61 protein-coding genes and 1 pseudogene (1 of these 62 only partly in view) are annotated in these 56,484 nt (G+C 52.4%); 10 read left to right on the top strand and 52 right to left on the bottom strand.

The window, feature by feature from the left end; all coding sequences use genetic code 11:
• The 28 genes from U8U68_RS14855 to U8U68_RS14720 form a co-directional block, all read right to left on the bottom strand.
• On the bottom strand, positions 1–739 hold the 5' portion of the coding sequence (locus U8U68_RS14855; RefSeq protein ID WP_322202132.1) for a DUF3854 domain-containing protein. It extends 323 nt beyond the left edge of the window; the window shows 739 of its 1,062 coding nt (coding positions 1–739); it begins with the start codon at positions 737–739; the stop codon falls past the left edge of the window.
• 18 nt (positions 740–757) lie between these two features.
• Complete coding sequence (locus U8U68_RS14850; RefSeq protein ID WP_322202130.1) at positions 758–1,435, bottom strand: hypothetical protein; 678 nt, start codon at positions 1,433–1,435, stop codon at positions 758–760.
• Positions 1,422–1,889, bottom strand: a complete 468-nt coding sequence (locus U8U68_RS14845) for a hypothetical protein (RefSeq protein WP_322202128.1) — start codon at positions 1,887–1,889, stop codon at positions 1,422–1,424. The genes U8U68_RS14850 and U8U68_RS14845 overlap by 14 nt, the downstream gene beginning before the upstream one ends.
• A gap of 12 nt (positions 1,890–1,901) precedes the next feature.
• Positions 1,902–3,509, bottom strand: a complete 1,608-nt coding sequence (recD2, locus tag U8U68_RS14840) for an SF1B family DNA helicase RecD2 (RefSeq protein WP_322202126.1) — start codon at positions 3,507–3,509, stop codon at positions 1,902–1,904.
• A gap of 15 nt (positions 3,510–3,524) precedes the next feature.
• Complete coding sequence (locus U8U68_RS14835; protein WP_322202124.1) at positions 3,525–4,559, bottom strand: YqaJ viral recombinase family nuclease; 1,035 nt, start codon at positions 4,557–4,559, stop codon at positions 3,525–3,527.
• Positions 4,559–5,698 (bottom strand): hypothetical protein, encoded by a 1,140-nt coding sequence (locus tag U8U68_RS14830; protein ID WP_322202122.1) that lies wholly within the window; start codon positions 5,696–5,698, stop codon positions 4,559–4,561. The genes U8U68_RS14835 and U8U68_RS14830 overlap by 1 nt, the downstream gene beginning before the upstream one ends.
• Positions 5,699–5,897: 199 nt before the next feature.
• Positions 5,898–6,266, bottom strand: a complete 369-nt coding sequence (locus tag U8U68_RS14825) for a helix-turn-helix domain-containing protein (protein ID WP_322202120.1) — start codon at positions 6,264–6,266, stop codon at positions 5,898–5,900.
• Between the two features lie 185 nt (positions 6,267–6,451).
• On the bottom strand, positions 6,452–6,874 hold the full coding sequence (locus U8U68_RS14820) for a putative toxin-antitoxin system toxin component, PIN family (protein WP_322202118.1): 423 nt from the start codon (positions 6,872–6,874) through the stop codon (positions 6,452–6,454).
• A complete protein-coding gene (locus U8U68_RS14815; protein ID WP_322202116.1) occupies positions 6,871–7,179 on the bottom strand; it encodes a type II toxin-antitoxin system RelB/DinJ family antitoxin in 309 nt (102 codons plus the stop codon). Before U8U68_RS14815 ends, U8U68_RS14820 begins: the two co-directional genes overlap by 4 nt.
• Before the next feature lie 117 nt (positions 7,180–7,296).
• Positions 7,297–7,872, bottom strand: coding sequence for a hypothetical protein (locus U8U68_RS14810; RefSeq protein WP_322202114.1), 576 nt, complete (start codon positions 7,870–7,872; stop codon positions 7,297–7,299).
• A gap of 11 nt (positions 7,873–7,883) precedes the next feature.
• A complete protein-coding gene (locus tag U8U68_RS14805) occupies positions 7,884–10,094 on the bottom strand; it encodes a vWA domain-containing protein (protein WP_322202112.1) in 2,211 nt (736 codons plus the stop codon).
• A 77-nt stretch (positions 10,095–10,171) separates the two neighbouring features.
• Entirely contained in the window at positions 10,172–10,738 is a 567-nt protein-coding gene (locus U8U68_RS14800) for a hypothetical protein (RefSeq protein ID WP_322202110.1), read from the bottom strand.
• Positions 10,719–11,465: a hypothetical protein gene (locus U8U68_RS14795; RefSeq protein WP_322202108.1), complete on the bottom strand. Its 747-nt coding sequence runs from the start codon at positions 11,463–11,465 to the stop codon at positions 10,719–10,721. Before U8U68_RS14795 ends, U8U68_RS14800 begins: the two co-directional genes overlap by 20 nt.
• 94 nt (positions 11,466–11,559) lie before the next feature.
• On the bottom strand, positions 11,560–12,024 hold the full coding sequence (locus U8U68_RS14790; RefSeq protein ID WP_322202106.1) for a single-stranded DNA-binding protein: 465 nt from the start codon (positions 12,022–12,024) through the stop codon (positions 11,560–11,562).
• Positions 12,025–12,187: 163 nt separating this feature from the next.
• Positions 12,188–12,655 (bottom strand): hypothetical protein, encoded by a 468-nt coding sequence (locus U8U68_RS14785; RefSeq protein WP_322202104.1) that lies wholly within the window; start codon positions 12,653–12,655, stop codon positions 12,188–12,190.
• A complete protein-coding gene (locus U8U68_RS14780) occupies positions 12,652–13,206 on the bottom strand; it encodes a hypothetical protein (RefSeq protein ID WP_322202102.1) in 555 nt (184 codons plus the stop codon). The genes U8U68_RS14785 and U8U68_RS14780 overlap by 4 nt, the downstream gene beginning before the upstream one ends.
• Positions 13,207–13,267: 61 nt before the next feature.
• Positions 13,268–13,609, bottom strand: coding sequence for a zinc ribbon domain-containing protein (locus U8U68_RS14775; protein WP_322202100.1), 342 nt, complete (start codon positions 13,607–13,609; stop codon positions 13,268–13,270).
• A 148-nt stretch (positions 13,610–13,757) separates the two neighbouring features.
• Positions 13,758–14,327, bottom strand: coding sequence for a Uma2 family endonuclease (locus U8U68_RS14770; RefSeq protein ID WP_322202098.1), 570 nt, complete (start codon positions 14,325–14,327; stop codon positions 13,758–13,760).
• A 113-nt stretch (positions 14,328–14,440) separates the two neighbouring features.
• Entirely contained in the window at positions 14,441–15,127 is a 687-nt protein-coding gene (locus tag U8U68_RS14765) for a hypothetical protein (protein ID WP_322202096.1), read from the bottom strand.
• Positions 15,117–15,365: a hypothetical protein gene (locus tag U8U68_RS14760; RefSeq protein WP_322202094.1), complete on the bottom strand. Its 249-nt coding sequence runs from the start codon at positions 15,363–15,365 to the stop codon at positions 15,117–15,119. The genes U8U68_RS14765 and U8U68_RS14760 overlap by 11 nt, the downstream gene beginning before the upstream one ends.
• Positions 15,362–16,039, bottom strand: a complete 678-nt coding sequence (locus U8U68_RS14755; protein WP_322202092.1) for a YkgJ family cysteine cluster protein — start codon at positions 16,037–16,039, stop codon at positions 15,362–15,364. The genes U8U68_RS14760 and U8U68_RS14755 overlap by 4 nt, the downstream gene beginning before the upstream one ends.
• A gap of 11 nt (positions 16,040–16,050) precedes the next feature.
• On the bottom strand, positions 16,051–16,641 hold the full coding sequence (locus U8U68_RS14750) for a hypothetical protein (protein WP_322202089.1): 591 nt from the start codon (positions 16,639–16,641) through the stop codon (positions 16,051–16,053).
• Complete coding sequence (locus tag U8U68_RS14745) at positions 16,628–17,419, bottom strand: hypothetical protein (RefSeq protein WP_322202087.1); 792 nt, start codon at positions 17,417–17,419, stop codon at positions 16,628–16,630. The genes U8U68_RS14750 and U8U68_RS14745 overlap by 14 nt, the downstream gene beginning before the upstream one ends.
• Complete coding sequence (locus U8U68_RS14740; RefSeq protein WP_322202085.1) at positions 17,416–17,640, bottom strand: hypothetical protein; 225 nt, start codon at positions 17,638–17,640, stop codon at positions 17,416–17,418. The genes U8U68_RS14745 and U8U68_RS14740 overlap by 4 nt, the downstream gene beginning before the upstream one ends.
• Before the next feature lie 66 nt (positions 17,641–17,706).
• Positions 17,707–19,665, bottom strand: a complete 1,959-nt coding sequence (gene ligA, locus U8U68_RS14735) for an NAD-dependent DNA ligase LigA (RefSeq protein WP_322202083.1) — start codon at positions 19,663–19,665, stop codon at positions 17,707–17,709.
• 300 nt (positions 19,666–19,965) lie between these two features.
• Positions 19,966–20,358 carry a putative toxin-antitoxin system toxin component, PIN family gene (locus U8U68_RS14730; RefSeq protein WP_322202142.1) on the bottom strand — a complete coding sequence of 131 codons (393 nt, stop codon included), beginning with the start codon at positions 20,356–20,358 and terminating at the stop codon, positions 19,966–19,968.
• 8 nt (positions 20,359–20,366) lie between these two features.
• The gene (locus tag U8U68_RS14725; RefSeq protein ID WP_322202081.1) at positions 20,367–20,642 is read right to left on the bottom strand and encodes an AbrB/MazE/SpoVT family DNA-binding domain-containing protein; all 276 of its coding nucleotides are present in this window, start codon (positions 20,640–20,642) and stop codon (positions 20,367–20,369) included.
• A gap of 169 nt (positions 20,643–20,811) precedes the next feature.
• Positions 20,812–21,564, bottom strand: coding sequence for a PcfJ domain-containing protein (locus tag U8U68_RS14720; RefSeq protein WP_322202079.1), 753 nt, complete (start codon positions 21,562–21,564; stop codon positions 20,812–20,814).
• Positions 21,565–21,750: 186 nt separating this feature from the next.
• Between U8U68_RS14720 and U8U68_RS14715 the strand changes: the two genes are divergently transcribed.
• On the top strand, positions 21,751–22,692 hold the full coding sequence (locus U8U68_RS14715) for a hypothetical protein (RefSeq protein ID WP_322202077.1): 942 nt from the start codon (positions 21,751–21,753) through the stop codon (positions 22,690–22,692).
• A 16-nt stretch (positions 22,693–22,708) separates the two neighbouring features.
• Here U8U68_RS14715 and U8U68_RS14710 read toward each other — a convergent pair whose 3' ends face one another.
• The 15 genes from U8U68_RS14710 to U8U68_RS14640 form a co-directional block, all read right to left on the bottom strand.
• Entirely contained in the window at positions 22,709–23,197 is a 489-nt protein-coding gene (locus U8U68_RS14710) for a hypothetical protein (protein WP_322202075.1), read from the bottom strand.
• Entirely contained in the window at positions 23,194–23,592 is a 399-nt protein-coding gene (locus tag U8U68_RS14705; protein WP_322202074.1) for a hypothetical protein, read from the bottom strand. Before U8U68_RS14705 ends, U8U68_RS14710 begins: the two co-directional genes overlap by 4 nt.
• A gap of 438 nt (positions 23,593–24,030) precedes the next feature.
• Positions 24,031–24,336, bottom strand: a complete 306-nt coding sequence (locus tag U8U68_RS14700) for a type II toxin-antitoxin system RelE/ParE family toxin (protein WP_322202140.1) — start codon at positions 24,334–24,336, stop codon at positions 24,031–24,033.
• The gene (locus U8U68_RS14695) at positions 24,329–24,598 is read right to left on the bottom strand and encodes a type II toxin-antitoxin system Phd/YefM family antitoxin (protein ID WP_322202072.1); all 270 of its coding nucleotides are present in this window, start codon (positions 24,596–24,598) and stop codon (positions 24,329–24,331) included. Before U8U68_RS14695 ends, U8U68_RS14700 begins: the two co-directional genes overlap by 8 nt.
• 63 nt (positions 24,599–24,661) lie before the next feature.
• Positions 24,662–25,456: a class B sortase gene (gene srtB / locus U8U68_RS14690; RefSeq protein WP_322202070.1), complete on the bottom strand. Its 795-nt coding sequence runs from the start codon at positions 25,454–25,456 to the stop codon at positions 24,662–24,664.
• 10 nt (positions 25,457–25,466) lie between these two features.
• The gene (locus U8U68_RS14685; protein WP_322202068.1) at positions 25,467–26,297 is read right to left on the bottom strand and encodes a tyrosine-type recombinase/integrase; all 831 of its coding nucleotides are present in this window, start codon (positions 26,295–26,297) and stop codon (positions 25,467–25,469) included.
• Positions 26,298–27,137: 840 nt separating this feature from the next.
• Entirely contained in the window at positions 27,138–28,163 is a 1,026-nt protein-coding gene (locus U8U68_RS14680; protein ID WP_322202066.1) for a glycoside hydrolase family 172 protein, read from the bottom strand.
• Between the two features lie 149 nt (positions 28,164–28,312).
• The gene (locus U8U68_RS14675; protein WP_322202064.1) at positions 28,313–29,434 is read right to left on the bottom strand and encodes an aldo/keto reductase; all 1,122 of its coding nucleotides are present in this window, start codon (positions 29,432–29,434) and stop codon (positions 28,313–28,315) included.
• A 223-nt stretch (positions 29,435–29,657) separates the two neighbouring features.
• Positions 29,658–31,445 (bottom strand): alpha-glycosidase, encoded by a 1,788-nt coding sequence (locus U8U68_RS14670; protein ID WP_322202062.1) that lies wholly within the window; start codon positions 31,443–31,445, stop codon positions 29,658–29,660.
• Positions 31,446–31,484: 39 nt separating this feature from the next.
• Entirely contained in the window at positions 31,485–32,561 is a 1,077-nt protein-coding gene (locus U8U68_RS14665) for a Gfo/Idh/MocA family protein (protein WP_322202060.1), read from the bottom strand.
• A 23-nt stretch (positions 32,562–32,584) separates the two neighbouring features.
• Positions 32,585–33,970 (bottom strand): L-fucose/L-arabinose isomerase family protein, encoded by a 1,386-nt coding sequence (locus tag U8U68_RS14660; RefSeq protein WP_322202058.1) that lies wholly within the window; start codon positions 33,968–33,970, stop codon positions 32,585–32,587.
• A gap of 101 nt (positions 33,971–34,071) precedes the next feature.
• A complete protein-coding gene (locus U8U68_RS14655) occupies positions 34,072–35,034 on the bottom strand; it encodes a carbohydrate kinase family protein (protein ID WP_322202056.1) in 963 nt (320 codons plus the stop codon).
• 13 nt (positions 35,035–35,047) lie between these two features.
• Positions 35,048–35,899 (bottom strand): class II fructose-bisphosphate aldolase, encoded by an 852-nt coding sequence (locus U8U68_RS14650; protein ID WP_322202054.1) that lies wholly within the window; start codon positions 35,897–35,899, stop codon positions 35,048–35,050.
• A gap of 26 nt (positions 35,900–35,925) precedes the next feature.
• Positions 35,926–36,690: a ThuA domain-containing protein gene (locus tag U8U68_RS14645; protein ID WP_322202052.1), complete on the bottom strand. Its 765-nt coding sequence runs from the start codon at positions 36,688–36,690 to the stop codon at positions 35,926–35,928.
• 162 nt (positions 36,691–36,852) lie between these two features.
• Positions 36,853–37,734, bottom strand: a complete 882-nt coding sequence (locus U8U68_RS14640; protein ID WP_322202050.1) for an AraC family transcriptional regulator — start codon at positions 37,732–37,734, stop codon at positions 36,853–36,855.
• A 118-nt stretch (positions 37,735–37,852) separates the two neighbouring features.
• Here U8U68_RS14640 and U8U68_RS14635 point away from each other — a divergent pair, with 118 nt between their 5' ends.
• Positions 37,853–39,598: a sensor histidine kinase gene (locus U8U68_RS14635; RefSeq protein ID WP_322202048.1), complete on the top strand. Its 1,746-nt coding sequence runs from the start codon at positions 37,853–37,855 to the stop codon at positions 39,596–39,598.
• A gap of 12 nt (positions 39,599–39,610) precedes the next feature.
• Positions 39,611–41,158 (top strand): response regulator, encoded by a 1,548-nt coding sequence (locus U8U68_RS14630; RefSeq protein ID WP_322202046.1) that lies wholly within the window; start codon positions 39,611–39,613, stop codon positions 41,156–41,158.
• 19 nt (positions 41,159–41,177) lie between these two features.
• Here the strand turns inward: U8U68_RS14630 and U8U68_RS14625 are convergent, their stop codons facing one another.
• The 5 genes from U8U68_RS14625 to U8U68_RS14605 all read right to left on the bottom strand — a co-directional run bounded on the left by U8U68_RS14625 (position 41,178) and on the right by U8U68_RS14605 (position 47,802).
• On the bottom strand, positions 41,178–42,254 hold the full coding sequence (locus tag U8U68_RS14625; protein WP_322202044.1) for a Gfo/Idh/MocA family protein: 1,077 nt from the start codon (positions 42,252–42,254) through the stop codon (positions 41,178–41,180).
• Between the two features lie 95 nt (positions 42,255–42,349).
• Entirely contained in the window at positions 42,350–44,017 is a 1,668-nt protein-coding gene (locus U8U68_RS14620) for a type 2 periplasmic-binding domain-containing protein (RefSeq protein ID WP_322202042.1), read from the bottom strand.
• 80 nt (positions 44,018–44,097) lie between these two features.
• On the bottom strand, positions 44,098–45,000 hold the full coding sequence (locus U8U68_RS14615) for a carbohydrate ABC transporter permease (RefSeq protein WP_322202040.1): 903 nt from the start codon (positions 44,998–45,000) through the stop codon (positions 44,098–44,100).
• A 29-nt stretch (positions 45,001–45,029) separates the two neighbouring features.
• Positions 45,030–45,860, bottom strand: coding sequence for an ABC transporter permease (locus U8U68_RS14610; RefSeq protein ID WP_322202038.1), 831 nt, complete (start codon positions 45,858–45,860; stop codon positions 45,030–45,032).
• Positions 45,861–46,311: 451 nt separating this feature from the next.
• The gene (locus tag U8U68_RS14605) at positions 46,312–47,802 is read right to left on the bottom strand and encodes a type 2 periplasmic-binding domain-containing protein (protein WP_322202036.1); all 1,491 of its coding nucleotides are present in this window, start codon (positions 47,800–47,802) and stop codon (positions 46,312–46,314) included.
• A gap of 316 nt (positions 47,803–48,118) precedes the next feature.
• On the opposite strand from U8U68_RS14605, the gene U8U68_RS14600 reads away from it, so the two are divergent.
• The 7 genes from U8U68_RS14600 to U8U68_RS14570 are packed head-to-tail and all read left to right on the top strand — an operon-like array spanning position 48,119 to position 54,468.
• A complete protein-coding gene (locus U8U68_RS14600) occupies positions 48,119–48,925 on the top strand; it encodes a phosphate ABC transporter substrate-binding protein (protein WP_322202034.1) in 807 nt (268 codons plus the stop codon).
• Between the two features lie 10 nt (positions 48,926–48,935).
• Positions 48,936–49,853: a phosphate ABC transporter permease subunit PstC gene (pstC, locus tag U8U68_RS14595; protein WP_322202032.1), complete on the top strand. Its 918-nt coding sequence runs from the start codon at positions 48,936–48,938 to the stop codon at positions 49,851–49,853.
• A 1-nt stretch (position 49,854) separates the two neighbouring features.
• The gene (pstA, locus tag U8U68_RS14590; RefSeq protein ID WP_322202030.1) at positions 49,855–50,688 is read left to right on the top strand and encodes a phosphate ABC transporter permease PstA; all 834 of its coding nucleotides are present in this window, start codon (positions 49,855–49,857) and stop codon (positions 50,686–50,688) included.
• A gap of 4 nt (positions 50,689–50,692) precedes the next feature.
• Entirely contained in the window at positions 50,693–51,448 is a 756-nt protein-coding gene (gene pstB, locus U8U68_RS14585; protein WP_322202028.1) for a phosphate ABC transporter ATP-binding protein PstB, read from the top strand.
• Positions 51,445–52,131 (top strand): phosphate signaling complex protein PhoU, encoded by a 687-nt coding sequence (phoU, locus tag U8U68_RS14580; protein WP_437124438.1) that lies wholly within the window; start codon positions 51,445–51,447, stop codon positions 52,129–52,131. Before pstB ends, phoU begins: the two co-directional genes overlap by 4 nt.
• 22 nt (positions 52,132–52,153) lie before the next feature.
• Positions 52,154–52,825, top strand: a complete 672-nt coding sequence (locus U8U68_RS14575) for a response regulator transcription factor (RefSeq protein ID WP_322202026.1) — start codon at positions 52,154–52,156, stop codon at positions 52,823–52,825.
• Positions 52,822–54,468 carry a sensor histidine kinase gene (locus tag U8U68_RS14570; RefSeq protein WP_322202024.1) on the top strand — a complete coding sequence of 549 codons (1,647 nt, stop codon included), beginning with the start codon at positions 52,822–52,824 and terminating at the stop codon, positions 54,466–54,468. The genes U8U68_RS14575 and U8U68_RS14570 overlap by 4 nt, the downstream gene beginning before the upstream one ends.
• 81 nt (positions 54,469–54,549) lie before the next feature.
• On the opposite strand, the gene U8U68_RS14565 is transcribed toward U8U68_RS14570, so the two are convergent.
• The 4 genes and pseudogenes from U8U68_RS14565 to U8U68_RS14550 form a co-directional block, all read right to left on the bottom strand.
• Positions 54,550–54,933: a S26 family signal peptidase gene (locus U8U68_RS14565; RefSeq protein ID WP_322202022.1), complete on the bottom strand. Its 384-nt coding sequence runs from the start codon at positions 54,931–54,933 to the stop codon at positions 54,550–54,552.
• 66 nt (positions 54,934–54,999) lie between these two features.
• Complete coding sequence (locus tag U8U68_RS14560) at positions 55,000–55,548, bottom strand: sigma-70 family RNA polymerase sigma factor (RefSeq protein ID WP_322202020.1); 549 nt, start codon at positions 55,546–55,548, stop codon at positions 55,000–55,002.
• The gene (locus U8U68_RS14555; RefSeq protein WP_322202018.1) at positions 55,545–55,958 is read right to left on the bottom strand and encodes a DUF3268 family zinc-finger domain-containing protein; all 414 of its coding nucleotides are present in this window, start codon (positions 55,956–55,958) and stop codon (positions 55,545–55,547) included. The genes U8U68_RS14560 and U8U68_RS14555 overlap by 4 nt, the downstream gene beginning before the upstream one ends.
• A 420-nt stretch (positions 55,959–56,378) precedes the next feature.
• Positions 56,379–56,484 (bottom strand): annotated as a pseudogene (locus U8U68_RS14550) (IS5/IS1182 family transposase); the annotation flags it as partial.

Raw genomic sequence — 56,484 nt, 5'->3', positions numbered from 1 at the left:
CTACCATCTTGCCCGGTTTCCCGGCTAAGTGCGTCCAAGCGGGCGACCCACAGCCGCCGCTAAGCTCCACGCTGGATATCCAGCGGAACTTGCGGTTCTCGGTGTTGTCCAACCGGAGCTGTAGGCCCTGAATCCGGCCCTGCATGTCTCGAACCGGTATGAGAACCCCCGACCGCTGGTGGACAAACGACCACCAACCGGCTTTCGTGCGGAAGAATCCTGGCACGCCTTGCGGGTCAGCACTGGTCTCCAGAACACGCCGGACAAGCTCGGAGTTGTTCGCCAGCGGCATGGATTTGTAGCCCAACTGGGCGATATCACGGTCACTGAGGCCACGGTTGTGAAGATTTTCTCGATGAGCGTTCGCCAGCCCCAGCATGGAGAGGAGCGCGGAGTAAGTGCGGTGGCGGGTGGCGGCGTCTGCAATAAGAGTTTCCACATGCTGTTGATAACTCCTCTGTCCCTGTAAATTGGGCCGCTCATTCAAGCGTAACCGTTCTGCCAGCTCCCGCCACACCCGGTCACGGTTCGTGCCGGTGAACAGGGCGTACAGGTCGAAAATGCCTCCAGAAACTCCGCACTTCGCGCACCGGAACACTTCTTTCTTGAAGTTGATATTCAGGTGCTTATCGCGCTCACCGTCACAGCACGGGCAGCGGACATAGCAGGAAATCCGGCCAGCCGGGGGCTGGGGCAGGCCCAGCAGCACCACCATGTCCGTCATGCGGATCCGTTCCATGCGCTTCACTCCTCTTTTTTATGCTGACTGTTGCAGGGCAAAGTCCCGGATAAACTGTGCGGCAGCCCCAACTTTCTCCGTAGCAGGGAACTTCTCTGCAACCCACTTGATCGCTCCGGGGTCAAGCTGAAGAACCTCGCCCAAGGTCTTGCCCTTGAACTTGGTGATGGGGTAGGGCACTTTCATGGCCTGCTCCAGTTTTTCCTCCTGGGTCAGCTCACGGGGAGCGGGTTCCTCAACGGCATAGGGTTCGGCGAGCGGTGCCGCATTAGTGGTCGGCACACTCTCAGAAACTGTGTCAGGGAACTCATCCCCGGCCATGGCGAACTGTAGGCCAAAGCCCGCATTTCTCAGCGCGATACCCACTGCCGCCGTTTGCGCCCACTCGCGGGGCGAAACAGACGGCTTGTCCTCCAGATACCCCCGGGAGGCCGTAGCCTCCGCCAAAAAGCAGTCTGCCGGGTCTTTGTAGCTGGGGTACACCCGGGCTGTGGCAACGAAACAATCTTTGCCGGGAGCGGCCTGCACAGAGATACGGCCTTCCGGATATTTCAGCCGAAACCAGGCAATTTGCGCCATAACAGGCAGGCGCTTGCGGGTCTCTCCGGTGTTGAGGTCGGTGTAATCGACCGCATAAGGGGTGGGGTCAAAGCCCTCCACAGCGTTGATTTTGTTCAAGATACTATTGCTTTCCATTCTGAAAAACCTCCTGCAAATTGATATAGGTATCGCGGTACTGCATCCAGACCGGCAGCAACGCGTTGATGTACTTGCCGACGGTCTGGCTGTACTGCTCGGGCTTGCTGGGCGAGAAACTGGAAAACTGCTTGCGCCCGGCTTGGACCACCTTTTCCAAAGACTGATGGGCCGTCTCCCGGAGCTTTTTGCCGTCGGCGTCGGTTTTTGCCCCAAATTGCCGCTCGTTGAGCACGGACTTGATGTAGGGGTCAACCAGCTGGTAGTGGTAGCTCAGGTCATCCACCTTCATTCCCATGGGGGCACTCTTGGAGAAAGCCTGGAAGGTTTCCAGCACGCAAATGCGGTAATTCAGTTCCTGTAAGGCCAGATTTTCCTTGGTCTGCATGGTGTGTTTGGCGATCCGGGAGTTAAAATCCGCCTGCTTTTCACGGTATGTTGCGAGAATACTCATTTTGACTCTCCTTTATGCATTTCTGATACGTTTTGCGAGGCAGGTGCCCCGCTTTTCGGTGTCTGTCCGACTGATGGCAGTGTACAGCGCCCGCTTTTCGCCTACCAGAATTACCCGGCTCTTGCCACGGGTAATTGCTGTGTAAACGAGGGGCCGGGTCAGCATGATGTAGTGGGAGCGCTGCAGGTTAATGATGACCGATTGGTACTCCGAGCCCTGGGACTTGTGGACGGTAGAGGCGTAGCCCAAATCCAGCATGGGGAGCTGGGTGGGGTCGTACTCCACCTCGCGGCCGTCGCCAAAGTTTACCCGGATAGTGATACCGTCAGTGTCACGGAAAATGTCGGTGATGTAGCCCACATCGCCGTTGTTGACCTCGCCCAGATTCTTCGTCTGCATAACTCTGTCGCCCATACGGAAGACTCTCTTGCCATGAGTGGCCTCGGGCTTGCCGGGCGCGGGCGGGTTCACCAAATCACGTAAACGAAGGTTGAGGGCGTTGGCGCCGGTCGCTGTCTTCTTGCGGTAGGGCGTGAGCAGAGCCACATTGTCAAGGCCGTATTTCTTGACCTCTTGCAGGTACAGCTCCACCACCTTGTCGGCCGAAGTTTCAATATCTGGAGACTCCACGAACTGGAAATCCTCACCGAACTCCAGATTGTGCACTCCCTGACGGACAGCCTTCGCGTTGACCGCGATACGGCTCCCCACCTGCTGGCGGAACACCTTATTGAGCCTCGCCACAGGCACCTTTCCGCTGGCGATAATCTCGCTGAGCACCGCGCCGGGGCCCACTGACGGCAGCTGGTCGCTGTCGCCAATAAATACCACTTGTGCCCCCAGGCTTATCGCGTCCAGCAGATAACCCGCCAGGTACACGTCCAGCATGGACACCTCGTCCACAAGGACAAGGTCAGCGTCCAGAAGCTCGGGCTCGTTGAAGTTTCCGTCCTCGTCAGCCATGAGGTTCAGGGCCTTGTGGATGGTTGAGGCCGGGTGGCCGGTGGCCTGTTCCATGCGCCGTGCCGCTCGCCCGGTTGGGGCACAACAACAGATTGTAGCTTCAGGGTTCTGGCGATGGTAGATGTCAAGAATTGCTTTTTGAATCATAGTTTTGCCCGTACCGGGGCCTCCGGTAATGACCGACAACCCTTGGGAAAGGGCCATTTTTACAGCCTGCCGCTGCTCCGGGGCAAAGCGGAGGTTTAGCTTTTCCTCCACACGGTTCAATGCCATTTCCAGATTCGTACATCCTTCAATAGGTGTATGCAAAAACTGCTGAACTCTCCGGGCCAAATGGCTCTCGGCATGGGCGGTCTTGGTACGATAAACGTACTGGTCGTAGGTGGTAAGCTGTCCGCTCTCCACCAGCCGCGCCGCGCGGTTCGCCGCCATTTGGGTGGTGAGGGTGGATGTGTCCAGCAGCTTGAGGGCAGCCTTGAGAAAAGCGTGCTTCTCCAAGCAGAGATGTCCACAGCCTTCGGCCTCGGTCAGAGTGTAGAGTAAGCCCTCGTCCACCCGCTCGGTAGAGAGACGGTCGAAGCCCATGCTTGCAGCAATTTTGTCGGCAGTGAGGAACCCCACGCCTGACAGCTCGCACAGCCGGTAAAAGGTTTTCATTGTCATCATCTCCTGTTATTTCGGTTGTACGGTCACCTTCATCTTCCGGCTCTCAGAGGCTTTCAGTACCTCGCTATAGATAGCCGGATATTTCTCCTTGAGTGCCTTTGAATCGGGCCGGCGGGTGGTGCGGGTCACAAAGTCAATGAGCAGCTTATCACCAGTAGTTTCCAGAACCGCGTGCTCATGCTCGCGCATGATTTCAGCAATGCGGACACTGTGCGCCTCTACTTCTTTCTCAAAGGTTTTCTTGTCCTGGTCGCACTCGCGGATCTTGTCTTGCAGCACGGCAATGCGCCGCAAAGCGGGCTCATACTTGCCGGAGAACTCCATAGTTGGCAGTCCCTTCACGCTGGGCCCGTAGATTTTTGCCAAAGATTCCAGCGCCAGCTTGGGCGCGACGCCGGACATCGTAGGCGGTTTGTCATGTTCAAGGCTCCAGATCCATTCCTCTAAGCGCTCAAAAATCATGTCCTCTTTGGCCTGGTCGCGGGTAATTTCCGGCATAGCCATATTAAGGTCAGGGTTATTGCCCCAGATTGCGGAGAACGCACCCAGCTCTACGTCGACAACTGCCATATAGAAACGTAACTGCAGCTCATAGTGCAGGGGAATGGCATCGTCGGCCCAATCGAAGGCTTTATGGTAAGTACAACTTTTGCACTCCAGGATTCCCGGCTCGCCGGTAGGTTTTGCGAAGCGCCGGTCGAAGTTCGCCAAGGCGTAAGGGTGGTCGGCGTGCTGGTACAGGTTGGTGTCGTCAGTTACGGTATACCCGGTCTTTTTGCCAAACCAGTGGGCGGCGACAGGCTCCAGAAGGTGGCCCATCTCCATTTGACCGGCATTGGCGCTCTTGGACGGCTTGAGCTGTCCCTTCTTGATTTTCCACAGCTCCAGCGGCGTTATCCAGGGCGAAAGGCCAAAGATAGCTGCCACATCACTACCGCCGACCGTGTACGGAATGTCACCCTTGGGGCCGTGCATACGGCAGTCGAGCCAGTCCTGTTCGCTCATGCTGGCGGTGTTGCAGAGGATAATCGGGTTTGCCATTAGTAATCCACCCCCTTTGCCAGGTCATAGTCCGACCAGCGGAGGTTCAGGGCACGGGCCATATTCTCCTCAACGGACAGGATCTTGCTCTCGGGAGCGCCCTGGGTCTTGAGGATGAAGGGTATCTCCTGCATGGCGAAGTATACGTCATGGGCCGTGGCGGTGTTTCCACCCAGAGCCATTTCGTACATGGCGATAGCCTCAACTGCGGCCTTTTTCGGCAGGCTCAGCTTCTTGCATACCCGGGTCATGGCGTTTATAGGGTAATCCAGCTCTACCTCCAGGAGCTTTTGCAGTTTGCCCACCAGGTCGCCGAACTGGGCGAAAACCTGGTCTAAGGCGCACTCGAAATCGGAAACCTTGCGGCCCTTTCTGTGGTCTACTGCTACGCACTCGCCGATGTGGATAGGAAACTGGCTACCCATGAGCAAGGCCGATACTTTTGCTGAAGCTGTGCCAGTGTCCGAAGTCATGAACCGGATGCCCGGTGTGAGCTTTGCGGCGAGGCTGGTTTTCCCCTGGGCCGCCAGCAGCTTGGCATAGGTGCCCAGCAGGTCTTCTTTCTGGTCGGGCATACTCCAGGATGCGCTGACTATGGAGTGGTCACAATAACCGCCCTCGAACTGGTTACCTGGGAAGCGTGCGTCCAGCTTGGCCTTGAGGGTCAGGAGCAGCTCATCCACCGGCAGCACAGCATAGTCGCTTTCACCCCCGGAATGGACTGCCGAAACCTTCTCGTCGCGGATAAGTAGCAGAGCTTCGTCGCCAAACAGGGTCATGCAGGCGTTGAGGATGTCGGCCAGCTTATCACGCTTGAGCTTGGGCAGGGCCGTGCCGCTGATTTTGGCCCGACCGAGAAGACTTTTGTAGGCCGTGTCTCGGACGGGATAGTAGCCGCTGTCCATCTTCATGGCGAGGCCCAGATTGTGTGCGGTGTCCTCTATCGCCTCGCGGCTGATGCCGGGGGCAAATGAGGAAAGGTCGCTGTAGAGCGGGGCGTTCTTGTCCAGGGGCTCCACACGGAGGTCTTTGACCCGGCGGCGTTCCCATTGGCTCTCTTTGGTCTGGTTCTCGTGGTATCCCAGCATGGCGGGGAAATCCGGGAACGTGGTGAAGAATTTGTCCTGGCAGGTTGACATTTTGATACTCCCTTTCTTTGGTGAAATGCAAAAGGGCAGCGGTCAAATGACTGCTGCCCTTTTGCCAGTACCGGCCCGATTCGGTTGTGAGTGGAAACAAAAAAGTGCCATCCGGGTTTGCTCTTGGCAAACTCAAATGACACTATGCTACTCTGTTACTTTGTCCGTTTGGGGAACCTAATACTATAATGCTATTTTATCAGGTTTTCTTGGCTTTGTCAATCTCCTTCTGCAGCTTCTTGGTAGCCTTGTCTCTCTCCTTTGACTGCTGGATCTGAAGCCTCAAGAAGGCGTATATCTTCTCGCGCTCGCCATCGGAGAGGTCTTCCATCATTTTGGAGAGCCTATTAGGCTGCTGATCCGCCGAATGTTCCAGGATATCGCAGAAAACCGCGTCGGCGGGGACCTCCAGCACAGTGAGGATGCCTATAAGCTTATCCACGCCAGGATAATATTTCCCCCGCTCAACAGCGGAGATGTAGTGCTCATCTTTTCCCACCGCATTTCCAAGCTTCTTTTGTGATATTCCTTTATCTTTGCGGCACTCCTGGATGCGCCGGCCCAGCATAACTTTCCACACAACCTTATACCTCTGCTCTTTGAAAATTCATCCCAACCTTGTAGCTTTAGTATACACGTTTCACGCTCATAAATTAAGGACTTGAAACATTGGGTATAAATGTGTAACATCGGATTTTGAAAGAAAATTTTCAAAAAAGTTGGGCAGCTCATGATTTGAGCCGCCCTCATGGGTCAATTATCACTTTTTTCGGAGAGAATCAAGTCCAGCATTTGCCGGGGCGTAACCACAAAGGGCTTCACCGGGAAATGCTGGAGATTACCGGTAACCAGGTAGGCGTCGTCAGTCTTCCGCTGTTCCATAACGACCTCGTAGAAGACCGCGTCTTTGGAGTCAGGAATGATATCTTCTATGGGCCCAGCGTCAACTGGAACCCCACACTTCACAATGGAATCCAGGATAATCTTGACCGCTCTCGGTTCAAACTTAAACTTGGGGCGGAATAAAACTTCGCTGTATTCAGCCAAGATTTCATCATTGTACAATGGGATAATACGCCCATTCCCAATTTCTTTCAGAATACCGTTCGGTGTGGAGTTGGCTTTAAGAGCAGCAGATACCAGAACATTGGTATCTATCACGGCATAATATTTCATTCTGATCTCCTGCTGTCGCGCTCTCTCCTCGCCGCCGCGATCTCCTCGTTGATCTCCTCCAAGGTCATGTCAGCCGTACCGTTCCGCTGTGCCTCTGCTTGAGTCTCATGCAGCGCTTCCATAAGCCTGGAACTGCCGTTACCCTTAGGCAAAGTCATCCCAAAGGGTATGCCATTGACCAGCACAGACCGTTTCAGAAACATCCTGACGGCTGTCGGAAGGTCTATCCCCAATTCCTCATACACTGAGGCCGCCTGTGCCTTGAGTTCATCATCGACACGCACCTGTAACAGGCTGCTTGACATTTTCATGCCCCCAATCTGTATTTGTTTATACTACAAGTATATGATATCCGAGCTGAAAAGTCAATAGCAACTTAGTGATATAAGCAAAGGACACCGGCAAGCCGATGCCCTTTTAGACTACTTTTCGTGGATTTCCGGAACTGCTTTATCCAACTGAGCCAAGTAAAGAGAACTGGCAACACCACACCCCTCGCTTGTCCCTCCGGCATTTACCCACCTGAGAAAGTCGCAAACATCAGGCGCGGCATTTGCCTCAGTAAAGCTCATATTCAGGATAAATGCACTGGAACCGTCGTCAAATGGCGTATTGCCCAGAGTGCTGATTACTCTCCCGATCCGGCGAACCGCCTTTCCTCCGCCGAGCGGGTCATCCGTGCAGATGAAGATAATGCAGCTTTTCAGCGTCTCGTCCTCCAGGTTATCTGGGTTAAGGAAGTCCCTGTCCATAATGGCTTGGCTGGCCCGAAGGCGTTTTCCCAAGTCGTACTCCTCGACAAGCTGCAGGGAGATGTCGTAGGTCAGCCCATCGCGGGTAAAAGCATGGACGTGCGCGCCCAGTATCTGGTGCGTCGGCGCGGGAGTAATTTTGGTAATGCTCGTTTCCAGCAGACCCTCCAGCAGTGGGCGAATGTTTTCCGGCTCCTGCATGAAGCGGTGGAAAGCATCGTAATCGAAGTAAAATTTTCTGCTCATTTGCGTTCTCCTTATATTTTTATATGCTTCTTCACAACTGCCGTCAGCTTCCCCGGCAGTTGCTCCAAGTCCGTAATATCCAGGAAAGAATCACCATAGATCCGCTGGATATTGGGCTTATCATCGCCAATAGCGGCCGCCACAAAAACTACTCCCTTGCGCTGATACTCCTGCTTGATGCCCCTCAGATCCTCCTCGGCGGCAGTACCATCATAGCCGGTATCAGCAGGCTGACCGTCTGATACGAGAATCAGAATCTTGACCGCCTCCGGGCGCTTAGAAAGCCGCTCCGCAACAAACCTCAGAGCCGCGCCATCCCGGTTGCTGCCCCTTGCACCGATGTTCATAAGCCGGTAGCGATCGTCGCTGTCAAAGCCGTCGAACTCGGCATAAGAATACAGCTCGACTGTGTTCCAACCTGTAGAATGTCCATAGACCATTATAGGAATGTCCAGACTATCACAAAAATCGTGCAAGATAATAGCTGCCGCGCGGGCATAGGTGCAACGGTCTCCACTGCACATAGAGCCGGACTCGTCTACCAACAACCCAACGGCCAGCTCAGGTATCTCGTTGGGGAGGTTGTTCTTGTAGAACACCTTGCCATCATTCCGGCACAGAGCGTGGGTATCGAGCCTTCTGCCCATGACCAGCCCCGTTTGCTTGCCGCCCTGACGGTGTTCTTTGAGCTCCTTCTGAATACTTCGCTGGAGCTGCTTGGAAATCGTCACCAGTCGGGGTGCGACGGTATCGTACTTTTCCATGAGGTCGGTGTCCACGCTGGCGATACGGTTGATTCTGATGTTCACGCCGCTATGAATGTCGCCGTAGGAGATGCTGTTGGCCATTTCGTTGAGCTCAGTAAGCCGCTCGTTTTCCAACTGTTTACAGGCGGCACGCTCGACCATTTTGTCCAGCATACGGTCGATATCTGACGCGGCTTTGTCGTACTGCTCACGCTCGTAATCAGCGTTGTACTCAGTGGTGCCGCCTACCGGCTCAGACAGAGAGCTGGTCTGGTGGTAGGGAATACGACCACCCTCGGAGTCGGTGACGTCCTGCTTTCCGGTTTTAGTGCCCTCCCCTTCCAGGGGCGGTAAATCTTCGTCGGACTGTGCGGGGTCTTCCTCAGTGGGCTCGTCTTTGCTGTCATCAGATTCATCATTGCCCGCTTCAGCATCCTCATGGGTCTTGGCACGGTTTGCCGCCGTCGCGGAAGCGCCCCCGGAGCTGCCTGCTCCTGGAACAGGCGTGCCGCCAGTGCCAACAGTAGTCGCGCCGGGCATACCGCCTAAACTCTTTTTGACCGCGTCCGCCATGGACTCAGCCGCCTCTTTTGCCGCCTTGAGCTTTTCACAATAGTCCTGGATATGCTCCCAACAGCGCACCAGAATCAGATTTACGGTGCGTAGCCGGGTCTTGGGGTCGGGGTCGGTTATCGAGCGGTCAAGCTGGGTTATAAGGTCGAAGATGGTCTGGATACGAATATCGTCCAAATTCTCATCACCGTATTTGATTTCGCCGTACTTCACATAGGACAGCATGACCTCCAAAATACTCTGAAAAATGTGGCACGAACCGTCGTCCTCATATTGTTTCAGGTCAGTGACGGTGCCCATTTCTTCCCACATTTTTTCGCGCAAAACAGAAAGCCCAAAGCCCAGCGTACCTGGAAAATCGTTGAGCATACGGTTTTCAATGTAGCCATCCTCCAGCACGTTGGAGATAAAATGCGATACCTCCTTTACGGCCTCCAGATTCTTTGGGTCTGCCTTGAGGTATGCCCACATGGCCTTCTCATTGGCGAAGTCCTCTGACGTGTGCAGGGTGGGCGGTTCCGGATACCACATACCACGTTCCATATAGTTTGCCTGGGTCTGAGGCTGCAAAAAATCGGTATACAGCACATGGCCCAGCTCATGGGCGAACATCCCGCATACGATCTGATACCGGTTCTCTCGGCCCTTGGTCTTAGTCACCATCGGGTGGCCTGTGTTGATGTGTATAGTCATATTGTCCGTGCAGGCAACGCTGCCTGATTTGGGCTCCCAGCTTAGCTGCACTCTCACCTGGCGGCCGTACTTATAGCGCCGTGTCTGGGCGGCGGCCATGTCCTCGAAATGTCCTGCCAGCACACGGCTGGTGAAGAACTGCCGGTCAGTTATCTTGCTCCGCTTCTCGTTGAGCAGCTTTTTTACCAGTTTGTGGTTTACTCTTGCCATTTTGGGCCTCCAATTCGATTATGATAGGGAAAAAGGGCCAGACTTACCGCCTGGCCGTTCCCATTATTCCTGTGATACTATTTTGCCTGAGTCAAGCAGATACTTGGCAAAGTCGTGCTCGGTTTGACCCGGAGGTAGACGTTGTCGCACAGAATTGCCATGGTATTTGTGGTGACAGCGTTATCTGGAAAGCCCGACACATACTGGTCGTAATACTCCTTGAAGTTCTGCTCAAATTCCTCGTCCTTAGCGAGGAACGGGAACATAGCCATCACCACAGCGGCCCCATCCCTGCCTGCATTGTTCAGCACATAGTTTTCGCTGGTCTCGGTATTCTTGTCGTAGACCGTAGCCAGAATTGTTCCAGTACCGCTGTCAAAAACCGCCAGATGGTAAGCGTCCGGGCTCATGGAGGATTTGTATTCCGCCACGGAGCGGTGGTCGATCACGCCCACAGCGCCCTCGCCGGAACCGTTCATGCAAGCGCAAACGGCGTTCAGCGCTTTTATGACCGTGCAGCAGAGAGTCGCTTGCCTGCCGTCGCCGTATTTTGAAGCCACCGGGATCCTCTTGTTGGTGACCGTATCGAAAGGCGGCGGCAGCGGACGGCCGAAGTTGAAAAGGTTATTCAGGCCGGTACTCATTTTCATCAGCTCCTAACATGATTTTTATGCCCTCGGCAAGGACTTTTGTCTTGAAACCAGCTCGGGCCAGTTCGGTGCAGATGTCCTGCCAGCTTTGGGCTACGGGAAGTTCCGTTTCCGATACCAGCAGATGGGTAAGGCCATTTTTCGCAGCCTCGTCGCACCGGGAGCCCAGATCGGACAGGTGTGCGTCCACCCACTGGAAAGCCAGGAGGGAGTAGTTGTCAGGCTCATTTTCCTCCGGCTCAGGGGCGGCTGGCGGCTTGGTAGGGGCAACGGTGATGCCCTCATACTTCAAGCCGGTCACCTGCAGGTTTTGGTACAGCACCTGTGCCCGGCGGTAGCCTCCAGCACGGTTCAGGAGGATGTACACCTCGTGGCCCTCCATGATTAGTTTCTGGGCAGAGGGAAACTCCCATACCCAGCGGGCATTTGGGTAATCCCGCGCTACCAGCTCAGTTATTCTCTGGCAAATCGTGGAGAACGCCAGGTTTTCCAGGTCGCGCTGGGTGGGCGTGGGGGCTGGGATAGGTTCTGCCGGTACGAACGGCACAAGTTGGGTGGACTTTGCCCTTTTGGATTTCACCAGAGTGCGTGCAACAACTGCCAGCCCATAGATGATAAGAAAAATCACCATAGGCCAGAATCGGCACACATAACAGGCCATAATTGCCAGGCCAACGATTTTGAGCGAATCCAGAAGCGGGCTTCGTTTTGTCTCCTGCATGGCAGGCTCCTTTCTCCTGAACGCAAAAAAGCGCACAATAAGCAAAATACTCATTGTACGCTCTAAATACGCTCAGATTTCATTTTTGTGTGCCTTAATCGTTCTCGTCGAAGAAGGAGGCGCCGCCGAAAGGCTCGTAGCCAGTAAACTCACCGGGGGCCTCAGTAGGCAAGGGTGCCTTCTCGGGCTGATGGGCCGGAGCGGAATCGCCCTCGGAATCATCTTTGGACTTGCCGCCCGCGTACTCAATGTCCTCTGCAACGACGTAGAGGTTCTTGCGGGTCTCGCCGTTTTTGTCTGTCCACACGTCCTCGTCCAGACGACCACGGATGTTGATGTACACGCCCTCCTTGAGCTGCATCTTCTTCACCCGGTCAACCATATAGTTGAAGCCCTTGACGTTCGGGTTGACCCAGCGCCGGTTGTCCTCGGCCTGGGAGTCGTATACTTTTTTGCCTACACGAAACCAGACAGCTTTCCCGCTATCTGATACCTTGATGGCCGGCTCGTCCTGGTAGCCTTTGGAGACAACTGCCCCCGTGATTAGAACTGCTAACACTTTTGTGCTCCTCTCTGGCGTAGCGCCAATAAATTTTTAAGCTCACGGCTTTCTGGAAACAAAAAAGTGCCATTTGAATCCGCACGGTGCGGACGCAAATGACACTCTGTAACTCTGATACTATGCTTCCAAGAGGAAACCATGAAACTGTATCTATAATATATCACAGTTCCCCCGGTTCGTCAATCTTTTTCTTGGGTGGGACGGCGAGTTCCAAAGCAAGATATGAGAAGATTTTGAAGATTCCGTCTTGCTCGTACACTGGTGTGCTGTTGGCAAGATATAGCATTACGGAGCTGTTTATCGGGAAATATTTACGGTTTGCTGGTAGCTGGATAATACCCTCTCCGGTTTCAAGCAGCAGATATTTTGGGCGCTTACGGATGCCTGTTGTAATTATCTCTTTGACCGTTCTGGTGGTGCAAATATACTCACGGTGGGTGATCAGCGTACCGCTGATTAGCAAGAATAGCGCTATTGCAGCGAATGGGATTGCAAGATAAAAGTTGCTCATGGAGGCCCATACTATAATGAAAAGCACAAGTACCGCGCCGCCAACTACCATCCGCAAACCTATCACCCTCCGCAACGGCTCCGACAGTTTTTTGAATTTCTCACAGGTCGATTTCACAGCAACACCAGCCTCTTTTTTCTGAGCAGTGACAGCAGATCAGACACTACCTCGTCCCGGCAGCCCGCCGACTCCATCTGCTGCTCTAAGAGGTTATCCGCGATGTTGTGAGGGTTATAGATTCTCTCCACCAGCGCCTGACGGTTTCTTGCCCGGAGTAGCTTGCGGGTGGGGTGGATGTCCCTGCTCCGTAAATATACCAGCTCGGCAACGGTCATGCGCAAGCCCGCCTTCTTCAGCCAGCAGAGAAGTTCTTTTTCCCCGGTGGTAAGCCCGATGTCCGGACGCCGTGTGGGGCAGAGGACACAACTGGTCAGTGCATAGTAGCGAAAGGCGGCAGAGTTCTCCTGCTGGATTTCTGCAAGTCCGGCCCGGGAGAGGCTTGTCAGCGCCATCTCCTCGGCCTTGGTCTGAGCGGACGCGAACTCGTACCGGCCCTTGCGCCAAAGCTCGGCCTGGAGGCCGGAGAGCTGGACGGTCTTGCCACAGCGGGTCACTTTGAGGGGCTTGTGCAGGCTGGATTTTGAGGTACCTTTGGATATGTAAATCATGGTTTTTGCTCCTTTTCGAGGATTTTATCATACTACACGAACTATGAAAGCACTCTACAACTTAAATCACATACAAAATTGCAAGGCAGGCCCCAATCACCACCAGCAGGCACAGCACCAGCGCTGCCACCTTTTTGATGATGCCCTTGTCCAAGCCATCCCGGCGGTGGCCTTCGTCTATGGGGAGGCGGTCATCATAGTAGCCGTCGTAACCGTCCTCGGCAGGTGGCTCGGGTTTCTTAGCTTTTTTAGGCCGAGCTTTGGTTTTTACAGGCTTTTCTTTCTTCCTTTTCTCCTCGACAGGCTTCCCCACAGTGCTTTCCAGTATGGGCTTCCCACATTCCGGGCAAAATGATACGGCGCTGTCCGGGAGGGACGCGCCGCAATAGGGACAATATTTCATTTTCAACAGCCTTTCCACAATAAAGTTGAAAAGCCGGCCCGGGGGTATCGGCCAGCTTTCCACGCTAATATTATAGCAGATTCTCATTTCCGTGTCATCGGCTTGACAATGCCATTTATGTGCCATTTTATGGGCACGTGTTACAGAGTTACTCGGAGAATACCTTTGACAAGTCAATATAGCAGCCGTCCAGTACATTCACTCGCAATATGCTGTCTGCCAAACCCAATTCCTTGACAGTAAAAGTACCATTTTCCAGAAGAAAGGTCTGCACGATCCGGTTGGCAGGGTCTGCTATCCAATATTCCATCACCCCCGCCGTCTGGTATAGGTTAAACTTTACCAGACGGTCGTGGCGCTGACTGGAAGGCGAGAGGACCTCCAGAATAAAATCTGGCGCGCCCTTGCAGCCGATATCATCCAGCTTTTCCGGGTCACAGACCACCGTGATATCCGGCTCGACCATGGTGTCCGTATTCTCCGGCAGGTCTCCAGCGCCTTCAAACAGCCGCACCGCAAACGGAGCCGGGTAGACCTGACATTTCTTTCCCTCCAAAAAATTGCCCAGCTGACGGTTGAACTCAGAGACAATTTTCTGATGGATCCGCAAGGGGGTTGCCAGCATGACCGGCTCGCCGTCAATCAATTCATACCGCTCTTTTTCATCCCAGCCTAAGATATCCGCCAGTGTGTAATGTCTGTTTTCTGCTAGTGGCATTGTTACCCCTCCATTCAACATGGCTTTACGATGATATTATATCAAAAAGCGCACTGATTAGCAATACTGAAAAGCAAAACGGCGTAGCCAAAGCCACGCCGTCAAAAGATACTTTAGAACATTGCCACAGCCCCATACCTTGGCTCCACAGAGTATACCGGCTCGGGGACGCTCTCTTTTGCTTGTGCTGGAATCCGTTCCAGCTTGCGAGGGATCTCCTTTTGCGTTGTAGCATGCCTCGTGTACCAAGCCGTCAGCCACGCCTCATAGTGAGCCTTAGTAGTCAGCATCAGCCCGCTGAAGCTCTCATAGGTCATGCTCACCGAAACATGGTTCTCAGGCTTGTTCCCAAAGCGCGGCACGATAAGCCCAGTCTTGTTGGTCTCACCGGGCCCGCTGCTGGCCACGAACAGAAAATTTCCGTTTTTGCCGCATACCAGTTCAGCCGTGCGAGAAAGGCTCATGTTATCAGGACGGGAGCGGTTGATTTTCGCCAACTTCTCAGCCGAAGTACCGCCCAGGCATTTGTAAAGGGGCTCCTTGTTGCTCTCTTTCAGGCGCTGGGCCATCATATGCCGTAGTTCGCCGGAACAGAGCTTCCGGCAAAGCTCCAGGAACTCGTCAACCGCCATATAGATGTGGACGGAATTTGTCTGCCGCTGGCCTGCCGGGAGCTTCATGTCATAGGTTGCAAAGCCGAAATGCACCTTACCAAACTCGAAGGAATCGTTCAGGGTCTCAACAAAGCAGGCGCGGGCGTCTTTGCGAATTATTTGATGCTCGTTGCGGTCAGTGTCCATTATATACCTCCATATCTGAATCGGGATAGTCCAGCATAACGACCTTCCCGGCAGTTTTTGGTGTGTCGTCCACCATCTTTTCCAGCTTTTGCATCACATGTCCCCTGTAAAGGACAGTGCCGCAATCCATGCATTTGCAGCATGGAACACCATAGATAACGATGAACTGGCCATCCCGGGGTGTAACATTGTTGAAGGTATCCTTTCTTAGCAAGCCGCCACAGTGAGGACATTTCATGGTGATACCTCCTGCATTTCTTTTAGCGCTGCTACCAGCTTGAGGGTATTCTGCCTGTACTGCTCCACCAGCGGCCTGTCCAGGTCGAAGTCGGAGAACCTATACCAGAGGTACTGCATGATCGCACGTTTCTGCTCCAAGGCCGGGACCTTCCGCATAAGCAGGGCAATCACCGGCGCGGAACCTATGTCGATCCGCATAAACTCTCTATCCTCCGGGGAGAAGTATTTCTTCATCCACCGCCCGGCTTGGACTTGACCTCCTTTGAAATGGTGCCTCCGTTCCATACTCAGCAGAAATTTGCAGCCCCCATCCGTCGTTGGCTCTGCCACAAAGGGGTAGAGCCGGCAGGCAGTCGGCTTGGCCTGCTGGATGGTACAGCGCTTGTCCTTGAGGAAGATACAGGTGTCGTCCGGGCCAGTGGTCTTGAGCATATATACCGTATACCCCGATTTGTCCAGGGGTACCGGCTCGGCATACCGGACGAAGATTTCATCCAGGCAGGTGACCGACTGCCCACGGCCGCGGAGATATTTTGCCAGACGGTACGCGTCCAGTGTGTTCAGAGGTACGCTTTCCCGAAGGTGACGGCAGCAGGCTCCACAGTGCTTGCAGTGGAAGCTGACCTGTTCGGAGGATGAAACTTGTCTGGTGTTGGGGAGTTGAAAGCTCATTTGACGTCCTCCTATTCCACCCAGGCCCTGCCCGGGAGCGTATTCAACAACTTTTTTGCCTCTGCCTCGTCCTTTGCCGCAAAAGCCGCCTTGAGCCGCCGGTCCATGATTGCCGTCCGCTCGTCCAACTTCTGCACAATAGATGTCAGGCAGTCGTGGGCGGCCTTGATGTCGAAGAACGAGGTCAGCACCACCGTAACTGTCCGAAATATGCGGATAAGCTCAGCTTTCGTCAGCCTACTCAGGCGCTTTTGAGCCTCCTGGACCGCTAAATCCTCATAAAATGGGTCTGCCATGTGGTAGTAATCCATCTCTACGGAGTCGAAGCCCAGGACGGTCGTGGTCTGTCCCAAAAGACAGACTGTCATATCGTCCCAGTGCTCCCGAAGGTCATACTCATTCAGCGCATCCAGCAGGGAGCCTGCACCAATGGCAAGCTCGTCGAACTGCTCCTTGTAGTCCTGATAGTACCCGTTTTCAGAGCTTTCGTAACCGAACGGGTCGCCGTTTTCCGCAATCTCATACAATGTTTTCAGAATATCGTCCAGGTTCAGGTGCTGGAGCATGGACTTTCTCCAGAGGGGAACATCAGGCTGTTTCATGCCGGTCGCCCTCCTGCTTTGCGAGATATACGGCCATGTCACTCAACGCTCCGAGTAAGCCCTGGGAGAAAAACTGCCAATCTGCCGCTAACTGCATCACCTGTTTTGTCTGAAGCAGCTTGGCTCCTTTGAGGTTGAAAAACTCATAGGCCTCACCGTCGAATCCATCATAGGGCAGGCAAAGCACGCCTTCCTTTACGAGAACCAGAAACAAGCCCAAATGCTTATCTTCCGCAAGGGGGTAGGGCCAGCACAGGTCGTTCCCGTAGCGTTTCTTATAGTCTTCGCAAAACTCCATCAGGGCGGCGTGGGTGCAGGAACCCTCGTCAAAGAAATTGAAGAGCTCGTCCTTAGACTTCAAGTCCTCAAAGCACACTTCCAAGCCGTCAATCATGGCAGGCTCCGGCTGATGCTCCTTTTTATCGTAAACGCCCACCAGCCAAAGGCCCTCCGGGGCGATGATCTGCCGCATCCAGGCAAAGCCCAGGCCCTTACGGAGCAGATGCTCGCTGAGTTCCATTCCAAAGCCGTTCACCGTATTTCCTCCCTCGTCCGGGAGGGTGTCCTGCCAGTCCTCGGCAGGGAAGCCGCTGAGCTGCATGATTTGGCAGGCTTCATGGAGTGGCAGAACCGGCTGGTCGGTGCACCAGAAGCTCTCATCCTCATATTTTGCCCAGCATGGGGCATGGCGGCCGAGATGCTTTTCAACCTCATCGGAAATAATTTCCGATACCTCCGGCCAGGGCAGAAGGTAGCAGGTTTTTTCAAACGCTTTCATTTGATTTTCTCCTTTGTCATTTTATTTGCGGGGATGATTTTTAAGATATACTGTGTGTTCATGGTCTCAAAGCGAATCTCACCGGGCGACACACGCCGCACATTCAAGACCGGGGTAGTTCTTCTCAAACCGTTACCCTCGTGGATCAGCGCCGGTTCGCCCACGGTGATGGGCCGTACCGGGCTGCCGGAGATGATACGGCTGATTTTTGTTGCTGTCATGGTTTCACCATCCTTATATAATGAAAGCGCGGGACAGTCACCTGCCCCGCCACTTTCTGCCAGTTACTAACCAGCCATATCCTCAAATTCCTGCTCTGTCAGGGTGGTAATTCCCAACGCCTGGGCCTTAGCCAACTTGCTGCCGGCCTTCTCTCCCACGATCAGGAAGTCGGTATTTTTGCTTACCGAGGAAGTCGGGTGCGCGCCCAGCTCCAAGAGCCTGGTCTGGATGCCATCGCGGGTGTAGTTCACCAGCTTGCCGGTGGCCACCACGGTTTTGCCTGCAAAGGGATTGTTTGTGTTGTTCATGGTCGATGTCTCCTTTATGAATGTAATATGGTCGAGCAGAGGACGCCACAGCTTGGCCTCCTCCGCGTCGTTGTACCATTTGTAGATGTTGTCGTGCATTGTCGTGCCGAAGTTGGATAGCATTGTGAAATCAAATCCATTCTGAATTGCCTCCTCGAACAGTTTCCAAGAACCGCCACAGGATCTATCAATTATTCTCCCGGCGTGGCGGCCCACCATGGGGATGCCCAGCCCGGCAATGAATTTGGCAAGAGTGCCGGTACGGCTCTTATCAATCGAAGCCTGCAGGCGCTCATATGACTTCACTCCAAAGCCCTCGGTGTTGATGATCTCCTCCTTGTGCCTCTCCAGCGTGTACAGGTCGCCGAAGTTGTGTATCCAGCCGTGACCGATGAATTTCTCCAGGGTCGTGGCGGACAGGCCCTCAATGTTCATGCGGGTCTTTTCGCAAAAGTGAGCGAATTTCTGCACCAGCTTGGCGGCACAGTGGGGATTATCGCAGAACAGCTGTGATGTGCCGCCGGAGGTCTGCTGAATGGACAGCGCTCCCCCGCAGCAGGGGCACTTTTCCGGCAGCTTGTAGGTGCCGCTTTTGGTGAGGTTTTCCGCAATTTGCGGGATTATCATGTTGGCCTTGTAGACCTGGATGGTGTCGCCCACGCCGAACTGGAGCTGCTCAAAAATGTTGTAGTTGTGCAGATAGGCCCGGCTGACTGTTGCGCCGTCCATTTCCACGGGCTCGAACAGGCCGGTGATGCTCACCATGCCTGTGCGGGTGGTGGCGAGCTCCACACCGAGAAACTTGGTGGTAAAAAGTTCGTCCTTCCACTTGAGGGCCATCAGGCGGTTTTCATGGTGACCGGTCGCGCCCAAGCTCTTGCCGTAGGCGGTGTCGTTGTACTCCATGATGAGACCATCCACCGGGAAGGGAAAGTTGGCGGGATTGTTGTTTGCAATAGCCGTGTCGATATCTCTGCTGTCCGGTGAGGTCAGCAGGGTGTGGGGAACCACCTCAAAGCCGTTGCTGGCAAGAAATTTAAGCTGCTCCATCTTGGCGGGGAACTGCAGCTCTGTCACCAGGTCGAAGGCAATGAACATCAGCATACGCTTTTTCGCCTCCGCTGAATCCAGCTTGCGGACACTGCCCGCCGCAAGGTTGCGCGGATGGGTGTAAGGTTCATCCAGATTGTCGTTGATTTTCTTGAAATTTTCCCAAGAAATCACACCTTCGCCGCGAACCTCGAAAGGCCCCTTTGTGGGCACGGTCAGGGGCACATTCAGGAACGTGCGCACCGTATGGGTCACGTCCTCGCCGATGATACCCTCCCGGCCCCGGGTGATGGCCTGCTGAAGTTCGCCATCATCGTAGCGGAGCACCAGCGTCAGGCCGTCCAGTTTCCAGGACAGCACTACGTCCCGGCCTCCGGCAAACCGTACCAGATCGTCTATGGATTTGGTTTTGTCAGCAGACAGCATGGGACGGGTGTGGCGTACCTCTGCAAGGTTCTCCAGTATCTCGCCCGGCACTTTTTGGGTGGGGGAGTCGGAGAGAACAATGCCGGTTTTCTGCTCCAGCATTTTCAGCAGGTCAACCGCCACGTCGTAGTCACGATCGGACATGATAGGGCGGTCGTCCCGGAAATAGGCGATATCTGCCTGTTTGATGGTGGCGATAAGGCCGCGCATCTGCTCGATTTTGGATTGTATGTCGTCCATGTGGACACTCTCCTTTATAAGTTGATTATGTGATGAGGATTGCTCCCCGGATAAAAGTTGGCAGGAGCTGATCGGGCTTGCTCCAATCTATGAATGAAAAAAGCGCACACGGGTTTACCATGTACGCTTTTGTTGTCCCTCCGGGGAGCACTATTAACTTTTGCGCCGGATTTCCTCGGCTAAAGCGCAAATTGCGCTCTGTAACTCGGATTACTGTGTTTGATTGAAACTCAAACTTGATACTGTATGTCTATTATATCAGAGTTCATTTCAAAATGCAACTACAAAAATCCAGCCGGTTTATGTCATGTTGATAAATTCGGCCGGTGATAGAATTTTGGGGGTTTCCAAACCTGATTCCCAAAAATCCTTATCGCCAGTAAGAAGAACATCAGCCTTTGCCTTAATCGCCGCTCTTAAAATAGGGCGGTCATCCGCATCTCTGACTTGTGATTCTGATATGCTTTCGTCTGTTGGGATGGGTACAAGCTCAAGTGTCAGCAAAGCGGTTGAAAGGAATTTATTGAGGGCCGCCAAGCGTTTAGGGAATTTCTTGTTGAATATCCTTCTCATTTCATCAACATTTTGCTCACAAATTAACCCGCGGTTAGGATAGGAGGCCGCCTTTACGTAAGCCTGGTAGGGAACTCCGTTTGCGCTCAGAGCCGCAGATATGAGGACATTTGTGTCAATTAGAACCCTTATACATCTTCATCCTGATTTCGCAATTCTTTTACAAGCGCCATAACATCCTCGTCTGATATAATGCCAGCCTGCTCTGCTTCGCCTGCCATTTCATTCTGAAGCACCTGCATGGCATATACAGCCGAGTTGACAATACGGACAGCCCCATCTTCCACAATAAAAGAAATGCGGTCTCCGCTTGCCACACCAAGGGCTTCACGAACGCCCTTTGGGATTGCGACCATCCCTTTTGCCATGATTTTTGCATTGTCAACGAAAGTGTTTGATAACATATCTTCCACCTCCCAAAATATAGAAGAAGCATGGGTTTGCTCAAACTATAGCCTCTTGCTGTTTTGGAGCGCATCCACGTCCATCCATCTATTCTTATTTTATCAGATTTTCACTGGGTATGCAATCAATTTTTTGATCTAATCCGGCCTTACATGAATACTATTTGCATCAGCTTGCCATCCTCTCCGCACTCCTCCACCGCATAGCCGCCCGAACAAACCCTTCCACGAACCCCCGCACTTCCTTCGGCGCGGAGCAGTCGCTGAAACCATAGAGCTGCTTGATCCTTCCAGCATCCATGTCGATTTCGGTGGTGAAGAAGGGCTTTTCCGGCTGGCTCGCCCGGCGGATAAAGAACACCATGCTCCGGCCAAGAACGTGCCGGTCATAGTAGCCGGCGTTCCCCACACAGTGATGCAGACTACGGCCCTCATTGATGAAGTCGTTCTTGGTTTGGGGGTACACAACGCAATAATCCTCGCTTGCGTACTCCTGTGCCCACTCGTACAGGCCGTTCTCAATAGCGCGGGACAGCAGCAAGTTCTCCTTCTCTGTCTTTTGCGCGGCAAGCTGCTCTGACAAGAGGTCATGCTGGGCTTTCAGGTCTCGGGGCTCCAGAACAGCCTTTTTCTTCAGGTTGCAGCCCAAATTCTTGGCCATGTCCAGATAATCCCGGTACACAGTAATGGCATATGGTATTTTGCGTCTTCTCAGCCGGCTGTGGGCCAGAGTGCGCTGCTTTGTCAAATAACGCAAAATACGGCCAAGAGAGTTATATCGTAGAAGTCCCTGCAAAGTGTGCAGCGAATCCCAGTCCAGGTTCAGACTGCATAACTGCCGAACCGTGTCCTCCGGCACCCAACGCCCTGCTTCAGCAACGACCACGATTTCCATGGTGGTTGCCTGTGTTTCCCGCAGCATTGAGAGATACTGCTTGTTTCTAATTGATTTTCCTGTTTTGCTGTGCTATACTCAGCTTAGACTTTCAAAACCCTCCTGTGAGAAAGTCAATACAAGCTACAGTTTATTTCGCCAGGAAGGAGGCCGCAGGATGGGAACAAGCTGGAAATTTCTCTGATATAGCCTTATTATATTGGAGGGAAAACTTTGAATATTATCATTGACAAAAATCTCTTTCTCGCCTATTGTGGCCTGATTGCCAGCGGCTATGATTTGATGGATACTTCAGATCCCTTGGTACGGGAGGTTTGCCGGGCCGCAGAACAAGCTCGGTTGGAGAAAAGACTTTTGGATTATTTCTCCTATACACGAACCGGGACTATATCGGTAAACCCATACTATCCCAGAGGATCAGAACTTTCTTCGGCCTGCTTTTTTCTGGAGAAACCTTTGTCTGATTTTCTGGAGTTCCTGCGCTCCTGCAATGCTCCGGAGGCGGAAGATCCGGAATTTCGGGCATGGATCGCAAGGCTGCCAGGGGTCATAAAAACACTGTCGGACGATCCAATTCTTTCAGCGGCATGGGAATTGTATTCTTGTGAGTTGGCGCAGAGGTTTTCCGGACTTTCGCCACAGATATTGGCGTTACAGCAGCGTCTGGACGATCTGCACTGGGGAAACGGAGTGCGGATTTTATTTGCTCCCAACCTGCTGCAATCCAAATATCTGGCTGATTTTTCGCTGGCAGACAGCAGGCTATATCTCATCGCAGGCGAATTTTCCGAATCAGCCGCCATACACGAATATCTCCATCCCCTGTTACAGAAACAGCGCGGCGCGGTCCTCCGGCTGCTCCGGGTCCATGGACTTGACCGATTTCTGAATACAGAAAAGGTGGCAGCACTGGGGTACCTGATCGGCATATCAGAGGAGGACCAGGCTCATGCGTTGGAAGAGTGCATCGTGCGGGCCATTACCGGGGTTTTAAGCGGCGTTTCACCAGAAGAATACTGCAAAATGAACCTGGAGTATGGTTTTACTTCTTTGCCGGAGATGATGGAACGCCTGTGGCAAAATTCTCTGGAGAAGAAAACTCTGGAGGAAATTCTGAGTGATGTAATAAGTCCCTGTTTAACTATTGATAGATAGATTTACAAATTCCAGTTCATCGGGGAATTGAAACTCCCGCCGCAAAGCAAGGGCGCACTTCTATACATGGTCTGCGGCCATATACTACTCTCTCTGCGAGACTCGGCCCGGACTTCCAGAAGTCCGGGCCGTTGATCTCAATGTCCATAATGAACCTGACGTCGGCATTGGGGAAATACGCCTTCACGATTCCCCGGTACACGTCGATGTAAGAAATGTGGTTGCCGACACCCTTGAGCACCTCCGTACAGCAATCGGAAAGTGTGCGCTTGGTCTTGTAGACCACCTCGGCGAACTCCGGCGATTCCTCGCAAAAATGGGTTATTTGCGCGGCAACGTGGGTGGAAACGCACTTCTCTTTCTGACCGCCGGTGAAGGATTTCAGCTCGGCGGCGATTTTCTCCGCGGCTATGGACTGGAACACGTTGTTGTCAGTTTGGGGCTGGTAAGCCTGGATGGGGATGACTGTGCTCTCGGTGGGGGTACATTCAACTTCTGGATTCATTTTGAGGCCTCCTGTTTCTTGATTTTCAGTTTCGTGCATATTGCCAGCTTTTCCCAGTTCAGCCGCTGACCGCAAGAATCATGGTACTTGGGCCGGTACAGCCCTTCCTTCTGGCCCTTGCGGCGCTGGGTGATGGTGTCGCGGCAGTGGGGGCAGATGTAGTCGATGTACTCTCTGTCCCTGGTTGTGCTGATGATGACGGGCTCTGCCTGTGTTTTCTGAAGTCGGCGGACTGCCTCATGCAGCATCCGTATGTCGAGGGCAAAGATGTCATCAGGGTCGTCACGGTCAACAAAACTGACCTTGTCCCTGGCTTGGTCGAGCAGACTGGCGATGACTGCCTTGATTTCCAGGGCATCTTGTGGTTTGGTACTGTGTGCAAACGGTATTTTCATTGTAGAATCCTTCTTTTCCAGCTTGGCGCTGGGATAAAAATTTGTGGCCAATGGGCCTGATATATATGAAAAAAGCACGCAAAGATAAACTCCGCGTGCTTTTTTGCCTGGGTAGGGCTTGTTTGAAAATAGAGGAAATGACGAATTTTTACCCAGAAGGGGTTCATTTCAAGGAAAAAACCGCAAAGCAATCTTCCGATTGGCGAGGATTTTTGACGCAGAAAGGGGCCCTTTCTGGGTAAAAAGACGGCGTTTCCGATTTTTCAAACAAGCCCTAGGCTCAGTATATAGTTGTGCCGGATTTCCCCGGCTAAAACGCAAAAAGCGCCTGAAAGTAGTAACTTTCAGAAGCTCGTAACTCGGAAACTGTGTTTGGTTGAAAGTCAAACCTGATACTGTATAACAAAGTATAGCATAGCCAGATGCGTTTTACAAGCCCTATTTCAGCAGCCGCGGATAGTCCGCCCGGCCATTCACAATGCGGTAGATGTACACGGTATCGTCAATGATTTTATACACGGCCACATATGTTTTTGTCAGCACCAGCTTACGGAAACCATTCCCGGCAAGAATCGGGTCCGGGTGTGTTTGCCCCAAGAGAGGAAAGTCCGCCAGGCGGTTTATAGTGTCCTCCATCGCCGCGTAGACCTTCCTTGCAGAGGCCGGCCCTACATTTGCAATGTGGAACTTCACGATCTCTTCCATGTCCTGGGCGGCGGGGGCCAGATAGACCAGCTTACTCATGGGCACGGAGCAGCGCCTCCATCCTCTCGTGCATTTCCTCGGCCGAGACGGTGGGCTCACCGTTCAAGCGGCTCAGCTCCGCGGCATAAATCTGGTCCCGGTGCCGGAACATCTTTTCCCGTTCCTCGTATGCCTCCATGCTCATGAATACGCCGTCATCTTCCCCCTTATTGGTGATGAATATGGGCTCACCGGACTCTTTTGCTAACATGGAGATCTGCGTGTATTCGTTCCGCAAAGCGGAAGATGGTCTTATTTTCACGGGTGGCGCCTCCTATCTGGCTATTGATAATATTATATCAAAGTTCTCGGAGAAATACAAGGGTCAATCTACAACAGGGCGACCATGCAGTACAAACCGGGCGTTATAAAACTCATAGCTGCAGGTGGAGAGGGTAACGATCCTGTCCGCTGCTGTTGGCGTAACATGGCTCTCAAACAGGGATTTGTTCTTTGCGCTATCAAGCCACTCTCCAAACTCTGTGTTCGATGCAAAATTTACCTGCCATGCGTCCCCGTCTACGCCGGACACATACCCAGCAAAGAACTCCACAGTATAAGTGCCGCTCGGCGTGAAAAGCTGGGCATTAGGGTGCTCATCATAATATGATTGGTCTTTGTAGCCCATCAGGTTCTGGAACATGGTGCCATTATCCATGTGGTGCCCATATATAATGGTATGCCGTCCTGAGAAGTCGGACTGGTTATGGCAGTCCATGAAAAGACAGCCGGAACTGTTCCACTCGCCGGTGAATAGGTGATGAAGGTAGTAGTCATTGTCGCTGTGCTGGGCCACGGGGTAGTCGATATTGGTGCCGTCGATGGAGAGCCACGCAACGATTTCCGGGTTGACTGCCCGAAGGGACTTGAAATCAACTTGCAGATCTGGAAGGGAAGTGGGTTCCGGCTCAAAAGATGGAGAAGGGACAAGTTCTGGCGAGCTTGACGTGTCCGGCTGGCTGGTCGGGTCTGGTGTGGGAACTCGCACGAACTGACGTAATTCATCATAGGCGTTGACACTCACATTGTCCTCGCGGATGGGCAAATAAACCTGCCACGCTGTCACACCGGCAACTGCAAGTAGAATGAGCGCTGCCATAAACATAATCAGTTTCTTCATATGCTCCACCTCACAGCCTGTTGGCCTTGTCTTTCATGGCCTGGGCGGTTGGGTTGGTGTAGAGCATGGTTACTTGAATAGAGCTGTGTCCAGCTAAATTACTGACCTCGTGAATTGAGAATCCGCTTTCCAAAGCATGAGAACAGAAAAAAAGCCTCAAAGTTTTAAGGAAAATATCATTTGAATATTTGTTAAATATCTGGTTGATTCTGGATGGGGTCAGCTTCTCACTTTGCCTGCTGACAAAGAAGTATGGACTGTCGGAGTTGCGCTCCTTCAGGTATTCCCGCATGGCATACACGATTTTGTCGTTAATGTACACCAGCCGCTGCTTGTCGCCTTTGCCGATAACGCGAATCTCTCTGGCGGTCAGGTCAACCTGGTCTAGCTTGAGGTTGGCACACTCACTTCTCCGGATACCAGAGTAGGCGAACAGGGTTACGATGGCATAGTCTCGCTTGCTGCCGCTCTCAAGCAGGCGCTGGCGTAACGCTTCTACATCTTTCTTGGTGACGGTGCTGGGGCTGGCATACTGTAACTGAATTTTCATAAAGTCGTTCTTTAGCACGACAGTCTCCGTCTGCTGGCCGGATTCTATCAGCCAATCGTTGTAGCTCCGTAGAGAGGACAGGTGGTGGTTGACAGTCTTAGGATTGTAGCCCTTGATGTTACGCATATAGGAAATGTATTCCAGCACATTGGCCCGGTAGAGCTGACTGGGACGCTCGTCAAATGTCTCCTCGCACCACCGAAAATATTGCGAGATGTTTTGGCAGTAAACTGAAACTGTTCCGTGGGATTTCCCCATAGCGTGTAGGTAGAGAGAAAATAATTTTAACATAGAATCGCCTCCAAACTACATCACACAGCTTGGAGGCGATTCTTGCAACCGAAATATTTGCTCAGGCTTACCAATTATATATTTTTTAGGTAGATATCGCCTCTTGAGGAGGAAATATTATTTTGAATAACTCGTTTCAGGCCCGCCTCCCTATAATTTTGTCTAACTCAAAGGGGAATGGGAGACTATTTGCATGGGTGGGCTAGGGCTTGTTTGAAAAATCGAAAACGCCGTCTTTTTACCCAGAAGCAGCCATCTTCTGCGTCGAAAATCCTCGTAATACGCAAGTATTCCTTGCGGTTTTCTCCTTGAAGCTGACCGCTTCTGGTCAAAAATCCGTCATTTCCTCTATTTTCAAACAAGCCCTAAATAAAAATCATATTTTAAAAATCCCGCTGTTGCGCAATGACTTACTAACACATCGGTGTTCCCGTAAACTTGGTTGTAAGCGGAGATATCCGCGAAACCAGGTAAAGGAGCAAAAGGAACGAACGCAGAGCAATACATCCAGAGGATGCGAGAAGACATATATCTGCACAGGCTTGCGGAAGGCACTCATTGGAACTATTATGGGATTATCCGAATCTTTCTGAAGCACTCCGAAAAAGAAGTAGAAGAATTAGACGAGCACATTCAACGTGCATCAGGCGGCGATACGTTTTTTCTTTGCCGTTACACTAAACCGGGGTATGAACTACTTATGGCAAAGTGTTTTTATGTCGGACGATTCACTGCAAAAGGCTCCGCCTAACCAGTTACTCTCTTTTTGAAAGCAAAGAAGAAAAATGGCTAAGATCGTTGATGTCTTACCTGCGCTGCTTTCGTGCCTCCCGGACAGGATCATTTCATCGTCATCTCACTGTCCTCTGGCAGACTTACCGGCACAGCCGCTGGCTCGCTCAGATACCAGTAAGCGGTGGTGGTATAGTCGTCGTACCTGGGCCCTGTCCAGCCCAGGTTGTCCATCACCATACGGAAGTCCCGCTCAAAATACACCGGGTCCTTCACGTGCCAGCGGTACAGGAGGAACCGCTGTTGCTGGTTGTAAAGCTCCGTGTCGCTGCCAAGAATGGCATACATACCCACATACAGCCCGGAAAAGGTCTGGTATCTGTGCTGATACACGTCGTTGCCGAAAGCGTAGGCCCCACAGAAATAGTCCTCGGTGCCGGTGTAGTTCAGGCTGGGATATTCGTCGCCGTCAATATACATCTTGGCCTCCCCCTCCACCCAGCAGGTGTTGTGGCCGTTCACTCCACAGGCCAGGGTCATACCTGCAAAGCATCCCCTGCCCTTGATTCCATCGATAACAATATAGCTCCTGCCCCGCTGTACCGGGTGTTCCTGGCGGTAGGCGGCGTGGAAATAGCCGCTGTCCTCAGGCACAGCGCCGTGCCAGCCAGAGATCATATAGAAAAGTGTCTGCTTCTCCGCCCCACGGTTCTCCATGGTTATGCGGCAGCGCTTCTTAAATGGCATCTCCCAGTAGCAGTTATAGCCCCTGCCCGGCGCCACCAGCACCATGGCCGAGTTCAGCACCGGGTAGTTCCCATCCCTGTCGGCAAAGTTCTCGTCATAGGCGCACCCGAAAAACGCCGAAATTGGTGCCTCCACCGAGGGGTTCTCCATATTGTCCCAATAGATGCGCAGGATAAATGAGTGGCCGATATAGCCGGTGAACCAGATGTGGGTTATCATGCCGGGACCCTGGGTGTCACAGAGGGTGGCAGTTTCACCGGGCTGGATGTCGATACAGGGCCTCAGCTTCTCACAGTCGCCGCCGCGGGTTCCGCCGCCCTTGGTACCTGTGGGGTTCTCGGCGGAAAAGCCGAAAGTGGTTCGGTCGTGCATGGTGTAGACTGACATTTTTACACGCTCCTTATTTGCAGAATAGTCGAATTCTATACCAGAAAACGAACTTGCTGATGTATTTACGTAACACAGTAAAATGAAAGGCATAGATATTCGCATGATTATTTATAAGCACCACGTTCTACCGACAGTTTATTTCAGCCTTATTTGTCAAAGTGTGCGGAAACATCCCGGAGTTTCTCAATAATGGGTAAATGCTGAGGACACATTTCCTCACATTGACCGCACGCAATACAATCTTTGGCAGCGCCAAAAGACTTCGTGATACTTGTATAGTTTGAAAAGTTTATCGTCCAGCCCTTTTCCTCTAAGTGCTCCCGCATATCTTCGTTATATAGGGAGAAATACTGGGGGATGGCTATTTTCTGTGGGCAGCCCTCGGTGCAGTAGGAGCAGCCGGTGCAAGGCACGGCGATCTGGCTGTTGATGATGTCGGCGGCCTTCATCACCATATCCTTCTCCTCCTCGGTGAGGGGCTTGAAGTCCTCCATGAAGCTGAGATTGTCCTCCATCTGCTTAAGGGTACTCATACCGGAGAGAACAACCTTTACCCCCGGCAGGCTGGCCGCAAAACGGATGGCCCAGCTGGCCGGGGAGGCGTCCCCGGCGTGGGACTTAAACAGTTCCTCAACCTCGGCGGGCACCTTTGCCAACGTGCCACCCTTTACTGGTTCCATTACTATGACCCATTTGCCGTGTTTTACTGCCACATCATAGCACTTCTTTGACTGAATCCATGGGCTCTCCCAGTCCAGATAGTTGATCTGGAGCTGGACAAACTCGATAAAGGGGTACTTGGTGAGGATCTCATCCAGCAGCTCGGCAGTGGCATGGAAAGAGATGCCCGCCGTTTTCACCAGTCCCTTTTCCTTCTTGGCTTTCAGCCAGTTAAAGCAGTCGAACTGCTCGTACTTGGGGTAGCTGCCCGCCTCAATGCCGTGGAGCATATAGTAGTCAAAATACTCCACGCCGGTCTTGCGGAGCTGCTCGTTAAATACGGCATCGCGGTCCTCAAGGCTATTGAAGAAGCCATTGTGCAGCTTGCTGGCCAGGGTGAATTTGTCCCGAGGGTAGCGGCTGGTGAGGACTTCCTTGACGGTTGGTTCGCTTTGGAACCCACAGTACATCCAGGCGGTGTCGAAGTAAGTAAAGCCCTTCTTGATGAACAAGTCCACCATCTTCTTGACCTGCTCCACGTCGATGGCCCCGGCGCTCTTGGGGTCGGTGCTGGGCAGGCGCATCAGACCAAAACCAAAATTTCTCATAATATGTACTCCCATTCACATTTATGTTATTAGTTTTTATGTTCTTTTGATTTGAACTCCACTCTATAAAAGGGTAAAGAGGAAGAGAGAATCCCTTCCTCCTTACACCCTCTTCTCATATCTTAGAAGAATCATCCTAACATCGAAGATAACCTTTTACAGATAATGGAATCACTGGTTACTCAGAGCACAGTCTTAATAACCATAAGATTGGGTTTATCCATCATTCCATCGCCAATTCCAACACCGCAGCGGAATAAGGAGCAAGTTCTATAGCCTCAGTTGGAGCGTAGGATTTGTCTCCCAGCAAATCTACGGCTTTCGTACAGGGGAGCGGATATTCCTGCAGAGCATTCGTGTTATTGATCAGGACCAGCAAGCGCTCGTTCTCCCATGTACGCTCCATGGCAAAAACATGCTTTGTGGAACAAAACCGGATCGTACCTATTTGTAGGGCCTTTTTGGTCTTGCGGAGAGCAATGAGCTTTTTGTAATACTCTCTTAGCTCATGATCCCAGTTCATCTCATTCCAATCAAAGGTCTTCCGGCAGTCGGGGTCGTTATCCCCTGTCATGCCGATTTCTGTGCCATAGTATGTGCAGGGCATCCCGATATACGTATATTGAAAAGCCGCAGCGTTTTTCAACCTGCCCACGCTTCCGCCACAGGTGTTCACAAAGCGAGGGGTATCGTGGCTGTCAAGCAGATTCAGCATGGAGTCGTTGGCCTGGCTGCTATAACGCATCAGGTATTCGGTCAGACTCTCCTCAAACGCGTAGGGAGTAATGCGGTCCTCGGCAAAATAAAGCACGCTGGAGCGCTGTACAGCATAGTTCATTACTCCGTCGAACTGGTCCCCTCTTAGCCAGGGCTGGGCATTCCACCAGTCTTCACCGATAATCACCGCATCAGGGTTGATTCCGCGAACAGTCTTCCGGAACTCTCTCCAGAAATGAGCGTCCACTTCATCGGCCACATCTAACCGCCAGCCGTCAATGCCTGTGCGCGTCCACTTTGCAACGGCGCCCAACAGGTACTCAATGACTTCCGGATTTTCCGTATTGAGCTTGGGCATACAGTGTTTCTTCTCCTCCCCTGAGGGTAACTCCCCCCAGGTTTTGGCTTTGGTGATATAGGCCGTGCTTCCAAATCCCTCAAAGTTGAAGGGGTCAAATGAGACCGGAAAGCTGTGGATATGGAACCAGTCTTTATAGGGAGAAGCCTCCCCATGGGCAACCACATCCATGAACTGTCGGAAACCTCCGCCACAGTGGTTGAACACACCGTCTAACATAATGCGTATGCCTTTTTCATGTGCCTTCTGCACCAACTCAATTAAGGTGCTCTCATCGCCGAAGTGCGGGTCAATTCGGGTGTAGTCCACTGTATCATATTTGTGGTTTGAGATAGCCTCAAAAATAGGCGTAAGGTACAGCGCGTTTACTCCCAACTCCTCCAGATAGGGCAGTTTCTGGATGATACCCTGCAGATCCCCTCCAAAATAATTTCTGGGAGTAGGCTTTTCTCCCCACTTTTTTGTATTCTCCGGCGAAATACCAGGATCTCCGTTACAGAAGCGTTCAGGGAAAATCTGATAAAACACGGCCTCGTTGACCCAGGAAGGCTTTTTATGTACATCGATCTTATTGATGTAGGGGAACTGGAAGTGGACAAAGCCAATACGATCCTTGTCAATATCCACAGAGTTTGGAGCCAGGAAACCGTTTTCCGTGTAGATTATTTCTTCCTTTCCCTGATTCAGCAAGAAATAATAACCCAGCCTGGTATCGGTGCAGTGATAGTCGTACTCATAGTAATCAAACATGGAATCAGAGCCGAACTTCTGCATCTCAAATTCCTGTCGGGTGCTCCAAAGATACTGATTTCCAATAACCAGCCGCACTCGTTTTACGTCCCCTTTCCCAACCCGAAGACGGATACGGAAGTCATTTGTCGACAGGGGGAACGCATAGTTGCTTTTGGGAATATGCAAAATAGCTTGTCGGTTCATAGTATTTTTCTCCTTCTCTGTTTCGTCCGGCCTACTGTCTCAGAGAGTCACCCATCTGCCGGACTGAGCGGAAGCCAGAATAGCGTCCACTACATGCTGGTTTACCTGACCGTCCTGTATGTGTGCGGCTTTTCCGTCCCCAACACCATTGATAATGTCTGCAAAAGACTGCATTTGATCACTATAGTACCGCTCGGGGATATACAGCTTTGTATAGGCATGGGATTCTGCGTTGATATCGCCGGAGCATACTTCTATCTCATCCTCCACCCCTTGCGTGGCATCCAGCGAATATACAATCGCGCCCTCGCTGCCGTAGACCTCCATACGCTGGTAATTTCCCCGGCCGAAAGCAAAACGGGTTATCTGGAAGCTGACGGATACGCCGTCCTCCATATCAGCCATATAATTGCAGAAATCGTCCACATCCACAGGTCCCATTCCATCACCATCCAATAGCTTCCGCTGGGTAACATAGGTTCCTGTATGGCCTACCACCTGCGTATACTCTTTATCCAGTACAAAGCGTACCAGATCCAAAGCATGGCAGCCCAAGTCTCCCAGCGCCCCGGAACCTGTGCGCTTTTTCACATATCTCCACACAAGGGGCGTATTTGCCCTGGGTAAGCCCCAAGACTGGAAATACTGCATATCTACATGGTATACACGGCCAATTTTCCCTCTGGCAATGAGGTCCTTGGCAAACCGTGCCGCCGCTTTAAAACGATAGGAGAAGCAGACCATATTCGGCAGTCCTTTTTCCTCGGTGGCCTTAGAAAGGATATCGGCCTCGTCAGCGGTCATGGTGATTGGCTTTTCCACGTCGTAGGCTTTACCCGCATCCACTGCTGCCATTGCCACAGGAAAATGGACGTCATTAGGTGTGCAGATATCCACTGCGTCTACATCTGAGCAGTTGATCAGGTCATGATAGTCCAAGAATCTATGGGCTGGGTCGATTCCAAGCCGGTCGCCAGTCTCATTGAGTTTCTTTTCGTCAATATCGCAAATAGCAACAAGTTCCAGATCCGGGCTGCGCTGGATTCCCGGCAGATGCACACCATTCCAGATTGCGCCTAAGCCCACCGAACCGATACGAATGATTTTCTTATTCATACTAAACAATTATCCTCCAAAATTCACAAACTATAAATTCCCTGCTGGTCCGCATCGTCAAATATCAGTCCCAGATACCGGGCGGCCTCACGGAGTACAGCTTTATAGCTGCCGTATACTCCGCCTACGTGGTGAATATAGGGCCCAAACATGAGCTTTTCCTCCCAGCGCTTCCAGTTATCTGTCTCAAGCCAGACATAGGTTCCTGTGGTTTCCGGCCCCGAGGTTGCCCTGCCTTCGCCACCAAATAAGTAATAGTTTCCGTCCGCCTCGTCGAAGCGGCAGATGGTGATTTCACCTTTCTTCAGATAAAATCTCTCCTGTCCTCCGGCCAGTCTGGCGGTACTCGCCGGATCCTTGAGCGAATAGGGGAATGGCCCACAATGCCAAAGAAGCTCTGCATTGTCGTTTTCCGGGTGCCGAATCGTCAAGTCTGCCAGGAATACAGACTCATCCCCCAACGCTGCGGCATGGAGCATGGCCATTGTCACTGCACCGTTTACATCTGTCTCACAAGCCAACGGTAGGCCGGCATCAGATAGCTCTCCCAACACCGCGCATACCGGCGCACCAAAAATCGAGGCCGCGCTCCAGCACTCCATTGCTCCGGCTGAACAGTTATTCTCCTCCATAAGCTGATTTACCGCCAGCCTAAGCGCAACAATCCGATCCACTGTCTCATCCGGGGTAAGGCTGGTATCGAACCGGGTCTTGAAGTCCTCCCGGCAGGCCATATAATCTGAGTGGGACTCTTTTTGCAGCCGATCCGCCCGTAAAGCAACCGCGTTGGGAGAAATGGGAATTACAGTAACGCCTAACTTTGTGGCCAAATCTCCTTCATTGGCCATTACGCTCATAAAGGGCTGCGGACGGGCACCAAACTTGGCAATCCGCAGCGCTCTGGCTGTCTTTACCACTGCCACTGTCCGAATAAAGCGTTCAAAGCCCCGGAGGAAATCTTCGCTTTCGGTTTCACAGTTCCAGATATAGCTATACTGTACCCCAAAGCGCCGCAACACCTTGGTACAGGCGAACATTCCGCATTGAGTGTCCCGGCCCCGGCTTTGGTCGCTGTTGGGCGCCTCATCCCGGTTTCCCCAAATCAATGTAGGAACTTTTAGGGCAGCGGCCACGCCTGCTGCACACTGCTCTTCGCCGAAGTCACAATGGGGCAGGAAAAGGGCGTCGATTCGGGCATCCTTGAATTTCTCCACTACAGCGGATATCTTTTCTGTCTCGAAAAGAATACCGTTTTCACATATATCGTCAATATCAATGATCTGAACAGAATCAGATTTGACGGTACGGGCGACCGCCATGAATTTGTCCTTTTGGCGCTTTGCCTCCTCCATGCTGAGGAATCCTCGCTTAGTGGGGGCTATGCCCAGCACAATAGTGGGCTTGCTCATTTAGTTCCCTTCTTTCTTTTCTGATATTCACAGGCTTTCCGGCGGCGGTGATAAATACCTTGCCGCCGGAAGGCCCATATAACAAACCGGATGCCGATTGGCTATAATTGCAGCCGCTGAGCATAAAACTCTGCACGCCTATCGATCTCACTATAATCCACACGACCACTTTTCAAAAATTCCTGGACAGTATTCCAGTTCGGCACGCCGGCTCGCCCTCCCATTCTTGTACACTTGATACAGGCCGTGGCTGTGGCAAGCCTGGCAGAGGCGATGGGATCAAGCCCCCGAACCACACCTGCCAGATAGGCTCCGTGGAACACATCTCCGGCCCCGGTGGTATCTACTACCGGAACCTGATAAGCGGGTAGACGGAAGCCGCCACAATCCCGGCCATATCCGGCACAGCCGTCAGCTCCGAAAGTAAAAATGACAACTGACGGGCCTTTTTCACAGAGAGTCTGGCAGTTGTGTTGGTAATTCTGGTCGTGGAAAAGAACATCATAGCAGAATTCTGAGCCGATAAATACATCGATCAGATCAAGGTGTTCCATCAGTTCCGAGGAATAGGAGTCCGCATCCACTATAATCTTTGCACCAGCGCTTTTTGCGCTCTGCGCGGCAAGCATAGCCGTTCCCGTTATATGGGAGATAAAAAACCACTGGCAGTCTCTGAGAATTTTCTCGTTCAGTTCTTCCGGCTTAGGAGGCTGGGCAGAGCCGCGGCGGTAAACGATGCTGCGGCCCTGGGTCTCGCGGTCGCTGATGACGATGGAGAGAGAAGTGCTTTCCCCTTCCCGACAGATCAGGCCAGAAGCATCTACTCCATGGCGCTGAAAATCTTTATAGCAAAACCTGCCGTAATCATCACTTCCGACAGCGCCCATAATGGCGCACTTGGCTCCCAGCCGGGATGCCGCTGTCATTCCGGAGGCCACCTTACCTCCTCCCTGCCAGCTCAAGGCATTTATCCCTGCACCGCCGTTAGGCTTTGGAAATACGTCCACATTTACGGCTAAATCCACGCAAGGCATATCATAACCGGCAATCTCATATTCTTTCACGCGCTGTCCTCCGTTACAGAGAGAAGCCGTTGGGATTCAACAGTCTCATCTTGCTTCGGACAAAGTCAATCGCGCTCTGAGCGGCTTCTGCCATCATCCCCGGCATATCACCTTTCTGCCCATCTTCTATTACCTTGGCAATACTCCCGTAACAGGCCCGGAAGTATTCGGTGGCAATATTGAACTTACTCATGCCAAGACGCACGCTTTCCTGAAGCTGCTCATGAGGGATATCCGAGCAGCCGTGCAGCACCAAGGGCACCGGCACAGCTTTGTGTAAAGCTGCAATCCGATCAAAATCCAGATTAGGCGTCTGAACATACTCCCCATGGGCATTGCCTACTGCTACTGCAAGAGACCCACAGCCGGTTTTCTCCACAAATTCTTTGGCCTGGGATACATTGGTATATTTACCTGAATCGGTAATGTCCTCCAGACGAGCCCCGGAGCCCACATGGCCCAATTCCGCCTCTACGTCAATACCAAAAACGGCGGCTGTGCGCACCACGGCGGAGGTTACAGACAGGTTATCAGAATAAGAAAGGGCCGATCCGTCTACCATCACCGAGGGAAATCCGGCTTTCATTCCGCTTACAGCGATTTCGTATGTGGCGGAATGGTCCAGATGCACGGCCACAGGCACAGGGGATTTTATCGCAAAATCTTTGGCAATGGCGGCAATATGTTCTAAAGCGATATAACTGTCAAAGCCAGGATACAGCTGGATAATAACCGGTATTTTTTCCTGCCCGGCCGCCTCTGCAATCCATTTGACCGTCTCATAGTTGAACACATTTACAGCCGCCACGCCATAGTGGTTTTCTGTAGCATGTGCCAGAATGTCCTTTACCTTTGCCAAGGGCATATTGATCGCTCCTCCCGATTGTCGGCTTATTTCTGCTCATGCAGTCCTTGGATGCTGTGCTCCAGCTGAGCCTTGACCTCGACTACCGGCTGAGTGTTGCCAAAGGTAGTGTCAGGGAAGCGGATCGGTGCGGCCCACTTTACGGCGTTTGTGATGACCTTTTGGATTTCCGGCTGATGATAGATAGGGAACACCTCATGTCCGGGACGGAAGTAGAATATTTTGCCCTTTCCCCGGTGGTAGCAGCAACCGCTGCGGAAGACCTCTCCGCCCTCAAACCAGCTGACAAATACCAGCTCGTCCGGCTGGGGTATGTCAAAGCGCTCACCGTACATCTCTTCGTGCGGGATAATTATTTTCTCATCCAGGCCGTCAACGATGGGGTGGCTTGGATCGATCACCCACAGGATCTCTTTTTCGCCATCTTCCCGCCATTTCAGCCTCCAGGTATTTGTGCCGCAAACCTTGCTGAAAATTTTAGACGCGTGACCGGAGTGGAGCACAATAAGGCCCATACCTTCAAGGATACGATTGTACACACGGTTAACAATCTCATCCTCCACCTGCTGGTGCGCCATATGGCCCCACCAAATCAGCACGTCGGTATTGTCCAAAACCTCCTGGGTCAGACCGTGCTCCGGTTCCTTCAGGGTTGCGGTGCGGGTGTTCATTCCTGCTTTGCTCAAAAAGTCGGCAATACAGCCGTGGATCCCCTTGGGATAGACCTCTGCAACCTCAGGAAATTGAACCTCATGCAAATATTCATTCCATACTGTCACATTGATAGACATAGAATAGCTCCTTTCAAAATTGAGTGTTTTGGGTGAAAATTCTGCTTTCCCAAATCCTTACCAAGATTATACTGTACCCATCCCATAAAAGGAATGGGTAATACAGCGCTCTTTTTGCACAATTCCGACTTCAGTTGTCATAACTTCGTGTCTGTTCGGATGTTACATAATGCGGTGCTTGGCATAGAAGGTTGGGGACATACCAGTATGCTTTTTGAACTGGCGGCTGAAATAGAACTGGTCTGAAAACCCGGTCTCCTCAGCGATTTCCCAGAGTTTCATATCTGTGGTGGCCAGCAGTTCCTTTGCCCGATTGATTCTCACAAAAGTGAGATACTGAAAAATTGATTTGCCGTTTATCCTATGAAAAATGCGGTTGAGATAATCAAAATTCATTCCCACCATGGATTCCAGCTGCTTTCCGGTGATTTTTTTACTATAATTTTGATTCAGATATGCCGTAAGCTCTTCAAGATGGCACAGAGTTCTGGGCGGTAATTGGCTGTTGTTGCCTGCCAAAGCTTCCCGTGCGCTGTTTTGGGAGACAGTCATTAAGATTTCAAGCAGCTTGCACGCCCAGAAAGTCCGATAATTCTGGGCGCCCTTCCTGGCTGCTGCTATGGATTCCTCAAAATATCCGTTCAACTGGGCAAGGACTGCAGGGTCCTTAACGTGGGATAATTTAGGCAGCAGACATCTCTCCAAGTCAAACTTTACCTCGCCCTCCCCTAGATATGCAGAAGAGAGAGACTCTGTATGGGGCAGCTCCAAGGGCAAAAGAGTCAGATGGCTGAAATGGACAAAATAGTAGTCGCACGGCGCAGGATGTGTTCCCTCATGGATAAGGCCGGGCTGAAGAAGGAAAACATCTCCAGGTTTCAGAACATATTCATCCTCCTCTCTGAGGTACATAGCTCCGTTTATCAGGTAATAAAGAATGAACTCCCCATTCCGGCGGCGGAAATGAGTCCACTCTGCTTTTGGGGTGAATCGGTTGAGAAAGCTCACATGAGGCAGGGTGGTGAAATTTACTAAGTATTCCATTGGAAAAAGCCGCCCTCCTTGAAAAAAAGATTGAATTGCGCCAGAGGCTATTGTATAATAGCTTCAAAGGCTTATAGATGTATAAGCCTCCCCCATGTACAGCAAAGGAGGCGAAGCTGTGAAAAACTTCCCCTGGAAGGTGAAGATATCCCACTTGCTCACAGCTGGTTTTTTAGGTCTTGTTGTGGTGCCGTTTCTGCTGCTGGTAGTCTATAACCTGTTGTCTTTTACAAAACAAGCCAACGAACAGCTGCTACAGGACGGAAATTATGTACTGCATTCTATAGAGCATAATATCGGTGAAAAGCTGGATTCCATAGAAACCGTCGTTGGCTCTCTCGCATATAACAGCAGCCTAACTGCATTTCTCTCCCGCTCATATGATGAGGCATCTTCTTTTGAGGAATATTCTCAGACTGTGCTGCCCATTCTGCAAAGCGTCGCCGACTCTGCCTCTCCTCCTATACAACGCTTTTGGATTATATCTCAGAACCGCATCCTGCCAGATGGCCAGAGTATCTTACGCCATGCCTCTACCGCCCAGCTTAATTCACTGGAGGATTTTTTGGACGAGCATCCGAATGGCGGATGGTATTACAATCCCGATGAGTTGATTCCAAATTCCCTTGAGAATTATCTCAGCCAGGAGTTCTATTTCATCCGGGCTATTTCCTCTCCTTACGGCCGACGAGCTGGTTATGCGGTGGCTAAAGTTCAAGCTTCTGCTCTGTTCGGAGATTTTCTGAAATCTAAAGACACTCAACGAATCTTTTTCTTACTGAATGAGGAAAACCGTCCCTATATGTCCAATGTGTCTTTAGACGAAGATTTCCGGTTTCCCGATGAGCCTCCGTCCCGTAAAGGACTACAGCCGGTGCTTTATCTCAGCGTCCAGTCTGACCGTCTGCCGTTGCGGTTAGGCCTTGCCTTTTCCTCTTTGGACCGGCGGGTTTTGCTGGAAAACTTCTTTTTAGCAATTTTTGCAGTGCTGACCATTTCCCTGATTTTTTTGATCAGCTTTTATCACCTGCTCCAAATAATTGTGGCGCATTTACGAGCGTATGCCAGCAATATGACAGGCATTGCCGCTTCTGGGTTCAATGGCAGACTGGAGGTTTCCAATCTCTATGAATTGGGAATAATTGGCACCCAGTTCAACGATACCCTCACGGAGATCCATTCCCTCTTGCAGGAAAAAATTCAGCAAGAAACAGCCTATAAGGATATTCAACTTCAGGCCCTATTACTACAGATAAATCCTCACTTTATCTATAATACCCTTGATATGTTCTCCGGAAGGCTTGCTTTGAACGGAGAATATGAGATGGCCGATTATATCAGTGATTTTGCCGGAATGCTTCGTTATAACACATCCAAGCCGGGGATGTTTCTCACTTTGGGTGAAGAAATAGAATACACGCAAAACTATGTGAACCTTCAGCGCTGTCGGTACGGTGCCTCAATTACATTGCGGCTTCATGTTACCCCTGATTTGAAAGGAGCTCAGGTGTTACGGCTTCTGCTACAGCCCGTGGTGGAGAATTCTTTTGTCCATGGGTTTGCACAAATGCCTCCCGATGCCAGCCGAAAAGTGATCATTACAGCCCGGACGACCGGCGGGTTTATGGTGATACGAGTGCGAGACAACGGCTGGGGTATCCCTCTCCAAGAGGTACAGCGCATGAACAAGAAATTTGCCAGCCCCTCAATGGAATCCGCGCCAAGTGAAGAGCGCCCAAGGGGCAATATCGGCCTGGAAAATATCAATCAGAGGCTCAGCCTGTTTTATGCAGGACAAGGCAAGGTCTTTATTCGCAGCGTTCCCGGCAGATATACCAGTGTGTTTCTGACATTTAAACTTTGAGACGGTGAAAAAATGGTACAGATTTTGGTTGTTGACGACGACCCTTTATTGTGTATGGCTTTAGCAAATAAACTGGAGTATGTGAATCAAGATGGGAACTTTGGCCTATCCCCAGCTCTTACAGCCACCACAGCCTCTAAGGCTATGGACATCATTCGTGAAAAGCCCGTAGATATTTTGATTACAGACATGCAAATGCCTTACCAGTCAGGTTTGGAGCTGATTGAAAAAGTCCACGTTCAATATCCTCGGATCCAACTTGTCGTACTAAGCGGATATAGCTATTATGACTATATGCGCAGCGCTATCCTTATCGGAGTAACAGACTATCTTTTGAAACCGGTAAAACTGCTCCAGCTCAAAGAAATTGTTCAGAAGTGCATAGAAAATCTGCACAGCCTCCCCGGTTCGGAAGAAGAGGGAACGGGCCAATGGCAGGCAATACAGGATTATCGCACTGGAAAATACTGCAATGCTCTGCTCATGGGCTCACCCGCTCCTGCCGTTCCGGAAGGGCTGACAGAGTCGGCCTTCTTTGTCGTGCTGTTTTCAACTGACTGTCCTGATGATCAGCTTGCCGAGCTGCTACGCAGATTTTGCAGCAGCCGGGTTTTTAAAAGCAGCCCCATTTTCCGATGCTTCCCGGACATTAATCACATCCCAGTGCTGCTTGTGAATTCCCCCAAAAATGAGACTGCTCTACAGACCAACCTGGAGCTATTTTGTCGCTTTATCCAGGAAAACGGTTTTTCCTGCCGGTGTGGTGTAAGCCGCGCCGGACATAGTCTGACCCAGTTCCCGGGTCTACATCATCAGGCTGAACATGCCCTGTCATACCAGGTGATTCATAATTTCACCGTGAAAGCTGCATGGGAAATTCCGGATAAACCGGAACGCAGTCCGGAACGTCTGTTCCAAAAATCTTTCAGGCGAATACAGGCGGCGTTCCAAAGCCGGAATTATGAGCAAATCTACGCCGCTCTGAATCAATCTTTTAATCCAGAGGAAATGGCAACACACAACGCCGGATTAGGGGATATCATGGACTTCTACAACGGTTTCAGCAATCAGATAAGACAGCTCGCTACTTCGATGCAAATGGATTTGGGTTCTGCGAAAAACTTTACCCTGTTTACGAACTTGGACGAATTGAGGGCCTATTTTCAGGAGCATATCTACCTACTACAGCAGCAAAGCCAGAAGGAAACAAACAAGGACCGGTATGTGATTACTCGTGCATTAAGCTATATGGAGCAGCATTATAATCAGGATATCCATATGAAAGATGTAGCCGCTGCAGTCAATATGAGTTATACCTACTTCAGTAAGTTTTTCAAGGAGCAGACGCAGCAGAGCTTCTCTGAATATTTGACTTCCATTCGGATGCGTGAAGCCAAACATCTGATGGAGGAGGACCCCTCCGTCAAAATTAAGGATGTGGCCCATCTGGTAGGATACGAAAGCGTCTACTCTTTTTCCAGAGCTTTCAAACAGTATTACAAATTTTCTCCCACCAGTCTAATCAGTAACGCCCCTCGGGGGGGGGGATCCCCCCAGTAATTAACGCTTCTATGCTCTCCTATATGGGCAGCCACTTCTGTTCTTCAGCCGATTTTATGATGCTTTCCAACGCATGCTGGATATGGCGTCCTTCTTGGATGCTGGCAGCCAAGCCATCTCCAATGCCATTTAGTATATCCGCAAAGGACTGCATCTGGTCAGCGCAAAAGCGGTCCGGAATAGGCAGAGGAGTAAAGGCGCCTGCTCGGCCCACCACAGGGCCAATACACACCTCGATCTCGTCCACACCCGGCGCTTTGGCGTCCAGAGTGTACACAACGGCCCCTTTACTGCCGTAGATTTCAAGGCGCTGATAGTTTCCTCTGCCATAAGCGAACCGGGTGATCTCAAAGTTTGCAGCAATACCGTCCTCCATCTCCATAAGGTAGTTGCAGAAGTCGTCCACTTCCACAGGGCCAAAACCCTCGCCATCCTCCAGCCTGCGCATTTTGGTGAAGGTGTCCGCATGGGCCACGGCTTTCACGTAGTCCCTGCCTGTGACAAACCGTACCAGGTCCAGAGCATGGCACCCCAGATCACCTAAGGCTCCCGTGCCTGTAAGCTCTTTGATGTACCTCCATGAGCGTGGCAAATCCCATTCCGGGCCGCCACCGGCCTGTAGGTACTGCATATACACATGATAGATTTTCCCGATAGACCCGCCGGCAATGATATCCCTCATATATCTGGCCGCAGCCTTGAATCGGTAGGAAAAGCACACCATGTTGGGAAGGCCCTTTTCAGCCGTCATCCGCGCCAAAACATCCGCCTCCTCGGCGGTTATAGTAACGGGCTTTTCAATTGAATATGGCTTGCCCGCATCAATGGCGGCTTTTGCCACCTCAAAATGGGCATTATTTGAGGTGGAGATGTCAATAGCATCCACGTCCGGGCAGTTTATCAGATCGTGATAATCCGCAAAGCAATGGGCGCTGTCAATACCGTATTTTTCCTGGGCGTACTGCATACGCTCTGGCTTCAGATCACACACGGCGGTCAATTTTAAATCCGGGCTGCTGGCAATACCGGGGAGATGGACGCCGCGGGAAATGCCGCCGATACCAACGCTTCCTATTCTCCAAATTTTCTTTTCCATAGCGAAGTCCTCCTAAATATTTAAATAAGCAGTTTTATGGAATGAAAGCCCGGAATAAATCCCGGGCTTCATCCATATAAGTGAATGTTTATCTTTTATTCGGCATTATAGGCGTCCAAAGCTGCCTGATAGATTTCCATAAGGCGATCCAGGCCCATCTTTTTCAGCTGTTCAATATAACCGTCCCAATCCTTCTCAATGCCGCCATTTACAATCCAGTTGGCCCAGCACTCCTTTACATACTTGTAGATGTCCACAGTAAGCTTGGATATCTCATCCATCTGTTCGGGGGTATAGTTTACCACTGGATAGGGCTGCGCCACAAATTCCTTGAAGTCCTCATCGCACTCCAACTTTGCGCCATCACCGCTTCCGGCAGGCAGCTGGATCTTGGCTTCAGTTTCAGGGGATACGTACTTAGGTCCATAGTCACGGCAGGTAATCTCCCAGTACCACACATCACCGGTCTTGCCCTCGGGGGGATCCAGGAAGGTGATGGTGCCGTCGTCGGCCTTTTCAAGCGCCTCACCGAACGGCCCCCAGTAGGACTGGATAGAAATGTCGTCGGATGAATAGTAGTCGGCCCAGCGCATGGCAACTTCAGGATGTTCGCAGGCGGTGGTTACGGTAAAGTTATTGCGCCGATAGATGATAATACCGTCATTGCCGCGCACATAGCGGTCGCCTCGGGGGCCAGCCAGGGGCGGCATGGGCACATACTCGTCAGAGTGGGGGTTGGTGGCGGAGCTGACCTCCCAGGCAATGCCTGTGCCAACCAGAGAAACCTCCTCGTTTTTCAGTTTGGCATCGGACTGGCTGCCATCCTGGGTGAAGTATTCCTGATCCATAATGCCTTCGGCATAGAGCTTTTCAAAGAACTGCACAGCCTCTTTATAACGCTCGTCGGCGGGGATAAAGATAGGCTCGCCGGTCTCCTGCTCCAGAGCCAGATAGTTGGTCTCAAGGCTGTCGGTGATACCCCAGGGATTGATGTAGCGGATCCAGTCGAACATATCATTTTTGCCGCTGCCGCTGAGGGGAATCTCATCGTTAGGATCACCGTTTCCGTTGGCATCCTGCTCTTTAAAGGCTTTGAGTACATTGTACCACTCGTCCACTGTGGTAGGCATCTCCAGCTTCAGGTTATCAAGCCATTTCTGGTTGATGAAGGGGATATCACAGGCCTTGGGGCGCAATGGAAGCTTGCTGTTTAGAGAGTAGATATGCCCGTCGGGCTGGGTCACCATCTTGCGCATAATGGGTTCCGCCTCATAGGCCGCCTTGATATTGGGACAATATTGATCTATATACTCCTCAATAGGCACAAACAGATCAAAGTTTGTCAGAATGTCCATATCACCCAGGCTGTTGTCGCCAAAGAATACATCCGGCAGGTCGCCGCCAGCCAACAGTAAAGATTTCTGCTCACCCCAGTCAGCGTCACCCGCATACTGCCAGTCAATGATGACGTTGGTGGTTTTCTCCATCTCCTGGAACATGCTGTTTTCCTTGAAATCCCGCAAATTTGCGCCTTTGACATACAGGAAGGATAACGTCACCGGTTCATTGACAATGGGAAAGCCAGTGGGGTTGAAGTTGGCGTCCCCGGTTGTTCCGGCACTGCTGTCCTCGCCAGATGAGGAGGACTGGCCACCGGAACTGGAAGAGCTGTTGCCACTGTCGCCGCCGCAGGCCGCAAACAGGGAAGCTGTCAGGCAGAGGACCAATAGTAGGGCCAAAGCCTTTTTCCAATTTTGCTTCATGATTTTCTGCTCCTTTCAACGAAAGAAAAATTTATTTTTGACAGCGGCTATGGTATTCCCAGGCCGCGATGTCACAAAGATTATCCTTTTATCGCACCGATCATTACGCCCTGGCTGAAGTATTTCTGTACAAAGGGGTATACGCACATTATCGGCACTGTGCTGATGATTATTACCGCATATTTCATCAGCTCAGAAAGGCGGCGCGCTTCCTGGGCGGCCAAGCCATCACCTGTGCCCGCCATTGCCTGGTTGGTGATGAGAATATTCCGTATTACCAGTTGCAGAGGTTTCAGACCTTCACTGCGAATATATACCAGAGCATTGAAATAGGCGTTCCATTGGGAAACCGCAGTGTATAGGGCAATGACAGCTAAAACAGCCTTTGAAAGGGGAAGCGCAATCTGGAAGAAGAACCGAAGGTTCCCGCAACCATCGATCTGGGCTGCATCCAGTATGCCCTGGGGCAGGCTGCTGTCAAAGAAAGTTCGGGCAATTATAATATGGTAGACCACAACAGAAAAAGGCAGCACCATCACCCAAAAGGTATCATAGAGGCCAAAATCTCGGATGGTGAAGTATGTAGGTATCAGGCCCCCGTTAAAAAACATGGTAAAGATGAAGTAAAATGTTATTGCCTTGCGCCCAACTAAGTCCTTGCGAGACAGGGCATAGGCGGCGGGAATATTCACCGCCAGGCCGATCAGCGAACCGAGCACAGTGTACACAATAGTATTGCGATAACCGACCCAAAGCTCTGAGTGGCGCATGATCTCCTTATAGCCGTCCAAGGTAAACTGGCTGGGGAAAAACCACACCTTTCCGTTGGCCACTTCTGTAGGATTGCTGAAGGATGCAATAATAATAAAGTACAACGGATAGATCACAATGAGCAGGATAATTATGCTTACACTATAAAGGATGATGTTGAAAATCAGGTCGTTCCGAGTCACCTGGCGTCTGATAGAGCCCAGATTAGCCATATAAATCCCTCCAAATTGATATTATTCCTCTAAAACAGGCTGGTATCGCCCATCTTCTTGGAAACCTGATTTACCAACAACAGAAGCACAAAATTGATCACATTGTTGAACAGGCCCACCGCAGCTGAAAGGCTGTACTGATTACTAATGATGCCGATTTTGTATACATATGTGGAAATAATTTCGCTGACCATAGTATTCAGAGGGTTCTGCATCAGGTAAACTTTTTCGAAGCCCACATTCATTATACTTCCCGCACGCATTATCAGCAGGATTACCGCCGTGGGCAGCAAGAAAGGAATGTCGATATATTTGATCTTCTGCCACTTCCCTGCACCGTCCACTGTGGCTGCCTCATACAGCGATGGATCTACAGCCGCCAGGGCCGCGATATAGATGATACTGTCCCAGCCCGCGTGCTGCCAAACGTCGCTCCACACGTAGATGCTCTGAAAGGCTCCGGCCATGCCAAGAATATTGGGCGGGTCGTTAATGCCGAAGAGCTTGGCCAAATTGCCGTAAAGACCGCTGCTGGGAGAGAGCCACACCAACAGCATACCCACCATAACCACTGTAGAGATGAAGTGGGGCAGATAGGTGGCCACCTGCAAAGTCTGTTTAAAGCGCTTTACCCGGATCTGATTCATTGCCAAGGCAAGGATGATAGGAAACGGGAATCCGGCCACCAAACTGTAAAGGCTGAGTGAGATGGTGTTGGTAAATAGCGACTTTACCTGGAAGGAGTTGAAGAAGGTTTGAAAATGCTCCCAACCTACCCAAGGACTGCCTCCAATACCTGTTTTCGGAGCGAAATCCTTAAAGGCAATTTGGATGCCGTACATTGGGATATACGTGAACATGAACAAAAGAACCACTGCAGGTAGCAGCAACAGATAGAGTCCCCAGTTTTTGGATATCCTCTTCCAGAGGGAACTGCTCTGTGGACGCCTGCTCAGATTTTTACCGGCCGCCTTCGCCGCCATATGCCTCGCACCCTTTCTTTGGACCCATGCCCTGAATTGGGTCCATAATTTTGAACAATCTAATTATTACACAAGTATGAATTTTTGGAAATGCTTGAATTTGGGATTTGTTAACACTTTTTGCTCTTTTCTGAGGAATTCGATAAAAAATTGTATTATGAAATGAGGGACAGTGAGGACACGCACAAAAAAACCATAGGGCATGGGATGCCCTATGGGGAAAAGTTCCATATTTATATAACTTGATATAGGCTTTCTTGAGACTTTTGCTAAACTCAGATAAAGAAGACACTTTGCACAAAAAATGATAAATTTTTGAATAGCCAAATTATTGTTTCTTCTGCCCAGTCTGTATACCATAAGTATCAGCCAACTTCCTGGCCTGTTGATACTTGTTCTGTTTCCAGTGGATCAACATAGAATTGTCTCGGTTTTCCATTTCTAACAAGGTTTCCCGGTAAATTGTCTCCACCTCATTTTGAGGGGTAGAGACAATCATACGCACTATCTGAGACTGACGATAATTCTCTACAGATTCAAAAATATTGGATAGCCGAGTGTCTGCGTAATGGGCAAAAAGTATTTCATAAGGGATCGTAGCTTCGGCGTATTCTTCATAAATGCCGCCTATGCTCCCGGAGGCAAAGCCATAACACTCTGGAAAGTCAGTAAAGCCTCCCGCAGAGGCTGCAAGTTCCTGCTGCGGGGTGAACTCCGCGGTTTGGCGGCAAAAGCACAACAAAAGCCGTACTTGGGCCTTTGGGAAATCACTGTTCTTCATAAAAACCGTAGAGGCATACTGCTCGTCATAATTCTGACGGAACTGGAAGGGTTTTCCGGAGTCAGGAGTAATGGGCCCCACAATTTCGTAATCTTTCCAGATAGGATCATTTTCCGGCAAAGCCTGAAGTATTGGATAGAGAGTGGATGTAGCTACCAGAAAAACCTTCTCTTCGCGCAACTGGGAAAGCAGATAGCTTTGCGTCATGGTAAACACATCCTGATCAAGAAGACGCTCTTTATAAAGGTAGTTCATCCATTCCAGTGCTTCCAGTGTTTCCTCCTGGAAGAATTTATCCTGCCAGCAGCCTTGCTGATCCAAACTTCTGGCGCCAAACATCTGCTGTAGGGTGGAGAGATCAAAGTAGCATGGGGCAATTCCCGGCTCTGCTTTGCGAATGGATATCAATGCCTGAACGGTATCTTCCTTGCCGGAAAAACAATTCTTGGGTATGTTATGCGTTTCTAAAAGCCGTTTATTTGCCAGCATCACGACTCCAGCTTTTGCGCTTGTCCCCATTGGAAGAGTAGAACTGGTGTGTGGATATGCGTATACATCTCCCTTGGTGTTTCCGCACCAGTCCAGGAATTCATTGGAAAGCTGGAAATCCGGCAGCTCTCTATCTAAGAGCCACTGCAAGTTTTCCGCCATTCCGGAGGTCTCAAAGCGCTTCAGTTTGGGATCAATATAGCAGCGGGTGACTACGTCGCTTGTTTTTCCAGCGGCAACCAGATTCAGGAACTTATCGGCTGAGCACACTGTGATGGTCACTGGCATTCCGGCCATCTCCTCTAATTGTGAAGTGTCAGGCAGCAGCTCTGCATATTCGGAGGATTCACCTCCATCCCGCGTTATAAACACCCACTGGAGTTTATCCGTTGGAGGGTCCGGCAGAGGTTGAAATCCTTCCTCAGGTTTGAAACTTACCGAAAACATCCAGAACAGAAAAACTGCCACAGCCAGCAAAACGACCATAATAAATATCAGCAGAGCAAAAACTGTACGCCATATCCTGTTCCCCTCATTCTTTCTATTCATACACTTCATTTCCCATTTATAAAAGTACAATAAGTATTTTTACTAAAATTCTTCTCGAATCCATCTGATATAAAACCAAAATGTCGGTTTACATTAGTAGTGGCCGATACATCTAATTATATGGGATAAGGATGCAAAAGGCAAGAGAAAACGCAAAATACAAACAGCTCTCTGAAACTACTCGTCAGAAACAGCTGGCTCCAGTATTTTCGGGGGAAATATAAATTGACTTTTACCTGGATTTTACACACCGTCCCTTTTGAATTTTACATTATTCCCCTATCATAAAAGCATAAAACTGAAAGGGGAAATCAACATGAAGAAAATCACCACACTTGCACTGGCGGCACTGACCGCCGCCACCATTCTCACTGGCTGCACCCAGAAAACCGCCGGTACTGTCTCCACAGACGGCTCCACCTCCATGGAGAAGGTCATCGGCGCGCTGGGAGAATCCTTCCAGGAGCAGAATGAAGGCGCCGCCTTCACCTACAACCCCACCGGCTCCGGCTCGGGCATCCAGGCCGTGCAGGAGGGTCGCTGCGACATCGGCCTCTCCAGCCGGGAGCTGAAGGAGGAGGAAACCGCCCAGGGCCTGACCGCCACGGTGCTGGCCTATGACGGTATTGCCGTTATCGTCAACCCGGAGAATCCTGTGGCAGACCTGGACACGGAGACTATTGCTAAGCTCTACACCGGGGAGATCGAGAACTGGAAGGACGCGGGCGGCAATGACGCGCCCGTGGTGCTCATCGGCCGGGAGGCGGGCAGCGGCACCCGGGACGGCTTTGAATCCATCACCGGCACGGAAGAAAAATGCCAATACCGCCAGGAGCTGACCTCTACCGGCGATGTGATAACCGCCGTGGCCCAGAACCCGGACGCCATCGGCTACGCCTCCCTGGCCTCGGTGAAGGACAGCGTCCGGGCCATTACGGTGAACGGCGTGGCACCCACAGAAGATACCGTGAAGGACGGCAGCTATGTCATCCAGCGGCCTTTCATCCTGGTGACGAAAACCGATGCCAAGCTTTCCGAAACGGCCCAGGCCTTCTTCGACTTCGCCACCTCCGCCGAAGCGGCCCCGCTGATCTCCGGCGCGGGCGCGGTCCCGGCCAACTGAGGGCCGCCCTATGGAAAACATACAGACCTCCCGCGCACAGCTCAGCCGGAGGCCCCGGGCCCGGCGGCAGCTTACCGAGCGCTTCTTCCACGGATTGTTCCTCATACTTGGCCTTGTCACAGTAGGCTGCGTGCTGCTCATCACCGTTTTTCTGGTACTGTCCGGCATACCGGCCATTGGGGAGATCGGCCTGTTCGACTTCCTGCTGGGAGACACCTGGGAGTCCACCGCCCGGGACCCCAGGTTCGGTATTTTGCCCTTCATCCTCACCAGCGTATACGGCACGGCAGGGGCGATCCTGTTCGGGGTGCCGGTGGGGTTCTTCACGGCGGTGTACCTTGCAAAGCTGGCCCCGCCCAGAGTGAAGTCCGTGGTGGGGAGCGCGGTCAGTCTGCTGGCGGGCATCCCCTCGGTGGTGTACGGCCTGGTGGGTATGCTGATTCTGGTGCCGGGAATCCGCACACTGTTCCATGTCCCGGACGGGGCAAGTCTGCTGGCGGCGATTATCGTGCTGGCGGTCATGATACTGCCTTCTATTATAAAGGTATCAGTGACAGCGCTTGAGGCTGTTCCCCACGAATATGAGGAGGCCTCCCTGGCCCTGGGTGCCACTCCTGTAGAAACATACTTTAAGGTAACGGCCCCCGCTGCCAAGAGCGGCATCGCGGCGGCAGTGGTGCTGGGGGTGGGCCGGGCCATCGGCGAGGCTATGGCGGTGATGATGGTCTCCGGCAACGTGCCCAACATGCCCTCCCTCTTTGGGAGCGTGCGCTTTCTCACCACGGCGGTTGCCAGCGAGATGTCCTACTCCAGCCCGGGGAGCCTCCAAAGAGAGGCACTGTTCTCCATCGCCCTGGTGCTGTACCTGTTCATCCTGCTGATCAACGCCGCGCTGAACTTTTTCCTCAAGCGGAGCAGGGAGGGCTGACATGAAACGAAAAGCATACTCCTTCGCCATGCGCGGCCTGATGGCCCTCTCCGTTGCCATAACCTGCGGATTCGCCCTGTTCATCATCGTCTATGTACTCTGTAAGGGGCTGCCCAACATCACCTGGCAGCTGCTCTCCACCGGCCCCAGTATCCTGAACGACCGCATCGGCATTTTGCCGGACATCCTCAATACCCTCTACCTCATCTTAGCGGCCCTTGCCGTTGTGCTGCCCCTGGGGGTGGGCGCGGCTGTGTATCTGACCGAATACGCGGCAAGTAAAAGGCTGGTGTCCGTGATCGAGTACGCCGCCGAGACCCTCTCGGGCATACCCTCCATCATCTACGGCTTCGTTGGCATGATGCTCTTTGCCGGGACCTTCGGCACCTCCCTGCTGGCAGGGGCCCTGACTTTGGTCATCATGAACCTGCCCACTGTCATGCGCACGGCTCAGGAGAGCCTGAAAACTGTCCCTCAAAGCTACCGCGAGGGGGCCTTCGGCCTGGGGGCGGGCAAGTGGCGGGTGGTGCGCACGGTGGTGCTGCCCGGGTGCGTGGACGGCGTGATAACCGGCTGTATCCTGTCAGTGGGGCGCATTCTGGGCGAGTCGGCGGCGCTGCTCTTTACCGCCGGGTTTGCCCATGTAGTCAACGGCTTCTTCACCGGGCTGGGCAGCTCCGGGGCCTCGCTGACGGTTGCCATGTACGTCTACGCCAAAGACCGGGGCGAGTTTGAAGCGGCCTTTGCCATCGCGGCAATTCTGCTGGTGCTGACCCTGCTGGTCAACCTCTGTGCCGCTCTGGCAGGCTGGTATTTCAAGAAAAGGAGGGCATGAGCCAATGGAGGAAATTATCACCGCAAAAGACCTCTGTTTATGGTATAGCAGCACCCAGGCGCTGAAAAATGTGAGCATTCCCATCTATGAGAACAGCATCACCGCCTTTATCGGCCCGTCCGGCTGTGGAAAGTCCACATTTCTCAAGACCTTGAACCGCATGAACGACCTGGTCCCCGGGGTGAAGATAACCGGCGAGCTGAGGTATGGGGGTAAAAATATCTATGGGCCCGACGTGGACGTAAACGGGCTCCGCCGGGAGATCGGCATGGTGTTCCAGAAACCGAACCCCTTCCCTATGAGCATTTACGACAACATCGCCTACGGCCCCCGCACCCACGGGGTCAAAAGCCGGGCCAAGCTGGACGATATCGTGGAGCGTTCCCTCCGGGGCGCGGCCATCTGGGACGAAGTGAAGGATAGGCTGAAAAAGAACGCCCTGGGCCTCTCCGGGGGCCAGCAGCAGAGGCTGTGCATCGCCCGGGCCCTGGCCGTGGAGCCGAAGGTGCTGCTCATGGACGAGCCCACCAGCGCCCTGGACCCCATCTCCACCGGGAAGATAGAGGAGCTCACGATGCAGCTCAAGGAGAAGTACACCATCGTCATGGTGACCCACAATATGCAGCAGGCGGTGCGGGTCTCAGACTACACGGCGTTCTTCCTGCTGGGGGAGCTGGTGGAGTTCGGCGGCACGGAGAAGCTTTTCTCCCGGCCGGAGCAGAAAAAGACGGAAGAATACATTACGGGGAGGTTTGGATGATGAGGAACCGGTTCGATGAACAGCTTGCCCGGATGAACAGGGAGCTGATACAGATGGGCGCCCTGTGTGAGGAGGCCATCTCCCTTGCCTCAAGGGCCCTGGCCGAGGGGAGCCGGGAGTACGCGGAGAAGGTCTCCGCTATCGCCGCCGAGACGGACCGGATGGAGCGGGACATCGAGAGCCTGTGCTTAAAGCTCCTCCTGCAGCAGCAGCCGGTGGCAAGGGATTTAAGGCAGATATCCGCCGCGCTGAAAATCATAACCGACATGGAGCGCATCGGCGACCAGGCCGAGGACATAGCCGAGATAGTCCTCATCCTGATAGCCGAGGGCCACGCCCCGGAGCGCCTGGAGCATATCCACGAGATGACCCGCTCGGCTGTGGAAATGGTGACCGACAGCGTAGACGCCTATGTGTCAAGGGACACGGCCCTTGCGGCGTCTGTCATTGCCGGCGACGACCTGCTGGACGATTACTTCAAACGGGTCAGGCGCTCGCTGATCAAGCGGATAGCCCGGGAGCCCTCGGAGGGGGAATACGCCCTGGACCTGATGATGATAGACAAGTACCTGGAGCGCATCGGCGACCATGCAGTGAACATTGCCCAGTGGGTGATATTCTCCGTGACAGGGGAGAAAGACCTGGCCCCGGCTTGCGAAGAGAAAAGGGATGTGGTACAATAGACCGGCGAAGGAGGGGAGCATTATGATATACTGTGTGGAAGACGACGACGGCATAAGGGGGCTGATGAGCTATGCCCTTACAGCCGCCGGGTTTGAGGTCAGGGGCTTTCCCGACAGCGGCGGCCTGTTTGAGGCCATTCGGAGCGAGCCGCCCCAGCTGATCCTCCTGGACATCATGCTGCCCGGCGAGGACGGGCTCACTATTCTGAAAAGGCTCCGCGCCCATACCGCCACCGCCGGAATACCTGTTATCATGGCAACGGCAAAGGGCACGGAATACGACAAGGTCACGGGCCTTGATATGGGCGCGGACGACTACATCTCAAAGCCCTTTGGTATGACGGAGATGGTGTCGAGAGTGAAGGCCGTACTCCGGCGCTGCGCCCCCAAAGAGGAGAACATCGTCGAGGCGGGCGGCCTTCGGATGAATACCGGGGAGCGCACCGTAACGGCGGACGGCGGGCGGGTGGACCTGACCTATAAGGAGTTCGAGCTGCTAAGACTGTTCCTGTCCCGGCCCGGGATGGTGTTCACCCGGGAGCAGCTCCTTGCTGAGGTCTGGGACGTGGAGTACGCCGGGGAGACCCGGACGGTTGACATGCACATCAAGACCCTGCGGCAGAAGCTGGGAAAGTCCGGCTCCATGATAAAGACCGTGCGAAGCGTCGGCTACCGTCTGGAGGCGTCAGAATGACTAAGCGGATTTTTCACTCCATTTTGGCGGTGTCGGCGGCGGTGCTGCTGGCAAACATCATCATTGTGATGGGTTGCCTATACCAGTACTACCGGGACATTGAGGAAAGCCAGCTGGCGGACGAGCTGTACCTTGCGGCCCAGGGGGTCGAGAAAGGCGGCAGGGGCTATCTTGAGGGGATAGACAGCAAAAGCTACCGCCTGACCTGGGTCTCCCCGGACGGGACGGTGCTCTTCGACACGGCTGAGGACTATAGAAAGCTGGGCAATCACGGAAACCGGGAGGAAATACAGGAGGCGCTTCTGGGCGGCGAGGGCGAGAGCTCCCGCTTTTCCGGCACCATGACCGAGGAGACCTTCTACCGGGCCCGCAAGCTGAGCGACGGCACGGTGCTGAGGATTTCCGTCAGCCGGGCTACCATGTTCACCCTGGTGATGGCCATGCTCCAACCCATGACGATTGTGGGCATACTGGCTGTGGTGTTTTCGGCCCTGCTGGCCCATAGGCTTGCAAAGCGCATTGTCCGGCCGCTGAACCGGCTGGACCTGGACAGGCCACTTGAGAACGAGACCTATGAGGAGCTGGCCCCGCTGCTCAAAAAGATACACCGCCAGCGGCTGCAGATATCGGAGCAAATGCAGAGCCTGAAAAAGCGGGCCGATGAGTTCGTGCAGATAACCTCCCACATGAACGAGGGGCTGGTCCTGCTGGACAGGGACGGCAAAATCGTCAGCATGAACCCGGCGGCAAAGACTATTTTCCATACGGACAGCTCCTGCCTGGGGCAGGATTTCCTGCTTGTTGACCACAGCCATGCCATCAGCGCGGCGCTGGAAGAGGCTGCCGGGCAGGGGCACAGCGAGCTCAGAATGGAGCGGGACGGCAGGGAGTACCAGCTTGACCTGAGCCGCATACAAACTGACGGAGCGCCTGCCGGAACGGTCCTGCTGGCTTTCGATGTGACCGAGCAGGCGGAGGCTGAGCGGATGCGCCGGGAGTTCGCCGCAAATGTGTCCCACGAGCTGAAAACGCCCTTGCAGGTCATCACCGGCAGCGCGGAGATGCTGGATGACGGCACGGTAAAGCCCCAGGACGCGCCGGAGTTTATCCATCTCATCCGTACCGAGTCGGCCCGAATGATGTCCCTGGTGGAGGATATCATCCACCTGTCCCGGCTGGACGAGGGAGCCCCCGCCGGTATGGAGCCGGTCGACCTGTACGAGACTGCCCGGGCGGCGGTCTCGGCGTTAGAAAGCAGGGCGAAGGAGAAGCATGTCGCTCTGTCTGTCAGCGGGGGAGCGGCCAGTGTCATGGGGGTGCCGGGGTATCTCTATGAGATGGTCTATGACCTTTGCGACAACGCCATCCAGTACAATGTGGAGGCTGGCCGCGTGGAGGTGAGCGTCACGAAGGAGGGAGGCAGCACAGTGCTGACCGTAAAGGATACCGGCATCGGCATACCGAAGGAGTATCAGGCGCGGGTGTTCGAGCGGTTCTTCCGGGTGGATAAGAGCCGGTCAAAGGCCTCGGGCGGCACAGGGCTGGGGCTGTCTATCGTGAAGCATATTGCCCGGGTCCATGGGGCGGCGGTCAGCCTGTCCAGCAGGGCCGGGGAGGGGACTTTGGTTTCGGTTGTGTTTTAGTGTGGACAAATAGCATTCTGATGTTTTTCGGAAGTCCTGGTTGGATAGGCACCGGAAAGTGTCGGGGAGTAGTGAGTTGCTTTATTGAATCAGCCGAGCAGTCACCTCGTCCTTGCGCACAAATGGGTTTCCCCAATATCGGGAATCCCAAGAGTTTCCCACATTGTCTCCCTGCACGTAAAAACACCGCTCCAGCACTGTCAGCAGTTTTCCACAATGCGACACCACATTCCCTTCCGTTGCAGCAATCCTCTTCACCAGTAGCTTGCCCTCATGCCAGAACACAATGATATCCCCCGCCTTCAACTCACCAAATAGCCTGCTTCCAACGATAATACTCCACTTCTTCAGTGTTGGCTCCATAGACTCCGATGGAACATAGCCGATAAACAGCACAAAACGAAACAGCAGGCAAGTAGCCAACAGAGCAAGCACTGGTACGATTACTTTCCATTTTCTTCGCATAGTATTCCTCCATAAACAGAAAAAGCTGGGTACCGAGTTCTCCCCCCGGTACCCAGCTAAGTATTTTTACGCCGCGTAAATCTCCATCATAGCTGCCGACTTCGGCCTACCCTTCAGAAACTTCCGCGCTTTCGACACATAGGCGCTCACCAGATTATCGCTCGCGCCCATCTTCTCGCCGATCTCCCGGCAGGTATAGCCCTTGGCCATCAGCAACATGTCGTCAATGCCCTTGACAACGTGGGGAGGGGCTTCCGCTTTAGCAGACGTCAGCTCCCGTACTACGTCAAAGTTGATTTCAGCCCGGTGCTCGTCAGTGTTGGCATCGGGAATATCCCGATTATACTCATCAAACACCTCAGCGTTCCTCTGCTTGTTAGCCTTGACCAGCACATCGCAAATCTCGTGCCAAATCAGCCGGTAGGCGTATGTAGAGAACGTCCCACCCTTATCGGTAGCCGCAGCCTTGCAAAGGCCGATACACCCAACCTGAAACAGATCCTCCCGGGTGTAGCTGCCAACGGCTGACTGTCCTTTGAGCTTGTCCCCCAGTACCTTGTACACCAGGCCCAGGTTCTCCTCCACCTTGACTTGCTGCTCTTTCGTCAGTTTCATGATACCCTCCGTTCTCCCGGGCCATGCCGGGGCCGCGCGTTGTGGGGTTGCAGGAGCTTTCTGCTGTCCTGGATCACCAGCTTGCAGTAATACTCGCCCAGGTGCCCGATGTGTGCGTCCTTGAGAGGCACGCAGATCTTGTCCGCCAACCATCTGTAGGACTCCTGCCGGGTCATGCGGCCGGTTTTGTAGAGCTGATCGAAATAGTAATGTGCCGTGCGCCGGAGCGAGCGCAGCTCGTGATTGGCAAGGCTCCCCATGGGGATGTTGGTGCCGGGGTGAACCTTCACATAGGCGTCGCACTCCGGGTAACGACTGCAGACGTAGAGCATAGCTCCCTGGCTGTTCTCGCGGTAGATACCGTCGGCACTCCTAAGCACCACAGGACTGCCGCAATAGGGGCAGCGCATCCGTTGAGATTTATTCTTCGGACTTTTATGTTTTACTCATATTGAAATTCCTCCAAACTCGAAAAAAAGAAAATAAAAAAGCCGGAAGGTGCAAAGAACACCGGGCTGCCTGGATAGCAGGCGACCCTGAAGTGTTCTATTGCAGCCTTCCGGCCTTGTCTTCAAAACAGCGGGCGAACCCGCTGGTCTACGTTATTGAGGACTCCATCAAGTAGTCCGTCCCGGTGCGCTATCCTTCCGGGAGCCTGAACGTAGCGGTCTTTATAGAAGTATTATAGCACACCGGAGTGCAAAAAGCAAGAGTCAAAATGCGTTTTGCGCATACTTGTTTGCTTTTATGCCTTTTGAGCATTGACCACTTTTATCAGTCTTTTTTTTGAACCGGTCTGGGGGGCGTCCTTCTTGCGCCTAAGAATCTGTTTAGCATCTATTTAAGAGCAGACGAATAAAGGCAAGAGAAAACATTTGAAAAGAGTTCTGTAATTTACGTTCGCAGTTTTTCCAGAGTCTCCGACATTTGTCGAGC

Origin of the sequence: Acutalibacter intestini (genome assembly GCF_034334985.1) — a bacterium.
Lineage (GTDB): Bacteria > Bacillota > Clostridia > Oscillospirales > Acutalibacteraceae > Acutalibacter > Acutalibacter intestini.
Note: the sequence above shows the minus strand (reverse complement) of the source record. Positions and strands in the feature narration are given on the sequence as shown.

Excerpts from the sequence above, each read along its gene's own strand:
- phoU (WP_437124438.1), top strand. The coding sequence starts at position 51,445 with ATGATGAGGAACCGGTTCGATGAACAGCTTGCCCGGATGAACAGGGAG.
- U8U68_RS14820 (WP_322202118.1), bottom strand. The coding sequence starts at position 6,874 with ATGAAATATTATGCCGTGATAGATACCAATGTTCTGGTATCTGCTGCT.
- U8U68_RS14700 (WP_322202140.1), bottom strand. The coding sequence starts at position 24,336 with ATGAGTAAGCTGGTCTATCTGGCCCCCGCCGCCCAGGACATGGAAGAG.
- U8U68_RS14665 (WP_322202060.1), bottom strand. The coding sequence starts at position 32,561 with ATGAATAAGAAAATCATTCGTATCGGTTCGGTGGGCTTAGGCGCAATC.
- U8U68_RS14720 (WP_322202079.1), bottom strand. The coding sequence starts at position 21,564 with ATGCTGCGGGAAACACAGGCAACCACCATGGAAATCGTGGTCGTTGCT.
- U8U68_RS14620 (WP_322202042.1), bottom strand. The coding sequence starts at position 44,017 with ATGAAGCAAAATTGGAAAAAGGCTTTGGCCCTACTATTGGTCCTCTGC.
- U8U68_RS14615 (WP_322202040.1), bottom strand. The coding sequence starts at position 45,000 with ATGGCTAATCTGGGCTCTATCAGACGCCAGGTGACTCGGAACGACCTG.
- U8U68_RS14725 (WP_322202081.1), bottom strand. The coding sequence starts at position 20,642 with ATGTTATCAAACACTTTCGTTGACAATGCAAAAATCATGGCAAAAGGG.
- U8U68_RS14750 (WP_322202089.1), bottom strand. The coding sequence starts at position 16,641 with ATGAAACAGCCTGATGTTCCCCTCTGGAGAAAGTCCATGCTCCAGCAC.
- U8U68_RS14755 (WP_322202092.1), bottom strand. The coding sequence starts at position 16,039 with ATGAGCTTTCAACTCCCCAACACCAGACAAGTTTCATCCTCCGAACAG.
- U8U68_RS14845 (WP_322202128.1), bottom strand. The coding sequence starts at position 1,889 with ATGAGTATTCTCGCAACATACCGTGAAAAGCAGGCGGATTTTAACTCC.
- U8U68_RS14570 (WP_322202024.1), top strand. The coding sequence starts at position 52,822 with ATGACTAAGCGGATTTTTCACTCCATTTTGGCGGTGTCGGCGGCGGTG.
- U8U68_RS14745 (WP_322202087.1), bottom strand. The coding sequence starts at position 17,419 with ATGAAAGCGTTTGAAAAAACCTGCTACCTTCTGCCCTGGCCGGAGGTA.
- U8U68_RS14610 (WP_322202038.1), bottom strand. The coding sequence starts at position 45,860 with ATGTTCACGTATATCCCAATGTACGGCATCCAAATTGCCTTTAAGGAT.
- U8U68_RS14600 (WP_322202034.1), top strand. The coding sequence starts at position 48,119 with ATGAAGAAAATCACCACACTTGCACTGGCGGCACTGACCGCCGCCACC.
- U8U68_RS14760 (WP_322202094.1), bottom strand. The coding sequence starts at position 15,365 with ATGAAATGTCCTCACTGTGGCGGCTTGCTAAGAAAGGATACCTTCAAC.
- U8U68_RS14780 (WP_322202102.1), bottom strand. The coding sequence starts at position 13,206 with ATGATTTACATATCCAAAGGTACCTCAAAATCCAGCCTGCACAAGCCC.
- U8U68_RS14680 (WP_322202066.1), bottom strand. The coding sequence starts at position 28,163 with ATGTCAGTCTACACCATGCACGACCGAACCACTTTCGGCTTTTCCGCC.
- U8U68_RS14835 (WP_322202124.1), bottom strand. The coding sequence starts at position 4,559 with ATGGCAAACCCGATTATCCTCTGCAACACCGCCAGCATGAGCGAACAG.
- ligA (WP_322202083.1), bottom strand. The coding sequence starts at position 19,665 with ATGGACGACATACAATCCAAAATCGAGCAGATGCGCGGCCTTATCGCC.
- U8U68_RS14765 (WP_322202096.1), bottom strand. The coding sequence starts at position 15,127 with ATGGACACTGACCGCAACGAGCATCAAATAATTCGCAAAGACGCCCGC.
- srtB (WP_322202070.1), bottom strand. The coding sequence starts at position 25,456 with ATGAAGAAACTGATTATGTTTATGGCAGCGCTCATTCTACTTGCAGTT.
- U8U68_RS14675 (WP_322202064.1), bottom strand. The coding sequence starts at position 29,434 with ATGAGAAATTTTGGTTTTGGTCTGATGCGCCTGCCCAGCACCGACCCC.
- U8U68_RS14625 (WP_322202044.1), bottom strand. The coding sequence starts at position 42,254 with ATGGAAAAGAAAATTTGGAGAATAGGAAGCGTTGGTATCGGCGGCATT.
- U8U68_RS14830 (WP_322202122.1), bottom strand. The coding sequence starts at position 5,698 with ATGTCAACCTGCCAGGACAAATTCTTCACCACGTTCCCGGATTTCCCC.
- U8U68_RS14565 (WP_322202022.1), bottom strand. The coding sequence starts at position 54,933 with ATGCGAAGAAAATGGAAAGTAATCGTACCAGTGCTTGCTCTGTTGGCT.
- U8U68_RS14850 (WP_322202130.1), bottom strand. The coding sequence starts at position 1,435 with ATGGAAAGCAATAGTATCTTGAACAAAATCAACGCTGTGGAGGGCTTT.
- U8U68_RS14630 (WP_322202046.1), top strand. The coding sequence starts at position 39,611 with ATGGTACAGATTTTGGTTGTTGACGACGACCCTTTATTGTGTATGGCT.
- U8U68_RS14710 (WP_322202075.1), bottom strand. The coding sequence starts at position 23,197 with ATGAATCCAGAAGTTGAATGTACCCCCACCGAGAGCACAGTCATCCCC.
- U8U68_RS14575 (WP_322202026.1), top strand. The coding sequence starts at position 52,154 with ATGATATACTGTGTGGAAGACGACGACGGCATAAGGGGGCTGATGAGC.
- U8U68_RS14795 (WP_322202108.1), bottom strand. The coding sequence starts at position 11,465 with ATGCAGGAGACAAAACGAAGCCCGCTTCTGGATTCGCTCAAAATCGTT.
- U8U68_RS14800 (WP_322202110.1), bottom strand. The coding sequence starts at position 10,738 with ATGAGTACCGGCCTGAATAACCTTTTCAACTTCGGCCGTCCGCTGCCG.
- U8U68_RS14650 (WP_322202054.1), bottom strand. The coding sequence starts at position 35,899 with ATGCCCTTGGCAAAGGTAAAGGACATTCTGGCACATGCTACAGAAAAC.
- U8U68_RS14740 (WP_322202085.1), bottom strand. The coding sequence starts at position 17,640 with ATGACAGCAACAAAAATCAGCCGTATCATCTCCGGCAGCCCGGTACGG.
- U8U68_RS14645 (WP_322202052.1), bottom strand. The coding sequence starts at position 36,690 with ATGTCTATCAATGTGACAGTATGGAATGAATATTTGCATGAGGTTCAA.
- U8U68_RS14810 (WP_322202114.1), bottom strand. The coding sequence starts at position 7,872 with ATGAGCAGAAAATTTTACTTCGATTACGATGCTTTCCACCGCTTCATG.
- U8U68_RS14775 (WP_322202100.1), bottom strand. The coding sequence starts at position 13,609 with ATGAAATATTGTCCCTATTGCGGCGCGTCCCTCCCGGACAGCGCCGTA.
- pstA (WP_322202030.1), top strand. The coding sequence starts at position 49,855 with ATGAAACGAAAAGCATACTCCTTCGCCATGCGCGGCCTGATGGCCCTC.
- pstC (WP_322202032.1), top strand. The coding sequence starts at position 48,936 with ATGGAAAACATACAGACCTCCCGCGCACAGCTCAGCCGGAGGCCCCGG.
- U8U68_RS14770 (WP_322202098.1), bottom strand. The coding sequence starts at position 14,327 with ATGCCACTAGCAGAAAACAGACATTACACACTGGCGGATATCTTAGGC.
- pstB (WP_322202028.1), top strand. The coding sequence starts at position 50,693 with ATGGAGGAAATTATCACCGCAAAAGACCTCTGTTTATGGTATAGCAGC.
- U8U68_RS14685 (WP_322202068.1), bottom strand. The coding sequence starts at position 26,297 with ATGTTAAAATTATTTTCTCTCTACCTACACGCTATGGGGAAATCCCAC.
- U8U68_RS14605 (WP_322202036.1), bottom strand. The coding sequence starts at position 47,802 with ATGAATAGAAAGAATGAGGGGAACAGGATATGGCGTACAGTTTTTGCT.
- U8U68_RS14560 (WP_322202020.1), bottom strand. The coding sequence starts at position 55,548 with ATGAAACTGACGAAAGAGCAGCAAGTCAAGGTGGAGGAGAACCTGGGC.
- recD2 (WP_322202126.1), bottom strand. The coding sequence starts at position 3,509 with ATGAAAACCTTTTACCGGCTGTGCGAGCTGTCAGGCGTGGGGTTCCTC.
- U8U68_RS14815 (WP_322202116.1), bottom strand. The coding sequence starts at position 7,179 with ATGTCAAGCAGCCTGTTACAGGTGCGTGTCGATGATGAACTCAAGGCA.
- U8U68_RS14825 (WP_322202120.1), bottom strand. The coding sequence starts at position 6,266 with ATGCTGGGCCGGCGCATCCAGGAGTGCCGCAAAGATAAAGGAATATCA.
- U8U68_RS14805 (WP_322202112.1), bottom strand. The coding sequence starts at position 10,094 with ATGGCAAGAGTAAACCACAAACTGGTAAAAAAGCTGCTCAACGAGAAG.
- U8U68_RS14705 (WP_322202074.1), bottom strand. The coding sequence starts at position 23,592 with ATGAAAATACCGTTTGCACACAGTACCAAACCACAAGATGCCCTGGAA.
- U8U68_RS14555 (WP_322202018.1), bottom strand. The coding sequence starts at position 55,958 with ATGCGCTGCCCCTATTGCGGCAGTCCTGTGGTGCTTAGGAGTGCCGAC.
- U8U68_RS14660 (WP_322202058.1), bottom strand. The coding sequence starts at position 33,970 with ATGAGCAAGCCCACTATTGTGCTGGGCATAGCCCCCACTAAGCGAGGA.
- U8U68_RS14640 (WP_322202050.1), bottom strand. The coding sequence starts at position 37,734 with ATGGAATACTTAGTAAATTTCACCACCCTGCCTCATGTGAGCTTTCTC.
- U8U68_RS14670 (WP_322202062.1), bottom strand. The coding sequence starts at position 31,445 with ATGAACCGACAAGCTATTTTGCATATTCCCAAAAGCAACTATGCGTTC.